General features: G+C 66.9%; 45 protein-coding genes (1 of these 45 running past the window's edge). 23 read left to right on the forward strand and 22 right to left on the reverse strand.

Annotated features, from left to right (window positions below):
* Positions 1 to 75: 75 nt before the first annotated feature.
* The 3 genes from AC1Q6E_RS03310 to AC1Q6E_RS03320 form a co-directional block, all read right to left on the reverse strand.
* Complete coding sequence (locus AC1Q6E_RS03310; RefSeq protein ID WP_152795466.1) at positions 76 to 1,335, reverse strand: pyridoxal-phosphate-dependent aminotransferase family protein; 1,260 nt, start codon at positions 1,333 to 1,335, stop codon at positions 76 to 78.
* A 151-nt stretch (positions 1,336 to 1,486) separates the two neighbouring features.
* On the reverse strand, positions 1,487 to 2,347 hold the full coding sequence (gene asd / locus AC1Q6E_RS03315; RefSeq protein ID WP_152795468.1) for an archaetidylserine decarboxylase: 861 nt from the start codon (positions 2,345 to 2,347) through the stop codon (positions 1,487 to 1,489).
* A gap of 46 nt (positions 2,348 to 2,393) precedes the next feature.
* On the reverse strand, positions 2,394 to 3,410 hold the full coding sequence (locus tag AC1Q6E_RS03320) for a LacI family DNA-binding transcriptional regulator (protein WP_296560052.1): 1,017 nt from the start codon (positions 3,408 to 3,410) through the stop codon (positions 2,394 to 2,396).
* Positions 3,411 to 3,568: 158 nt separating this feature from the next.
* Here AC1Q6E_RS03320 and AC1Q6E_RS03325 point away from each other — a divergent pair, with 158 nt between their 5' ends.
* The 6 genes from AC1Q6E_RS03325 to AC1Q6E_RS03350 are packed head-to-tail and all read left to right on the forward strand — an operon-like array spanning position 3,569 to position 8,511.
* Positions 3,569 to 4,390, forward strand: coding sequence for a dioxygenase family protein (locus AC1Q6E_RS03325; RefSeq protein WP_296560050.1), 822 nt, complete (start codon positions 3,569 to 3,571; stop codon positions 4,388 to 4,390).
* A 30-nt stretch (positions 4,391 to 4,420) separates the two neighbouring features.
* Positions 4,421 to 5,188 (forward strand): SDR family NAD(P)-dependent oxidoreductase, encoded by a 768-nt coding sequence (locus AC1Q6E_RS03330; protein WP_492572198.1) that lies wholly within the window; start codon positions 4,421 to 4,423, stop codon positions 5,186 to 5,188.
* Positions 5,185 to 6,066: a beta-keto acid cleavage family enzyme gene (locus tag AC1Q6E_RS03335; RefSeq protein ID WP_492572199.1), complete on the forward strand. Its 882-nt coding sequence runs from the start codon at positions 5,185 to 5,187 to the stop codon at positions 6,064 to 6,066. The genes AC1Q6E_RS03330 and AC1Q6E_RS03335 overlap by 4 nt, the downstream gene beginning before the upstream one ends.
* A gap of 17 nt (positions 6,067 to 6,083) precedes the next feature.
* The gene (locus AC1Q6E_RS03340; RefSeq protein ID WP_492572200.1) at positions 6,084 to 7,106 is read left to right on the forward strand and encodes a quinone oxidoreductase family protein; all 1,023 of its coding nucleotides are present in this window, start codon (positions 6,084 to 6,086) and stop codon (positions 7,104 to 7,106) included.
* A complete protein-coding gene (locus tag AC1Q6E_RS03345) occupies positions 7,103 to 7,465 on the forward strand; it encodes a cupin domain-containing protein (protein WP_492572201.1) in 363 nt (120 codons plus the stop codon). Before AC1Q6E_RS03340 ends, AC1Q6E_RS03345 begins: the two co-directional genes overlap by 4 nt.
* A 53-nt stretch (positions 7,466 to 7,518) precedes the next feature.
* Entirely contained in the window at positions 7,519 to 8,511 is a 993-nt protein-coding gene (locus AC1Q6E_RS03350) for a tripartite tricarboxylate transporter substrate binding protein (RefSeq protein ID WP_152795480.1), read from the forward strand.
* Positions 8,512 to 8,724: 213 nt separating this feature from the next.
* On the opposite strand, the gene AC1Q6E_RS03355 is transcribed toward AC1Q6E_RS03350, so the two are convergent.
* Complete coding sequence (locus tag AC1Q6E_RS03355) at positions 8,725 to 9,690, reverse strand: Bug family tripartite tricarboxylate transporter substrate binding protein (RefSeq protein WP_152795482.1); 966 nt, start codon at positions 9,688 to 9,690, stop codon at positions 8,725 to 8,727.
* Positions 9,691 to 9,849: 159 nt separating this feature from the next.
* Here AC1Q6E_RS03355 and AC1Q6E_RS03360 point away from each other — a divergent pair, with 159 nt between their 5' ends.
* From AC1Q6E_RS03360 to AC1Q6E_RS03390, 7 genes are all read left to right on the forward strand, one after another.
* On the forward strand, positions 9,850 to 10,464 hold the full coding sequence (locus tag AC1Q6E_RS03360) for an ABC transporter ATP-binding protein (RefSeq protein ID WP_296560041.1): 615 nt from the start codon (positions 9,850 to 9,852) through the stop codon (positions 10,462 to 10,464).
* Positions 10,461 to 11,267: an ABC transporter permease gene (locus AC1Q6E_RS03365; RefSeq protein WP_492572202.1), complete on the forward strand. Its 807-nt coding sequence runs from the start codon at positions 10,461 to 10,463 to the stop codon at positions 11,265 to 11,267. Before AC1Q6E_RS03360 ends, AC1Q6E_RS03365 begins: the two co-directional genes overlap by 4 nt.
* Positions 11,268 to 11,362: 95 nt before the next feature.
* A complete protein-coding gene (locus tag AC1Q6E_RS03370) occupies positions 11,363 to 11,854 on the forward strand; it encodes an anti-virulence regulator CigR family protein (protein ID WP_492572203.1) in 492 nt (163 codons plus the stop codon).
* Between the two features lie 47 nt (positions 11,855 to 11,901).
* On the forward strand, positions 11,902 to 12,513 hold the full coding sequence (locus AC1Q6E_RS03375) for a LemA family protein (RefSeq protein ID WP_492572204.1): 612 nt from the start codon (positions 11,902 to 11,904) through the stop codon (positions 12,511 to 12,513).
* Complete coding sequence (locus AC1Q6E_RS03380) at positions 12,510 to 13,424, forward strand: TPM domain-containing protein (RefSeq protein ID WP_492572205.1); 915 nt, start codon at positions 12,510 to 12,512, stop codon at positions 13,422 to 13,424. The genes AC1Q6E_RS03375 and AC1Q6E_RS03380 overlap by 4 nt, the downstream gene beginning before the upstream one ends.
* A 2-nt stretch (positions 13,425 to 13,426) precedes the next feature.
* A complete protein-coding gene (locus AC1Q6E_RS03385; RefSeq protein ID WP_152795488.1) occupies positions 13,427 to 13,921 on the forward strand; it encodes a TPM domain-containing protein in 495 nt (164 codons plus the stop codon).
* A gap of 157 nt (positions 13,922 to 14,078) precedes the next feature.
* The gene (locus AC1Q6E_RS03390; protein WP_296560031.1) at positions 14,079 to 16,049 is read left to right on the forward strand and encodes a PhoX family protein; all 1,971 of its coding nucleotides are present in this window, start codon (positions 14,079 to 14,081) and stop codon (positions 16,047 to 16,049) included.
* On the opposite strand, the gene AC1Q6E_RS03395 is transcribed toward AC1Q6E_RS03390, so the two are convergent.
* The 4 genes from AC1Q6E_RS03395 to AC1Q6E_RS03410 form a co-directional block, all read right to left on the reverse strand.
* On the reverse strand, positions 16,039 to 16,527 hold the full coding sequence (locus AC1Q6E_RS03395) for a universal stress protein (protein ID WP_152795492.1): 489 nt from the start codon (positions 16,525 to 16,527) through the stop codon (positions 16,039 to 16,041). The genes AC1Q6E_RS03390 and AC1Q6E_RS03395 overlap by 11 nt on opposite strands.
* A 34-nt stretch (positions 16,528 to 16,561) precedes the next feature.
* Positions 16,562 to 16,963: a carboxypeptidase-like regulatory domain-containing protein gene (locus tag AC1Q6E_RS03400; protein ID WP_296560030.1), complete on the reverse strand. Its 402-nt coding sequence runs from the start codon at positions 16,961 to 16,963 to the stop codon at positions 16,562 to 16,564.
* Between the two features lie 45 nt (positions 16,964 to 17,008).
* Complete coding sequence (locus AC1Q6E_RS03405; RefSeq protein WP_152795496.1) at positions 17,009 to 17,848, reverse strand: universal stress protein; 840 nt, start codon at positions 17,846 to 17,848, stop codon at positions 17,009 to 17,011.
* A 181-nt stretch (positions 17,849 to 18,029) separates the two neighbouring features.
* Entirely contained in the window at positions 18,030 to 19,301 is a 1,272-nt protein-coding gene (locus AC1Q6E_RS03410; protein WP_296560029.1) for an MFS transporter, read from the reverse strand.
* A 94-nt stretch (positions 19,302 to 19,395) separates the two neighbouring features.
* Between AC1Q6E_RS03410 and AC1Q6E_RS03415 the strand changes: the two genes are divergently transcribed.
* The gene (locus AC1Q6E_RS03415; RefSeq protein ID WP_492572206.1) at positions 19,396 to 20,304 is read left to right on the forward strand and encodes a LysR family transcriptional regulator; all 909 of its coding nucleotides are present in this window, start codon (positions 19,396 to 19,398) and stop codon (positions 20,302 to 20,304) included.
* A 105-nt stretch (positions 20,305 to 20,409) separates the two neighbouring features.
* Positions 20,410 to 20,922: a FecR domain-containing protein gene (locus tag AC1Q6E_RS03420; RefSeq protein WP_492572207.1), complete on the forward strand. Its 513-nt coding sequence runs from the start codon at positions 20,410 to 20,412 to the stop codon at positions 20,920 to 20,922.
* Positions 20,923 to 20,950: 28 nt separating this feature from the next.
* Here the strand turns inward: AC1Q6E_RS03420 and AC1Q6E_RS03425 are convergent, their stop codons facing one another.
* Positions 20,951 to 22,480 (reverse strand): TerC family protein, encoded by a 1,530-nt coding sequence (locus AC1Q6E_RS03425; RefSeq protein WP_492572208.1) that lies wholly within the window; start codon positions 22,478 to 22,480, stop codon positions 20,951 to 20,953.
* Between the two features lie 254 nt (positions 22,481 to 22,734).
* On the opposite strand from AC1Q6E_RS03425, the gene AC1Q6E_RS03430 reads away from it, so the two are divergent.
* Positions 22,735 to 24,048: a serine hydrolase domain-containing protein gene (locus AC1Q6E_RS03430; protein ID WP_296560023.1), complete on the forward strand. Its 1,314-nt coding sequence runs from the start codon at positions 22,735 to 22,737 to the stop codon at positions 24,046 to 24,048.
* 123 nt (positions 24,049 to 24,171) lie between these two features.
* Here the strand turns inward: AC1Q6E_RS03430 and AC1Q6E_RS03435 are convergent, their stop codons facing one another.
* The 8 genes from AC1Q6E_RS03435 to AC1Q6E_RS03470 all read right to left on the reverse strand — a co-directional run bounded on the left by AC1Q6E_RS03435 (position 24,172) and on the right by AC1Q6E_RS03470 (position 34,424).
* Positions 24,172 to 24,852, reverse strand: a complete 681-nt coding sequence (locus AC1Q6E_RS03435; RefSeq protein ID WP_152797720.1) for an anti-sigma factor — start codon at positions 24,850 to 24,852, stop codon at positions 24,172 to 24,174.
* Positions 24,849 to 25,418 carry a sigma-70 family RNA polymerase sigma factor gene (locus tag AC1Q6E_RS03440; RefSeq protein ID WP_492572209.1) on the reverse strand — a complete coding sequence of 190 codons (570 nt, stop codon included), beginning with the start codon at positions 25,416 to 25,418 and terminating at the stop codon, positions 24,849 to 24,851. Before AC1Q6E_RS03440 ends, AC1Q6E_RS03435 begins: the two co-directional genes overlap by 4 nt.
* Positions 25,419 to 25,479: 61 nt before the next feature.
* A complete protein-coding gene (locus tag AC1Q6E_RS03445; RefSeq protein ID WP_296560019.1) occupies positions 25,480 to 26,016 on the reverse strand; it encodes a DUF3455 domain-containing protein in 537 nt (178 codons plus the stop codon).
* A gap of 162 nt (positions 26,017 to 26,178) precedes the next feature.
* Positions 26,179 to 26,916 carry a response regulator transcription factor gene (locus AC1Q6E_RS03450; RefSeq protein ID WP_296559988.1) on the reverse strand — a complete coding sequence of 246 codons (738 nt, stop codon included), beginning with the start codon at positions 26,914 to 26,916 and terminating at the stop codon, positions 26,179 to 26,181.
* A gap of 14 nt (positions 26,917 to 26,930) precedes the next feature.
* The gene (locus AC1Q6E_RS03455) at positions 26,931 to 28,424 is read right to left on the reverse strand and encodes a capsule assembly Wzi family protein (protein WP_492572210.1); all 1,494 of its coding nucleotides are present in this window, start codon (positions 28,422 to 28,424) and stop codon (positions 26,931 to 26,933) included.
* Positions 28,425 to 28,465: 41 nt separating this feature from the next.
* On the reverse strand, positions 28,466 to 31,624 hold the full coding sequence (locus AC1Q6E_RS03460) for an efflux RND transporter permease subunit (protein ID WP_152795514.1): 3,159 nt from the start codon (positions 31,622 to 31,624) through the stop codon (positions 28,466 to 28,468).
* A gap of 3 nt (positions 31,625 to 31,627) precedes the next feature.
* Positions 31,628 to 32,887, reverse strand: a complete 1,260-nt coding sequence (locus AC1Q6E_RS03465) for an efflux RND transporter periplasmic adaptor subunit (RefSeq protein ID WP_492572211.1) — start codon at positions 32,885 to 32,887, stop codon at positions 31,628 to 31,630.
* A 115-nt stretch (positions 32,888 to 33,002) separates the two neighbouring features.
* On the reverse strand, positions 33,003 to 34,424 hold the full coding sequence (locus tag AC1Q6E_RS03470) for an efflux transporter outer membrane subunit (RefSeq protein ID WP_492572212.1): 1,422 nt from the start codon (positions 34,422 to 34,424) through the stop codon (positions 33,003 to 33,005).
* A gap of 371 nt (positions 34,425 to 34,795) precedes the next feature.
* On the opposite strand from AC1Q6E_RS03470, the gene AC1Q6E_RS03475 reads away from it, so the two are divergent.
* The 4 genes from AC1Q6E_RS03475 (at position 34,796) to AC1Q6E_RS03490 (ending at position 39,730) form a co-directional block, all read left to right on the forward strand.
* On the forward strand, positions 34,796 to 34,999 hold the full coding sequence (locus AC1Q6E_RS03475; protein ID WP_296559977.1) for a hypothetical protein: 204 nt from the start codon (positions 34,796 to 34,798) through the stop codon (positions 34,997 to 34,999).
* 62 nt (positions 35,000 to 35,061) lie between these two features.
* Positions 35,062 to 35,511 carry a hypothetical protein gene (locus AC1Q6E_RS03480; protein ID WP_492572213.1) on the forward strand — a complete coding sequence of 150 codons (450 nt, stop codon included), beginning with the start codon at positions 35,062 to 35,064 and terminating at the stop codon, positions 35,509 to 35,511.
* Positions 35,508 to 39,326, forward strand: coding sequence for a hypothetical protein (locus AC1Q6E_RS03485; RefSeq protein ID WP_492572214.1), 3,819 nt, complete (start codon positions 35,508 to 35,510; stop codon positions 39,324 to 39,326). Before AC1Q6E_RS03480 ends, AC1Q6E_RS03485 begins: the two co-directional genes overlap by 4 nt.
* A gap of 17 nt (positions 39,327 to 39,343) precedes the next feature.
* Positions 39,344 to 39,730 carry a hypothetical protein gene (locus tag AC1Q6E_RS03490; protein WP_492572215.1) on the forward strand — a complete coding sequence of 129 codons (387 nt, stop codon included), beginning with the start codon at positions 39,344 to 39,346 and terminating at the stop codon, positions 39,728 to 39,730.
* A 114-nt stretch (positions 39,731 to 39,844) separates the two neighbouring features.
* Here the strand turns inward: AC1Q6E_RS03490 and recD are convergent, their stop codons facing one another.
* The 5 genes from recD to AC1Q6E_RS03515 all read right to left on the reverse strand — a co-directional run bounded on the left by recD (position 39,845) and on the right by AC1Q6E_RS03515 (position 51,989).
* Positions 39,845 to 41,911, reverse strand: a complete 2,067-nt coding sequence (gene recD, locus AC1Q6E_RS03495; protein WP_492572216.1) for an exodeoxyribonuclease V subunit alpha — start codon at positions 41,909 to 41,911, stop codon at positions 39,845 to 39,847.
* Positions 41,908 to 45,627: an exodeoxyribonuclease V subunit beta gene (gene recB / locus AC1Q6E_RS03500; RefSeq protein WP_492572217.1), complete on the reverse strand. Its 3,720-nt coding sequence runs from the start codon at positions 45,625 to 45,627 to the stop codon at positions 41,908 to 41,910. Before recB ends, recD begins: the two co-directional genes overlap by 4 nt.
* Entirely contained in the window at positions 45,624 to 49,112 is a 3,489-nt protein-coding gene (gene recC, locus AC1Q6E_RS03505) for an exodeoxyribonuclease V subunit gamma (RefSeq protein WP_492572218.1), read from the reverse strand. Before recC ends, recB begins: the two co-directional genes overlap by 4 nt.
* Before the next feature lie 148 nt (positions 49,113 to 49,260).
* The gene (locus AC1Q6E_RS03510; protein WP_152795298.1) at positions 49,261 to 50,286 is read right to left on the reverse strand and encodes an extracellular solute-binding protein; all 1,026 of its coding nucleotides are present in this window, start codon (positions 50,284 to 50,286) and stop codon (positions 49,261 to 49,263) included.
* A gap of 77 nt (positions 50,287 to 50,363) precedes the next feature.
* A complete protein-coding gene (locus tag AC1Q6E_RS03515) occupies positions 50,364 to 51,989 on the reverse strand; it encodes an ABC transporter permease (protein ID WP_492572219.1) in 1,626 nt (541 codons plus the stop codon).
* Positions 51,990 to 52,176: 187 nt separating this feature from the next.
* Here AC1Q6E_RS03515 and AC1Q6E_RS03520 point away from each other — a divergent pair, with 187 nt between their 5' ends.
* The 3 genes from AC1Q6E_RS03520 to AC1Q6E_RS03530 form a co-directional block, all read left to right on the forward strand.
* A complete protein-coding gene (locus AC1Q6E_RS03520) occupies positions 52,177 to 55,590 on the forward strand; it encodes a hypothetical protein (protein WP_152795294.1) in 3,414 nt (1,137 codons plus the stop codon).
* A 64-nt stretch (positions 55,591 to 55,654) separates the two neighbouring features.
* Positions 55,655 to 56,596 carry a hypothetical protein gene (locus AC1Q6E_RS03525; protein ID WP_492572220.1) on the forward strand — a complete coding sequence of 314 codons (942 nt, stop codon included), beginning with the start codon at positions 55,655 to 55,657 and terminating at the stop codon, positions 56,594 to 56,596.
* 81 nt (positions 56,597 to 56,677) lie between these two features.
* On the forward strand, positions 56,678 to 57,671 hold the 5' portion of the coding sequence (locus AC1Q6E_RS03530; RefSeq protein ID WP_152795291.1) for an ABC transporter ATP-binding protein. 83 nt of this gene lie beyond the right edge of the window; the window shows 994 of its 1,077 coding nt (coding positions 1-994); its start codon is at positions 56,678 to 56,680; its stop codon lies off the right edge, out of view.

A 57,671-nucleotide genomic window follows, 5' to 3' on the forward strand; every position in this document is an offset into this window, starting at 1 on the left:
AGGATGCGGTGGATCCGGCTCCGCCGGTCCACCCGCATCGCCCCCTGGGGGGCGCGCGAAGCGCGTAGGGGGGGGCTACACCTGCAGGCTGTATTCCAGCGTGGCCATGCTGGCGGGCATGTCGACCTTGGCACCCAGGTCGCGCATGGTCGATCCCAGTGCGTGCAGCGTGCGGAACAGGTTGTGGGCCCGGCACTGTTCGCCCATCTGGCCGATGCGGACGATGGGCAGGCCGAACGAACCCGAGATCTCGACCCGATAGCGGTCGGAAATATGCGCGCAGATCCCGGTGTTGGTCAGGCCTTCCGGCACCGTGATGCCGACCACCGAGTTCAGGCGCGAGGCAGGCGGCGCGAACAGGCGCAGGCCCATGGCCTCGATGCCGTTCTGCAGGGCAAAGGACGATCGCGAATGGCGCGCGAAACGCACCGGCAGCGTCTCGGCGCAGACCAGGCGCAAGGCCTCGTGCAGCGCCAGCACGCCCGACACCGGCGCGGTGTAGTGGTAGGACCCCTTGTGCCAGAAGTTCTCGGCCAGCTTGGCGTCCAGGACCCAATGGGTGTTGGGCGTCTTGCGCCGGCCGATGTGTTCCCAGGCATCGTTGGAGAATGCGATCAGCGACACGCCGGGAATCGACGACAGTCCCTTCTGCCCGCCGGTGATGACCGCGTCGATCTGCCAGTCGTCCATCTGCAGCGGCATGGTGCTGAGCGTGCAGACGGCATCGACCACGACCAGGCAGCCGTGCTTCTTGGCGGCCTTGGCGATGGCGGGCAACTCGCGGTTGAAGACCGTGTTGGAGGTTTCGCCCTGGACGATGGTCAGGACGTCGGGGCGGTGCTGCTCGATCGCCTGTTCCACCTGCCGGGCCGAGGCGGCCTGGTTGCCGTCGATGTCCAGCGTGACGACGTCGGCGTCCAGGCGGCGGCTCATCTCGGCCATGCGGGCGCTGAAGAAACCGTTGACCACGCACAGCACCTTGCTGCCGGGCGACACCAGGTTGCAGATCGCCATTTCCATCGCGGCCGAGCCCGGCCCCGCCACGCCCAGCACCCATTCGGACCTGGTCTGGAACACGTAGCCCGCCATCTGCTTGACCTGCGAGATGATGGTCGACATGGTCGCGCCCAGGTGGTTGATGACCACCGAATTGGCATGGGCGACCGCGTCGGGGATGGGCACGGGACCGGCGCCCATCATCAGCAGGGGATCGTCGGGCAGGATATCGCTCAGCAGGCGCACGCGGGGCGGCTGCGAGAAGACTAGCGGGGCGTGGTCGGTCGAGGAAGCGGTATCAGCGGTTTCTTCGGCGTCGCGAAGCGGACGGGTTGGCATGTTGGATGTGCGGCTGTGAGTGGAAAGCCCGGCGCCGGGCGGTCTGTCGGCCGTATCCCGGGGCGGGGCGGCGCTGGCGGACCGGCGAAGCCGGATCCGCGGCACCTGGGGGACAGGCGCCGTGGTCGTCGAGAATATTCGACGGCCACCATTATAGATTCACTGCGCGCCCGAGCGCCTGGCCCATGCGGACACCAGCGAGCGGCCCCAGGGCGCCGAGCCAGTCCACCCGGCCGGCGCCGAACAGCAGGACGACGGTCGAGCCGAGCTTGAAGCGTCCCATCTCGGCGCCTTTCTCCAGCCGCACGGCGCCGTCGTCGTACCGCGTGGCGATGATGCGCGAGCCGTGCGGCGCGACCTGCCCGCCCCAGACGGTTTCCATGGCGCCCACGATCATGGCGCCCACCAGCACCACCGCCATGGGGCCGAGTTCCGTATCGAACAGGCAGGCCAGGCGTTCGTTGCGCGCGAACAGCCGCGGCACGGACCGGGCCGTGAGCGGATTGACCGAGAACAGGCGGCCGGGAATGTAGACGGTTTCGCGCAAGGTGCCGGCCACCGGCATGTGCACCCGGTGATAGTCACGGGGGGATAGATAGATGGTGGCGAAGCCGCCGTCCTGGTAGGGCGCGGCGCGGCGCGCGTCGCCGCCCAGCAGTTCCTCGGCACTGAAATCGTGGCCCTTGGCCTGGAAGACGCGGCCGGCGCGGATGGGCCCCAGTTGGCTGATGGCACCGTCGGCCGGGCACAGGACCGCGTCCCCGGACGGGTCGAGCGGCCGCGCGCCGGGTTTGAGCGCGCGGGTGAAGAAGGCGTTGAAGTGCTCGTAGGCGGCGGGATCGGGCTCCAGGGCCTCGTTCATATCCACGCCGTACTGGCGAATGAAGCGGGCAATGGCGGGGTTCTTCAGGCTGGGGACGCGGCAGTGCGCGAGGCGGCCGAACAGGCTGGAGATGAGCGCCTGGGGCGCGAGATACTGGCCGTAGATGAAAAGCTGGTCTTTGATGGACATGTCGGGGCCTCGCGCGGCGAGGCAGGTTCGGGGTTGCGCCTGGATATTACAGCGGGGCGGAGGAGCCGCGCACCACCAGTTCGGGCCGCAGGACAACGGTGGACGTCGTGCCCGGCACGCCGCGCAGGCTGTCCAGCAGCAGACGGGCCGCCCGGAAGCCCATTTCGTAGTGCAGGATGCGCACCGTGGTCAGGGGCGGGGACACGCGGTCCATCAGCGGCATGTCATTGTGTCCGACGACCGAGATGTCCTGGGGCACCTTGCGCCCGTGCCGCTGCAGCTCCTGGATCGCGCCCAGCGCGATCAGGTCGTTGGCAGCGACGATGGCGGTGAATTCAGCCCCGGAGCCCAACAGCCTGCGCGTGCCTTCCTCGCCGGCATCGCAGGAGTAGGCGTTGCACTCCGCGAAGCCCGCGGGCTCCAGTCCGTGCGCGGCCATGGCCTGGCGAAAGCCCGCCTGCCGCAGCGAGCCGGTGGACAGCGCCAACGGCCCGGACAGGTGGGCGATGCGGCGGTGGCCGATCGAGACCAGGTGGTCGACGGCCAGCTTCATGCCCAGCATGTCGTCGCTGACAACGGCGGGCAGGCTGCCGTCTTCGTCGCGGCGATTGACCAGCACGACCTTGACTTGATCGCGCACCAGGCGTTCGACCAGGGGGTCGTGCAGGCTGGAGGTCGCGATGATGAGACCTTCGACCCGCTGGGCGAGCATGCGGTCCGCGGCCTGCTCGGGCGCCTGTTCGTTGCCGGTATCGGCCACCAGCACGAAGAACCCTTCGGCTGCCAGCGCCTGTTCGATGCCGCGCAGGATGGGCGGGAATACCGGGTTGGTGATGTCGGGCAGCAAGACGCCGACCGTGCCGGACCGCCCCGTGCGCAGCGCCGACGCCGCGCGGTTGACGCGGTAGTTCAGGGCGCGGGCGGCCGCCTCGACACGGCCGACCACTTCGGGGCTGACCATGTGGCGGCGTTCGGGGTCCAGCGCACGCGACGCGGTGGTCTTGTGCACCTGGGCGTGCAGGGCGATATCGGCAAGGGTGGCGGCGGAGGAACGCTTGGGCATGGGCGAGATGATAGCGAAGTGCCGGCGCATGGTTCGCGGGAAATTTCCTGGTTGACAAGCGGAACGAAGTGGATAAACTGAATGCTATCGATAGCATGAGGTTTTGCCAAATGTTGCCAAGTACTCCGGAATCACTTACGCCCATCGTTATGCAATCGATGGCAAATACATCCGATGCCCGTGTCAAGGAACTGCTGTGCAGCCTGGTCCGGCACCTGCACGCGTTCGTGCTGGAAACCCGCCTGACCGAGGCCGAGTTCGAGTATGCGCTGGGCTACCTCAATGCCATCGGGCAGGCCACCTGCGATACCAAGAACGAGGCGGTGCTGGTGGCCGACCTGCTGGGGGTGTCGTCCCTGGTGGCGCTGCTGAACAATGCCGACCGCCACGGCGAGTCCGATGCCGCGCTGCTCGGCCCGTTCTGGCGGGCCCATTCGCCCAGCCTGGCGCCCGGCGCGTCGCTGGCGGCGCCGGGCACGCCCGGCATCCCGCTCGAAGGCAGCGGGCTGGTCCAGGACCGCGAGGGGCGGCCGCTGGCAGGCGTCACGGTGGATATCTGGCATGCCTCGCCCAGTGGCCTGTACGAGAACCAGGACGAGACCCAGCCCGACATGAACCTGCGCGGCCGCTTCACGACCGACGAGAACGGGCGCTTCCGTTTCCGCTCGGTGCGGCCGGCGGGCTATCCCGTGCCGGTGGACGGGCCCGGCGGCGTGCTGCTGCGCGCCCAGGAGCGCCATGAATTCCGGCCGGCGCACCTGCATTTCATGTTCTCCAAGCCCGGCTACAAGGTCCTGATCACCCAGGTCTACGCCGACGACTCGGAGTTCCTGCACAGCGATCCGACCTTCGGCGTGACCCGCCGGCTGGTCGGCCAATACCGGGTGGAGCCGCGTCCCGGCGGCGAGGTGGCGGTGTTCGACCACTGTTTCACGCTGCTGGAAGGCGAGATGGTCTTCCCCCATCCCCCGATTCCCTGATTTCCCCACGTACTCCCCAAGGAACCCCTTATGACACAAGCATCCCCATTCGCGCCGCAGGACCGCCTGGACGGCAAGGTGGCGGTGATCGCGGGCGGCACCGGCGCGATCGGCCATGCCAGCGCCCGGCGGCTGGCGGCCCGCGGGGCCCGCTGCGTGCTGCTGCACAACGGTGATCCGGCCGCCCGCGCCCGGGTGTCCGAGCTGCCTGGCGAAGGACACGCCGAAGTCGCCGCTTCCATCACCGACAGCCCGGCCTTGAAGTCGGCGGCCGACCGTGTCCGCGCCGAGTTCGGCACCTGCCACATCCTGATCAACAGCGCCGGCTACACCAAGCCGGTGCCGGCGGCCGACCTCGACGGCCTGACCGACGAATTGATCGACGACATCCTCAAGGTCAATTTCCGCGGGGTGTTTGCCACCATCCGCGCCTTCGCGCCCTTGCTCAAGGAAAGCGGCGACGGCCTGATCGTCACGCTGTCCTCGATCGCGGCTTTCACCGGCGTCGGCAGCAACCTGGCCTACGTGGCGGCCAAGGCCAGCGTGGATGTGGTGGGCGAGGCGCTGGCGCGTGTATTGGCGCCGCACGTGCGTGTGCTGTCCGTCAGCCCGGGCGTGGTCGACTCCTCCTTCGTGCCCGGCCGGGGCGCCGATTTCAACGCCAAGACCGCGGCCACCACGCCGCTGGGCCGCATCGGCACCACCGATGACATCGCCGCCGCCGTGGAGGCCTGCGCGACCTCGTTGCGCTTCGCCACCGGCACCCGCATCGTGGTCGATGGAGGACGCCACCTGTGAACCCGACCGTCATCACCTGCGCGATCACCGGCAACCTGACCAAGCCGGAGCAGACGCCGCACCTGCCCATCACGCCGGAACAGATCGCCGATTCGGCGCTGGAAGCGGCCCGCGCCGGCGCGGCGCAGGTCCATATCCACGTGCGCGACCCGCAGACCGGCCGCCCGTCCATGGACGTCGACCTGTACGACGAGGTCATCCGCCGCATCCGCGCCCAGAACCGCGAAGTCATCATCAACCTGACCACCGGCCCCGGCGGCCGCTATGTACCGAGCGAAGCCGAACCGCGCGTGGCAGGCCCCGGCACCACGCTGCTGCCGCCGGAAAAACGGGTCGAGCACATCGCGCGCCTGCGGCCCGATGTCTGCTCGCTGGACCTGAACACCATGAACTCCGGCGCCGAGGTCGTCATCAATACCCCGCGCAACGTGCGCGTCATGGCCGGCGTCATCCGCGAGGCGGGGGTCAAGCCTGAACTGGAGATCTTCGACAGCGGCGATATCCACCTCGCGCGCGACCTGATCGCCGACGGCACGCTGGACGGACCCGGCATGTGGACCTTCGTCACCGGCGTCAAGTACGGATTCGAGGCGACGCCCGAGACCCTGTTGTATGCCCGCAGCCTGCTGCCGGCGGGCGCCTTCTGGTCCGCCTTCGGCGTGGGGCGCTACGAGTTTCCGATGCTGGCGGCCGCCTTCGTGTCGGGCGGCCACGTCCGCGTCGGCCTGGAAGACAACATCTACCTGTCCCGCGGGGTCCTGGCGCCCAGCAACGCGGCACTGGTGGAGCGCGCGGCGCGCATCGTGCAGGACCTGGGAGGAAGCGTGGCGACCGCCGGCGAGGCCCGCGACCTGCTGGGCCTGCCCATCAAGCATTGAAGGAACCGCTACCGATCATGTCCACCGTCATGCAAGAACTCCAATCCGGACCCGCCGTGCGCGTGCTGGCGAAAGCCGAGTCCGCCGCCCACCTGGCCCCGGCCATCGAAACCCTGGCCATGCCCCGGCCGGCCGCTGGCCACGCGGTGGTGAAAGTGGCCAGCGCGGCCGTCAACCCGAGCGACGTGAAGGCGGCGCTGGGCCTGATGCCGCAGGCAGTCTGGCCGCGCACGCCCGGCCGGGACTTCGCCGGCACGGTGGTGGCCGGTCCCACCGAATGGACGGGCCGCCGCGTCTGGGGCTCGGGCGGCGACCTGGGCATCACGCGGGATGGCTCCCATGCCGCCTGGCTCACGCTGCCGCTGGCCGCGCTGGAGGAAATGCCCTCGGGCCTGGACTTCGACGCCGCCGGGTCGATAGGCGTGCCATTCGTGACGGCCTATGAAGGCTTTCGCCGCAGCGGCATGCCGCTGCCCGGCCAGGTGGTCGCCATCATGGGCGCCAACGGCAAGGTGGGGCAGGCGTCGGTCCAGCTCGCGGCGCAGGCCGGGGCGCGGGTCATCGCGGTGCAGCGCCGGCCGGGACCCTATGCCGGCTTCGCCTGCGCGCCGGTCGAGGTCGTGGACGCCAGCCAGGAAGACGTCGCCGCCCGGCTGCGCGAGCTGACGGGCGGCCGTGGCGTGGATCTCGTCTACAACACCGTGGGCAGCCCGTACTTCCAGGCCGCCAACCAGGCCATGGCCAAGCGCGCCACGCAGATCTTCATCTCCACGGTCGAGCGCCCCGTGCCGTTCGACATCTTCACGTTCTACCGCGCCATGCATACCTACGTGGGCGTGGACTCGCTGGCCATGGACTGCACCGAGGCGGCCGCGCACCTGCGGGCGCTGCGGCCGGGGTTCGAGGCCGGCACGTTGCGGCCGTTCCCGGTCGAGGCCGACGCCGTCTACGCGCTGACCGACGCGCTCGCGGCCTACCGCACGGTGATAGGCGGATCGGACCAGCGCATCGTGCTGCGGCCCTGGGGCGGCGCCGAATGAACGTCACCCGCTATCCCGAAGCCCCGGTCTACGAGGCCCCCAACCACTTCGACATGCGCTGCGTGCGGCTGCAGGGCAGGGAAGCCGGTCCGGCCGAACAACTGTGGCTGGGCGTCTCGACACTGGAGCCTGGCGGCCACACTTCGCTGGACGCCTCGCCCATGGAGAAGCACTACGTGGTCCTGGAGGGCGAGCTGACCGTCGTCGCCGAGCTGGACGGCGCGCGCCAGGAAACCACCCTGGGACGCCTGGACTCCTGCCGGTTGGCGCCCGGAGAGAAACGCCAGTTGATCAACCGCAGCGGCCGGACGGCGTCGGTGCTGCTGGCCATGCCATTCAGCCCGCCCGCTTCGGGCTGAGGCGGGGCAGTCCGCCCGCCGTTTCATCCGACAAATCAGAGAGGAGACACACCATGCAACGATATTCCCACTCACGCCGGACCTCGCTGCGCATCCTCGCGGCCGCGACGATGCTGGCCGCTGGCGCGGGCGCCCAGGCCCAGGGCAACTGGCCCCAGGGCGCTCCCATCCGCTTCATCGTCCCGTTCACCGCCGGCAGCGGCACCGACGTGGTGGCACGCTCGATCGCCGACAAGCTGGGCCCCATCCTGGGCGCGCAGATCGTGGTCGAGAACAAACCCGGCGCGGGCGGCACCCTGGGCGCGGCCCAGGTGGCCAAGGCGCCGGCCGATGGCTACACCCTGTTGATCCACAGCTCGGGCCACCTCGTCAATCCATCGATCTATCCGAACCTGCCGTATGACACGCTCAAGGACTTCGAGGGCATCACGCCCCTGGCCAGCCTGCCCAACGTGCTGGTGGTCTCGCCCTCGGCCGGCTACAAGAACCTGGGCGACCTGATCGCCAAGGCCAAGGCCGACCCCGGCAAGCTGTTCTACGCCTCGGCCGGCAACGGTTCGGCCACGCACATGAACGCGGAGCAGTTCCGCGTGGCCGCTGGCATCGAAGCGGTGCACGTGCCGTTCCGCGGGACACCCGAAGCCATCACCGAGACCATCGCCGGCCGCACGACCTGGTTCTTCGCGCCGCTGGTGTCGGCCCTGCCCATGATCAAGGATGGCAAGCTGCAGGCGCTGGCCGTCGGCACCGCCGCGCGCTCGGCCGCGTTGCCCGACGTCCCCTCGATGACGGACTCCGGCCTGCCGGCCGCGGCCTACACCTTCTGGGTGGGCCTGTTCGCTCCGGCCAAGACGCCGCAGCCCGTGGTCGACAAGATCCACGCCGGCGTGCTGAAGGTGCTGGAGATGCCCGACATCAAGACCCGTTTCGCCAACCTCGGCGCCGCCCCGATGCCGATGGACCAGAAGGCCTTCGACAAGTACCTGACCGACGAAACGAAGTCCGCCACTCAGTTGGTGAAAGCCGCCGGCATCAAGATCGAGTGATCCTCCAAGAACGAGAAATACCCCCACGGCTTGCCGCTTCGCGGCGGCGCTTCCCCCCGAGGGGGCGCCTTTTGCCTGGGGGCGGCCCGGCGACAAAAAAACCTGCTCATTGGCAGGGTTTTTTGTTTCCACCCGCATCGCCCCCCCCGGGCCCGCCGCGTAGCGGCTGGGGCCCATCGTTCGGGGCGCGCGTCAACGCGCAGGACGGCCCAATCAATCCAGCATGGGCAGCTTGGCTTCCTCGGCCAGCTTCTTCAGCGAGGCCTGGCCGTCGAGCATGAACTTGGCGAAATCCTTGCCCACGATCATGTTCAGCTGCGAGCCCATCTGGTCGAACTGCTCGCTCATGCCGGGCTTGGACAGCTCGGTGGTCAGGATGTTGGTGATCTTGGCGATCACGTCGGGCGGGGTGTTCGCCGGGGCGTAGAGACCCAGCCAGGTGGAGAACTGCAACTGGGGGTAGCCCAGTTCCACCGTGGTGGGGACGTCCGGCAGGGTGGGCCAGCGCTTGGGACCCATGACGGCCAGCGCGTGGACGCGGCCGCTCTTGGCGTTGGGGGCCACGCTGCCCGGGGAGTCGAACATGGACTGCACCTGTCCGCCCATCAGGTCGTTCATGGCCGGGGCCGCGCCGCGGTAGGGAATGTGCAGCATGTTGGCGCCGACGCCGTGGGCGAACAGTTCACCCGCCAGGTGGTAGCCGGTGCCATTGCCCGAGGACGCGAAAGTCGTGCCCGGGTGCGCCTTCACGTAGGCCACGAAGTCCTTGAAGTCCTTGACCGGCAGCGAACGGGTGGCGACCACCACGTGCGGCGACACGGTCACCGTCATGATGGGCGTGAAGTCCTTGTTCGCATCGTAGGGCACGTCCTTGCGCAGCACCGGCGCGACCAGGTGCGTGGAGGAGGACGTCAGCAGCAGGGTGTAGCCGTCGGCCGGCGATTTCGCGACGAAGCTCGCGCCGATCGCGCCGCCCGCACCCGTCTTGTTCTCGACGATGGTGGCCTGGCCCCAGTTCTGTTGCAGTTTCTGGGCGAGCAGGCGCGCGACCGTGTCGGTATTCGTGCCGGGCGGGAAGGGGTTGATGATGCGGACAGGGTGGTCGGGATAGGGGCCGGCATGGGCAGGGGCGACGGCCAGGGTGCCCAGAACGAGGGCGGCGGCGAGTGCGCGATACATAGATGAAACAACCTTGAAATGGTAAGTGGGTTTTGTGGTCTTATCGTTGCCGCGAGCAACTATCGATTATACGTGCATGGCCACGGCAGGCCCGCGCCACGCGGTCTTCGCGCTAGACTGTCGCTCGGCCCGACCGGGTAGCCTGACGACCACATCACCTTGACCGACACCTGTTCTTCTCTGACCGTCACCGGCTTGCGCGGCCGCCTCGCGGGCCCCTTCGACCTGGGGATGGCAGGCGGCGAGTGCGTGGCGCTGTCCGGCCCGTCCGGCGTGGGCAAGAGCCTGCTGCTGCGCATGATCGCCGACCTCGAACCCGCCCAGGGCCGCGTCGAGCTGGACGGCGTCGACCGCAACCGTATGCCGGCGCCAGCCTTCCGGCGCCAGGTGACCTATGTCGCGGCCGATGCCGGATGGTGGACGGATATCGTGGCCGATCACATGGCGTATCCGGAGCGGGCACGCGCGCTGCTGCCGGATCTGGGGCTGGCCGATGCGTTGTTCGACGCGCCCGTTGCCACGCTGTCGACCGGCCAGCGCCAGCGGTTCGCGCTGGTGCGCGCCATCTCGCAGCGCCCGCGGTTTCTCTTGTTGGACGAGCCGACCTCGGCCCTGGACCCGGAGGCCATCACCCGGGTCGAGGCCTTGCTGGCGCGGCTGCGCGAAGACGGCGCCGGGCTGTTGGTCGTCACGCACGACGCGGCGCAGGCCGCGCGCATTGCCACCCGGCGGCTGCGCATGACGCCCGGAGGGCTGGAGGACGAAACACCATGAGCCCGATTTCCCTGACACCGCTGGAGCTGGCCATCGCGGCCGTGCTGGTGCTGGCCAGCGCCGCGCTGTCGCTGCGCCTGGCGCTGGGGATCCAGCGCCCGCTGCTGATCGCGGCGGCGCGCATGGTCGTCCAGTTGGTACTGGTCGGGCTTTTCCTGCGCCAGGTCTTCGCGCTGACTTCGCCCTGGGTGACGGGCGCGGTCGTCATGGTGATGATCGCCGCCGCCTGCCATGAGGTCGGATCGCGGCAGGAGCGGCGCTTCCGGGGCGCCTGGCGCTATGGCGTGGGTGGGGTGCCGGTGGGCATCGCCACGCTGGGCATCGCGCTGCTGGCGCTGGCGACGGCGCTGCGTCCCGACCCCTGGTACGACCCGCGCCACGCGATCCCCCTGGCCGGCATCGTGCTGGGCACGGCCATGAACAGCGCCAGCCTGGCCCTGAACGGGGTGTTCACGTCGGTATCGCGCGAACGAGCGGCGATCGAGGCCCGGCTGGCCCTGGGCGCCGACCGCTATACGGCTTTCCGGAGCGTCATCCGCGGGGCCGTGCGGGCGGGGGTGCTGCCCGTCATGAACCAGATGGCGGCGGCGGGTGTCATCACCATGCCGGGCATCATGACGGGGCAGATCCTGGCCGGGATGGACCCCATCGAGTCGGCCAAATACCAGATCCTGCTGATGTTCCTGCTGGCTGGCGGCGGCTTCGCGGCCTCGGCTGGCTCGGTCTACCTGGCCGTATGGCGGCTGACCGACGCGCGCGACCGCCTGCGCCTGGAGCGGCTGGTCTCCGGGGCGGGCGGCTGACGCTGCTGCAACTGGATACCTTATCGGACCCGCCTCCCGGGACCTTGCGCTATGCTTGGCCCGTTGCACGCCTGTGCTCGAGGAGCCGAAAGCCAATGATGCTCAAACCGCGACGCGAGATTTTCCTCGCCCTGCTGCTGGCAGGTTCGCTTGGCGTAGCGCCAGCCTGGGGCGACCCGCCCGGAGGCAAGGGCAACGGCAACGCTCATGCGGGAGGCGGCCACGGCAAAGGCCACGGGCAGGGCGACAAGTCTTCGGGCAAGGGCGGCGGTTCCAGGCAGGACAAGCATGCCGGCGGCGATGGCGATGACCTGGTCCGCGCGGGCATCACCGTGTCGCTGGCCCGAAACTACGCCGCCGACTACCGCGCGGTGGGCTACGGCCCCTTGCCCCCGGGCATACGCAAGAACCTGGCCCGGGGCAAGCCGCTGCCCCCCGGCATCGCCAAGAAGGCAGTGCCCGCCGGCATGGTGGCGAGGCTGCCGGTCTACCCCGGCTACGAGTGGCGCGCGGCGGGAACGGACCTGATCCTGGTATCCCTGGCCACCCTGGTCGTGGCGGACGTGCTGGCGGACGTTTTCCGCTGACCGGCCAAACATTCATTTCCCAAGCGCGCATTTCCAAGGAGAACAAGGTGCGAAGCCTGATCACTGCTTTCTTCGTCATACTGGCGGCCACGCTGTCCGGCTGCGGCTACAACGATCTGCAACGCGCGGACGAACAGGTCAAGGCCGGCTGGTCGGAAGTCCTGAACCAATACCAGCGGCGGGCTGACCTCATTCCCAATCTGGTCAACACGGTCAAGGGCTACGCCAGCCACGAACAGGACACGCTGACCGCCGTGGTCAACGCGCGCGCACAGGCCACGGGCATCAACGCCACGCCGGAACTGGTCAACGATCCCGAGGCCTTCGCCAAGTTCGACGCCGCCCAGCAGCAACTGACCAGCGCGCTGTCGCGCCTGATGGTGGTGGTGGAGCGCTATCCGGACCTGAAGGCCAACGAGAACTTCCGTGATCTCCAGGCGCAGCTCGAAGGCACCGAAAACCGGATCACCGTGGCCCGCAATCGTTACATCAAATCGGTCCAGGACTACAACGTGATCGTGCGTTCGTTCCCGAGCAACCTGACCGCGAAGGCCTTCGGATACCCGGTCAAGGCCAACTTCTCGGTGGCCAACGAGAGCGCCATTTCCACACCGCCCACCGTCGATTTCGGCGGTGGCAAGCCCACGGGCGCGCGATGAGCACTTGGCGGGCCTGGGGGCGCCGGGCGGCCGCGTGGCTGGCTGCCGGTGCCGCCGTGCTCTGGCTGGCGGCCGGGCCGGCCCAGGCTGCCAGTGACGGGCTGGTGGCGATTCCGCCGTTCGGGGGACTGGTCACCGACCTGACCTCGACGTTGACCGCCGAGCAGCGGTCGGGACTGGAACAGCAACTGCGCGCGTTCCAGGAGCGTAAAGGCAGCCAGCTCGCCATCCTGATCGTTCCCAGCACGGCGCCCGAGAGCGTCGAGCAGTACTCCCTGCGGGTGGCCGAGGCCTGGAAGCCCGGCCGCAAGAACGTGGATGATGGCGTGCTGTTCCTGGTGGCCAAGGACGACCGGCGAATGCGGATCGAGGTGGGCTACGGGCTGGAAGGCGTCCTGAACGACGCCACCGCCAACCGCATCCTGAACGAGATCGTCACACCCCGGTTCCGGGAAGGCGACTACTACGGGGGCATCGCCCAGGGCGCCGACCGTATCATGCGGCTCATCGACGGCGAACCGCTGCCGCCGCCCCCCGAGCGCGGCGGGCAGGAAAGCGGCGACCTGGAAGGCATCGCGCCGGTGCTGCTGATCGTCGCGCTGGTGGCGGGCGGCATGCTGCGACGGGCCCTGGGCAGGCTGCCGGGCGCGCTCCTGACGGGCGGCATCGTGGGCGGCGCGGCCTGGCTGCTGTCCGGCGCGCTGGCCATCGCGGCCGTGGGCGCTTTGCTGGCGTTCTTCTTCACGCTGGTGGGCGGCGGCTTCGCCGGCCTGCCGGGCGGCTATGGCGGCAGCCATCGTGGCGGCGGACGGGGAGGGGGAGGCGGCTTCGGCGGCGGTGGTTTCGGCGGTGGTTTTGGAGGAGGGGGAGGCGGCGGCTTCGGTGGCGGCGGCGCCTCGGGACGGTGGTAGGCATGGCGATCAAACGATTCCTCAAACATCTGGCGACCACGCGTCGCGCGGCGCATCAAGCCTTCCCGGCTCCGGTGCTGGACCGCATCGAGCGGACCATCCGCGAGGTCGAGTCCCGCCATGACGGCCAGATTCGTTTCGTGGTCGAGGCCGCACTGGACATGGGCCCGCTGTGGCAGCAGCAATCGCCGCGGGAGCGGGCGCTGGAAGTCTTCGCCCTGCAAGGCGTCTGGGACACGCCGGACAACAACGGCATCCTGATCTACGTCCTGATGGCCGATCATGCGGTCGAGATCGTCTGCGACCGGGGTATCCACGCCTGCGAAGGCGCCGGAACCTGGGAGGCCGTCTGCCGCGGCATCCAGGATGCGTTCGGCCAGGGGCGCTACGAGCAAGGCGTGGTCGACGGCATTACGGCGCTGGGCGCCTCGCTGGCCCGCCACTATCCGGGCTCGCCCCGCGCCAACACCTTGCCGGATCGTCCGCAGATCATGTAGTGCCCGGGCCGCCGGCCGCGTCGCATTCATGAAAGTGTCACCCATGCCTCCTAGCATTCGCCCAGACGCGAATCAGGAGGCATGATTCCCTGGTTTCCGGACCGGGATGCTGCCGTCGATTCGACGTCGCAACACCCCCTCCTTGGAAACCAGAACAATGTCCGATACGTTACGCAACAACTCGCGCCGCCAGGCGCTGAAGTTCCTGGCCGGCGCGCCCGCCATGCTGCCTCTGGGGACGGTCACCGCCTCCCTGCTGGCCGCCTGTGGCGGGGATGACGATCCCATTACCTCCACGCCCAAGCCCCCCGCGGATTTCGTGTCGGCCTCGTTCACGTCCACGCCCGCGCCGTCGCTGTCCAACCCCGCCGCGATGGCGACGACCACCGTGAATTCCACGCTGACCGTGAAACTGAACGACGGCAGCTCGCACGCCTACAAACTGGCCTACCAGCCGTTCTTCATCACCGGCGACATGGTCGCGGACGGCAAGGGCGGGAAGGTCCTGGCCGGCGGCTATGTCGACATCAACAACAAGCCCATCATCGACAAGTCCGTGGCGGGCAAGGAACGCCAGATTTTCTCTGACTCGCCGGACGGCACTTCGCTGCTCGCGCTGCCCAGCGCCAACGTGGCGGGCATCAAGGGCAAGGCCGTGTTCGCCGTGGTGCAGTTCGAATACACGACGCGCGACCAGAGCGGCGCCGACACCTACGGCACGCTGCCGTCGCCCATCGCCGTCCTGACCCTGGACCAGGACCAGGCCACCGGCAAGCTCAGCCTGGTCAAATACCACAACGTCGACACCTCGTCGGCCCACGGCCTGTGGATCACCTGTGGCGCCAGCCTGTCGCCCTGGAATACCCATCTGTCCAGCGAAGAATACGAGCCGGACGCGCCGTTCGTGTCGACCAACGCCCAGTTCAAGGCCTTCAGCAAGAACGTGTACGGCGACGAGACGAAGGCCCGTCCTTATCACTACGGCCACATTCCCGAAGTGACCGTGAATCCCGACGGCACGGGTTCGATCAAGAAGCACTATTGCATGGGCCGGATTTCTCACGAGCTGATCCAGGTGATGCCGGACAACCGCACGGTGCTGATGGGCGACGACGCCACCAACAGCGGCCTGTTCGTGTTCGTGGCGGACAAGGAAAAGGACCTGTCGGCGGGCACGCTGTACGTCGCCAAGCTCGGTGCCGGCTTTTCGGCCGATCCGGCCGCAGCCGGCGCCAACCTGACCTGGATCAAGCTGGGCCACGCCACCAGCGCGGAAATCGAGCAGATGGCCAACACGCTCGATCCCGAGGACATCATGACGGTGCTCAAGGCCGATCCCTCGGATGCGACCTACACGAAGATCTTCTCGAACGGCGCGGCCAACTGGATCAAGATCAAGCCCGGCATGGAGAAGGCCGCGGCCTTCCTGGAGACCCATCGCTACGCCTACCTGGCGGGCGGCAGCATGGGCTTCACCAAGATGGAAGGCACCACGGTCAACATCAAGGACAAGGTCGCGTACTCGGCCCTGCAGAACATCCAGGACTCCATGGTCAAGGGCAACGCCAAGGGCTGGAACGAGCAGAGCGGCATCGCGCTGGACAAGGCGCTGATCGCCGGCGGCGTGCTGGCCCACAACCTGGCCGGCGGCCAGAAGGACCAGGCCGGCGCGGCCATCAACAGCGAATGGATGCCGGTGCACACCCGGATGCTGCTGGTGGGCGAGGACATCGCCGCTGACGCGCTGGGCAACAAGGCCAATCCGGAGCTGGTCGCCAACCCCGACAACCTGAAGTTCTCGGAAAAGCTGCGCACGCTGTTCATCGGCGAGGACAGCGGCTCGCACGTCAACAACTTCCTGTGGGCCTACAACGTCGACACCAAGTCGCTGTCGCGGCTGTTGTCGGTGCCGGCGGGCGGCGAGTCGACCGGACTGCACGCGGTGGACGAGATCAACGGCTGGACCTACATCATGAGCAACTTCCAGCACGCCGGTGACTGGAGTTCGCTGCACGACAAGGTCAAGGACGCGCTGGACCCGCTGATCCGTACCAACTACAAGGACCGTTTCGGCGCCGCGGTGGGCTACCTGACCGCCGACCCCACGAGCATCAAGCTCAAGGGGTGACGTCCGGGGTGCCCGGGCCGGCGTCGTCGTCGGCCTCGGGCAGCCGGACCAGCAGCACGGGCACCGGCGCCCCGCGCAGGATCTTCTCGGCGCTGCTGCCCAGCACCATGCGGGGCAGGCCGCGCCGGCCGTGCGTGCCGATCACGATCAGGTCCGCCGGCCATTTGCGCGCTTCCTGGATCACCAGTTCGTGCACCGGGCCGGCGAAATTGTCGTGCAACACGGTATCGGCCGCGATACCCGCGGCCTTCGCCTTGGCCTGCGCCTGCTGGATCAGTTCGGCGCCGTTGGCGCGCAGGACGGTGATCCAGTCGGCATAGGCGGCGTAGGCGCCCATGGACCCGGCCAGCGACAACTCGTCGATCACGTGCATCAGACGCAGTTGCCCCTTGGTCAGGGCCGCGATGCGCAGGGCCTCGTCCAGCCCGCGGTTGGAGGTGGGGCTGCCGTCGACGGGAACGAGTATGCGCTGGTACATGGAATGCTCCTGGAATGGTGAGTGACCGGTCCGGTCAGAAATAGAAGGAAACGTCGGTCCGTCCCGAGGTGGGAACGCGGACCTGGCGGCTTTGCCTGGCCGATCCGTATTCGGCGTCGATCCGGTAGTTGCCGGGCGCGAGCCGGGCCAGCAGGTAGGGGCCCTGGGTGGTCACGGACAGGAGGTCCTTGCCGCCGCTGTCGCGGATGGACACGCGCACGTCGGCCACGTATTCGCCGCTCCTGGCCGCCGCCAGCAGGCGCAGGCTGTAGTCCTTGGCCATGCCACGGATGGCGGTCGACTCATCCTGGCCCACGCCGCCCGTCACGTAGGCGATGCCGTTCTGTTCGCCCTTGTCCATCGCCTGGCCGGCAAGCGGCCAGGCGGCCGCCAGCGCAAGCGCCAGGGGCGCCGCCCATCGTGGATTCTGCTTCATGGTGCGGCTCCTTGCCGATCCCCGGGCCGTCCACGGGCCCCTGGGTCAATGGGAAAACAGGACCGGCACGGTCATCGACTCCAGCAGGGTCCGTGTCGTGCCGCCAAGGACCGCCTCCCGCACCCGGCTGTGGCCGTAGGCGCCCATCACGATCAGGTCGCAGGCGTTGTCCGTGGCCGCATTCAGGATGCAATTGCCTATCCCCACTCCCGCGCTCTCGCGCACGGTTTCCTGGGGGATCGGGTATTGGCGCCCGGCGCAGTAGGCCAGGAAATCGGCCCGTTTGGCCTGGGCCGCCTCGCTGGATTCGGACGGCGGGTCGACCCGCAGCGCGAACAGCTCGGAGGCCTCTTCCAGGATGGGGCCGGCATCGGCCAGCGCGCGGGCCGATTCGCGCCGTTCATCCCAGCAGAAAAGCACGCGACGGCCGATGGCGTTCAACTCGCCTACCGACGGCAGCATCATGACCGGGCGGCCCGCGCCCAGCATCACGGCGGCCAGCAGGGCCGGCATCTGCAGCGGGCCGGGATCGGCGTCGTTGGGCTGGTTCATGATCAGGAGGTCGCAATAGCGGGCCTGCTCGCACAGGATGTCCTCGGCCAGGCCGTCTCCCGTGCGCCAGTGCGCCGTCACGCCGGTTTCGCCCGCGACCTCGTGCAGCAGGGCTTCGGTGGCGGCGCGGTCGTCCGCCACCCGCTGGCGCAGCATGCGATTGACGTCGTCGGAAACGAAGAAACCTTCGTAGTGATAGGGGAGGGGGCGGCCGAAACTGGCATGGATGCCGACCAGCGCGGCATCGTGTTCGGCGGCCAGTTGCGCCGCGGCGCGTACGCGCCGCCTGCAGCCCCGGTCCAGATCGAGATGAACTGCGATACGTCCCAGCATATGCGCCTCCAGCCGTGAGTGGATGACTCCATCCTAGCCGCAACGCGATGCGTGAACCTTGATCTGGCTCAAGTCCGCCGCACGCGTGGGCGACGGTGGCAACTCATGGATAGTCTGGTACGAAAAAGGGGAAAAGGAAAGGGTGCCTGCGGGAGAGTTGGTAACCAGAACTGAACGGGCCCTAGACCGCCGCCGCGCGCCGGGCCAGCAGGATGGCATTGGCCGCCGCGAGCGCCAGCAGGACGGCCACCAGCCCGACAAAACCGCCCCAGCCCGCCCGGTCCAGCGCATAGCCGCCGCCCAGTCCGATCAGGCTGGAACCGCAGTAATAACCGAACAGGTACAGCGAAGATGCCTGGGCGCGGCCTTGGCGGGCGGCGCGCGCCACCCAGGAGCTGCAGATGGAGTGCGCGCCGAAGAAGCCGAAGGTCAGCACGGCCATCCCGAGGACGAGCAGCCACAGGTTGCCCGACAAGGTCAGCAGCACGCCGGCCAGTTGCAGCAGGACTCCCGCGGCCATGACGCGCCCGTGTCCAAGCCGGGCGGCCAGGTCTCCCATCCAGGCGGAACTGACGATACCTGCCAGGTAGACCACCGAGACCATGCCGACCACGGCATGGCTGAGCGAAAATGGCGGGGCGAGCAGCCGGAAGCCGATGTAGTTGTACACGGCGACGAAGCCGCCCATCAGGAGGAAGCCCTGGGCGAACAGCCGCAGCATGACAGGATTGCGCAGGTGGGCACGGAAGCTGCCCAGGGCCCCGGCCACGTCCAGCATGCGAGGCTTGAAATGCCGGGATGCCGGCAGGGTCTTCCAGAACAGCACCGCGCCGGCGAAGCCGATCAGGCCGATGACCAGGGCCGCGACGCGCCAGCCGTGGCCGTCGGCGATGACGCCGGCCAGTAGGCGGCCGGACATGCCGCCGATGGCGGAACCGCCGATGTACAGGCCCATGGCGAGTCCGGCCGCGCGGGGTTCCATTTCCTCGCCCACATAGGCCATGGCGACGGCCGGCAGGCCGCTCAGGGTGATGCCCATCAAGGCACGGAGCGTCAGCAGCGCCGGCCACTGGGGAAAGAGGGCCATCGCGGTGGTCAGGGCCGCCGAGCCAAGCAGCGAGGCGAACATGAGTGCGCGCCGGCCCAGCCGCTCGGACATGGCGCTGGCCACGAGCATGGAAACCGCGAGCAGGGCGGTGGAGAGCGACAGCGCCAGGCTGCTAGCCGCGGGCGACAGGCCGAAATCGTGGGCGAACAGCGGCAGCAGGGGCTGTACGAAATACAGCAGCGAGAAGGTCGAGAAACCGGAGGCGAACAACGCGATCACCGCCCGCCAGAATGCCGGCGTGCCGCGCTCGATGTGGCCCGGCGGCAGGGCCGGCGCGGCGGCGGCCTGATACGCGGTGGTGTCCTGGGGTGGCAGTGAGGCGCCGACGGGCGGGGCGGAAGACATGGCAGTCGAGCAAGTGACGATCTAGGGGTTAACTCTAGGCGTTTTGTCTGATATCGTCCAATACTGAAATCATGCCCAGTAATATCCAATCCCTATGATCGATCTACGCCGGGTCAGGTACTTCGTGGCGCTGGCCGAAGAACTGCATTTCGGCAGGGCGGCGACCCGGCTGGGCATGTCCCAGCCTCCGCTGAGCCAGCAATTGCAGGCGCTGGAACAGGACCTGGGTGCCCGACTGCTCCATCGGAACAAGCGCCAGGTGTCCCTGACCGAGGCCGGCCAGTTGTTCCTGCCCGAGGCTCGCGCGCTGCTGGCCCAGGCCGAACGGGCGGCGTCCATCGCGGCGCGGGCCGCGCGCGGCGAACTGGGCACGCTGCGGGTGGGATTCACCGAAAGCGCGGTCCTGACCGGCGCGCTGCCCAACCTGTTGTCGCGTTTCCGCGAACGCCATCCGGCCGTGGCGGTGCAATTGATCGAAGAGACCAGCCAGGAGCAGATCCAGGCCATGCTGGACGGGCGCAGCGACGTGGGGTTCATGCGCCTGCCCGCCAGCGGGGCCTTTCCCCCGGAACTCGACGCCTACCCGCTGTTGTCCGATCCGCTGGTGGCGGTATTGCCGCGCCAACATCGGCTGGCCGACGACAGCGACGCGCTCGGCGTGGCCGCGCTGGCGCAGGAGCCCTTCGTTTTCTTCGCCCCAGGCGCGGGCACCGGCGTCTACAGCCAGGTGCTGAGTCTGTGCCGGGCCGCCGGCTACGCGCCTCGCGTCGCCCAGGAAGCCCGGGAGGTGGTGACCATCGCGGGGCTGGTGGCCGCGCGGCTCGGGGTGTCCATTCTGCCGGCCTCGGTGCGCCGGCTGGACGTGGCAGGCGTGGTGATCCGGGCGCTGCGCGAACCCGAAGCCGCCTCGAAGCTGTGGCTGGCCAGCCGCCGGGATGGCGCGTCGGCTACCGGAACGGCGTTCCGGAGCCTGGCGACGGCGCCACAGCCAGCCTCCTTATAATCGTCCACTCCCGGATCGAACTCCCATCCCGTTTCCTGCCGCGTCCCCATGCCCCAGCCGTCATCCCGCACTTCGCCCACACAGACTTCTCCCTGGAAACGCCGGTTGGGCTGGGCCTGCCTGCTCCTGGCGCTGGGGCTGGTGGGCGCCTTGACCGTCAGCTGGGTCATGCGCGAGAGCTCGCCCCAGTTCGGCGAACAACTCCGCACGCAAGGCGAGGCCCGGGAACTGGTGTTGCCCGACGGTTCCCGCATCCACGCCGGCCCGGACACGTCGCTATCGGTCGGGTACTACTCACGCAGGCGCCAGGTGATCCTGGCGCGCGGCGAGGCATCCTTCCACGTGCGCTGGCAGTACCGCGCCGCCTTCTTGGTCCAGTGGGGCGTGAACGAAGTGGTCATCGACGGCAGCCGGGTCGAAACCCCCGACATCCTGTTCCGCGTCGTGGCCGAACCCGAGCGCCTGCGGGTCGAGCTCGCGGAAGGACAATTGAAAGTGCGCACCGTGACGGCAGGTCCTCGCGAGTTCGTGGAACTGCGGCCAGGAGACGTACTGATCGTGGACATGGGCACGCGCACCCACCAGCTTACGCACGCGGGCCAGGCCCCCGCGCGCTAGGGCGGCGTCTCCCGGCCCCGGGCCGGCATCATGCGTCGCCCAGCCTGGCCACCTCCACCATGGAAATGCGGTTGTCGTCCAGTTCACTCACGGTGAAACGGTAGCCTTCATGATCCAGCCAGGCCCCCACGGGCGGCAGCTCGGCGAACCGGGTCAACAGGAATCCGGCCAGGCTGGTGTAGCCGGTGCCGGCCAGCCCGGACGACAGGTCCAGCGCCTGCTCCACGTGGCGCAGGTCCGCGGAGCCGCTCATGCGCCATTGTCCTGGCGCCAGCAGTTGTATGGACGGCGCTTCGTCCTCGTCGGGAAAATCGCCGGCGATGGCCTCCAGCACATCCACTGGCGTGACCAGCCCCAGCACGGCACCATATTCATCGGTCACGAGGACCAGTTGGCCGCGCGAGTCCCGCAGTACGTCCATCAAGTCCAGGATGGGGATCGACTCGTGCACGTAGATGGGGGCGCGCAGATGGGAGGCATCGATGCTTCCGGTCTCGAGCAGATCGGCCAGGAGATCCTTGGCACGGGCGACGCCGGCAATGTCATCGAAGTGCCGCCGGCAGACGGGAAGGTAGCTGTGGGGCGTATCGAGGATGCGCGCGCGCAACTCGTCCGCGCCGGCCGTCAGGTCCACCCAGGATATCTCCGAGCGCGGCGTCATGATGGACCGCACCGAACGGTCCGCCAGCGTCAGCACGCCGCTGACCATGTGGCGTTCTTCCTCGGCGAAGGCGCTCGGCGGAACGGCGGGGGAGGCTTCGTCGGATCCCGGTGAGGTGCGCCGCCCTCCCAGCAGGGCCAGGATCGCGTCGGCGGTGCGCGCGCGCAGCGGCCGGCGCGCCGCATGCCGGATGGCGTTGCGCCGCGCGGTCTGGTTGAAGGCCTCGATCAGGATGGAAAAACCGATGGCCGCGTAGAGATAGCCCTTGGGGATGTGGAATCCCAGGCCGTCCGACACCAGGCTCAGCCCGATCATCAGCAGGAAGCTCAGGCACAGCACCACGACCGTCGGATGGGCGTTGACGAAGCGCGTGAGCGGCTTGGATGCAAGAAGCATGATGGCCATCGCCACGATGACCGCGATCATCATGATGGCCAGCTCGTCGACCATGCCCACGGCGGTGATGACCGAGTCCAGGGAGAAGACCGCGTCCAGCAGCACGATCTGGGTGACGACGAGCCAGAACCCCGCCTCGACCTTGCGGTTGCCCGAATCGTGGCCGGAGCCCTCCAGCCTTTCGTGCAATTCCAGCGTGGCCTTGAACAACAGGAACAGGCCGCCGACCAGCAGGATCAGGTCGCGCCCCGAAAACGAGAAGCCGGCGACGCTGAACAAGGGCGTGGTCAGCGTCGCCAGCCACGAAATGGCGGCCAGCAGCGCCAGGCGCATGACCAGGGCCAGCGACAGGCCGATGATCCGCGCGCGGTCGCGCTGCGAGGGCGGCAGCTTGTCGGCCAGGATGGCGATGAAAACCAGGTTGTCGATGCCCAGGACGATCTCGAGCACGATAAGAGTCAGTAGTCCGGCCCATGCGGTAGGGTCCGCCAACCATTCCATGAATCGCTCCGCAGAAAGAAGGGAGAGCAGTGTCGCATGAGGTCCGGGATTCCGGACACAGGGAAAAAGGCAATTCCGCGTTTCTGCAATGTATTCGACAGATTGGCGTGGCCGCAGGGAAGCGGCGGCGCCCTGCAGCAAAGTGGCGCGCATATTGCTTACGTTCGCCCCTGCGGCGGAACCGCGCCTGGGCGCGGAACAAGAGGACTCGTTCGGGTCCCGTCCCTCCGCCCGCAACCACAAGGAGAACAAAGGTGACAACCCACGCAGTGTCCTTACCCCAGCTTCAATCCCGTCCTTCCTGGATTCCGCCGCTAGGTCGAGGCCTCGTCTACAGCCTGACGCTGGCTGGCCTGATCGGCCTGGCCGGCTGCGGCAGTGACGATGATCCGCCGCCCGCGCCTCCCGAACCGCCAGCCAATACCTATCCGCATGCGAAGGAGCCGATAGGCACGGTACGGCAGATGTACGACGGCACCCTGACCCCCGATCTGGCGGTGAACACCTTCCGCAACATCGACCGCCTGTTCCCGACCCGCAGCATTGCACCCGCGGCCACGCCGCGCCCGCTGCCCAAGGCGGCCAAGCAACTGCCCGTGATCAAGTTCACCGCGGGCGGCAAGAACTACGATACCTACGACTATCTTGCGCTGAATCGCGTCTCGGGCCTGCTGGTGCTCAAGAACGGGGAGATCGCCTACGAAAGCTACCAGTACGGCAATACCGAGAAGACCCGCTGGATGTCGATGTCTGTCGCCAAGTCCATCACCTCGACGCTGATCGGTGTCGCCATCCAGGATGGCCTGATCGGCAGCCTGAACGACCAGGTGGTCAAGTACGTGCCCAAGCTGGCCGGCAGCGCCTACGACGGCGCCACCGTACGCGACGTGCTGATGATGTCCTCGGGGGTAAAGTGGGACGAGACCTATACCAACCCCGCCTCGGACCGCCGGGCGCTGCTGGAAGCCCAGATCGGCCAGAAGCCGGGCTCGGCGCTGGAACTGATGAGCAAGCTGCCGCGCGCGGCAGCCCCTGGATCAACCTTCAACTACAGCACGGGAGAAACGCAGATCGCCGGCGAACTGCTGCGCGGCGCGATCAAGAAGCCGCTGGCCCATTACCTGTCCGAGAAGATCTGGTCCAAGTTCGGCATGGAAGCCGAGGCCAACTGGTGGCTGGACTCGCCCGACGGCGTCGAGATCGGCGGCAGCGGCCTGAGCGCCACGCTTCGTGACTGGGGCCGATTCGGGCTGTTTTTCATGAACGACGGCGTCATTAACGGCAAATCCATCCTGCCCAACAACTGGGTGACCGATGCCGGCAGCGGCAAGTCGCTCAGCGGCGGCGATCCCTTGCCTTACTATGGCTACATGTGGTGGGTGAACACCGACGGCCAGTCGGCGATCGACAAGGCGTTCTATGCGACCGGCATCTTCGGTCAGAACATCTACATCAACAGAAAGGAAAAAGTGGTCATCGTGACCTGGGGTGCGCAGTCCAAGCCCACGGGCACGACCGTCGTCAACAACACGGCGTTCTTCGACGCGGTGGTGAAGGCGCTGCAATAAGAAGAAGCAGAACGGCCGCGGACGAGGAGGGCGGGGCGCCGCCCCGCGGCTCTTCGTCCAGCGGTTCGTCCAGGCGAAAAACCGCCACGTCCATCCGTCTCGCCGCCAGGGATACCATCCGATTCACATCAGTTTGACGGTACGTCCGATGAACTGGATCGGTCCGGTCGGGCGACCGGTCGGCGAACCGCCCACCGGTTCGAGCGTCAGCTCGAAGAGCTGATTGGGCTCCAGCGGCGGCATGCTGCTCGACGGTACCCGCAGGCTCTGGTTCGGCTTGACCAGGCCCAGCGAAAGCGGCGCGCTCCAGCTATCGGCCTTGGTCCAGAACTGCAGTTCCCTGCCCGTGGGGATGTCAACCGGCGTCAACGGCACAAGTTCGATCAGGTCGTGGGCATGGGCCTGTACCAGCCACCCCGGGGTCTGCGACTGCGGGGCGACGAGCACCACCAGGTATTGCGGAGCCGGGTTGGGCTGATACGCGAACAGCAAGACAGCCATCAGGGCCGCCGCCGCGAACCCCGCCGCCGACAGCCCCCGCCAGAAGGCGAGGCTGTCCCACCACTCGTTCCGCGCGCGGCGCGGCCCGGTCGAGCCAGCGATGCGGCGCCAGAGTGCCGGCGAAGGGGAGTGGGGCGGGGCCAGCGACGCCAGCGGCAGCAGCCTTGCCTCCCACTCGCCCACGGCCCGGGCCAGATCCTCATCGTGGGGCAGACGGGCCCGCACCGCGCGCCGGGTAGCGGCATCCTGCGTGCCCAGGACATACTCGGCAGCCAATGAGTCGATGTCGTCATCCAGGCTCATGACAGACACTCCTTGAGCGCCTTGAGGCTGCGGCTGATCCAGGCCTTGATCGTGCCCAGGGGCGTCTCCATGCGCTCGGCAATCTCGGCGTGCGTCAACCCATCCAGGTAGGCGTAGACGATGCAAGACTGCCTGTCGGCCGGCAACGCGTCCAGGCAGGGCTGCATGCGCGCTACGTGGTCGCTCCAGTCAGGAGCGCGCCGGGCATCCTGCCACTGCGTCATCGCGGCGTCGGTTTCGAGACGAGCGCTTTCCGCTTCGGAAGGAACCACCACGCGCGCATGGTCCCGGACGAAGTTGAGGGCGAGATGGCGCGTGATGCTGTATATCCAGCCCCGTGCCGAGCCGCGTTGCGGATCGAAACGACGGGCCTCTTTCCAGATGTTGACGAAGGCGTCGTGCACGACGTCCTCGGCCAGGGCGGTGTCACCGACGATGCGCCGGGCCACGCCCAGCAGGCGGGGGCTTTCCTGGCGGTACAGGCGCTCGAGCGCCTCGTGGCGCCCGGCCGCGCAGGCGCTCAGGGCCGCTTCGTAGTCGAACGTCACGTCTGGAAGATCCGGCATGGGTTCCCCGCGGCAAAGCCGGCACGCTGCCAGCTTGCCGCATGATAACGGGAAGTCCGGTTCAACCGGCCTTCCAGAAGATGTAATCGGCCTGATAGGGAACCGTGGTTTTCTGCCCGGCCGCGCAGGCCGCCTGCGGCGCCACACCTCCCTTGAGCGCGACCCGCTGGATATGGGTCACGCCGGTCAACGCGCCGCTGCCGACGACAGGATTGGCCCTGACGAGCTGATAGGGCAGGTTGCCCGCGCCGGCGGGCGCCACCGCGACCTGGGTGCCGGTCAGCTTGGAGCCGTCGTTCGCCTCCCAGGTGGCGGGCGGTCCGTAGTAGGTGCCGACCTGCCTGCCTTGACGATCCTTCAACACCGCCTTCGGACCGGCAAACACCCATTCGGTCTGGTCCTTCATATTCTCCTTGGCCTTGCATTCATAGGTGATATCGCCCGTGCCCACCGTTTCCCAGGCAACCGCGTTGCCGGCGGGAACCTGGATCGGCGGGGGCAGATCGGCCTGCGAATAGGTGCCGGCCGCCATCGCGGTGCATGCGCCCAGCGCGACAAGACTCAGTGCTGCGAGGCCGGACTTACGGATGGATTGCATGGCAGATCTCCTTGGTCGCGGCAGCCACGTCATGTGGGTGCCTCAGGAGGTACTACCCGCCAGGTCGCGATCTGGATGCAGTCAGGTTCTTGCTCCGAGTTCCTGATCCTTGCCATGAATCCATGAGTGACTTTACATAATATACATTATGCGTATAAAAACTCAGGCCCGAGAACCGTCGCGGAGCCCGTCTGATTCTTCATCCACTTCCTGTTCGACGGCCGGCAGGCATTCCGACAGCATATAGCCCCGTCCCCGCACGGTATGCAGCAACGGGTCGGGGAATCCGGTCTCGATGCGCGCCCGGATTCGGCTGACCAGAAGATCGACCGCGTTGTACTTCACGGACTGGTCCCCCCATACCGCCTTGAGCAGGACTTCGCGGGCGACCGGCTGGCGGGCCTGTTCCGCCAGCGTTTGCAGGAGCCGCAGCATCCGGGGCTGCATGGGGATCCGGATGCCTGCCCGGCTGACCTGGCGGCGTATCAAGTCGATCTGCAGGTCGCCGACCTGCAGGAGGTCCGGCTTGGACGGCCGGCCGAACCGGCGGGCGCGCGACTCGATGCGGGCATACAGCTCCGAGAACGCGATCGGGATGGGCAGGTATTCGTCGGCGCCCTCATGCAGCGCCCGGACCACCGTGGCCGTATCGGCGCCGCTGCCGAGCATCGCGACCAGGCCCTCGTGGCCGGTTCGGCGCAACATCGCCACCAGTTGGATGCTGTCGGCCGTGGTATCGCTCAGGAGTTCGATCAGCAGGAGTTCCCAGGGCTCGTCCAGCGCGCTCCGGATCCCGTCGAGATCGAAACCATGAACGGTCACGACATGGCCCATTTCCCGAAAGCCGTTGCGCAGGTACCGGGCAAGCGCCGGGTCCCGCAGGAGAATAAGGCAGCGCATGGCTGTGACCGGAGCTAGAGCTTGGACAGCGGGATGTTGGCGGTCAACATCAGGCTGGCGATGTCATGGATGGCCGGGTCGTGGCTGCGCAGGTAGACCAGCCCCGCGCGCAGCGTGACGGGACGGATGCTCCAATCCACCGTGAGTTCGGCGCCGGTCCATCGATTCTTGTTGGGGAACGCCTGGTTGATCACCTGGCTCAGCGGGTTGACGTCGGCGTGCAGGAGGCGCGCGCCGTAGCGCGAGAAATGCCGGGTATCGTCCGGCACCACGCTCAGGCCCACGGTAACCATGCGGCCATCGCCGCCAATGGGGTAGCCCAGCGGCAGGCCATCCTGGTAGAGGCCGTTGCGGTAGGTATGGTGGGCGTAGGCCACGCCGGGATTGCCGGCGGCGCGTCCGAACAGGCGCCTGACCATGGTATCGGCGGCCTCGGCGTGCCACTGCAGCCGGGTCGTGCCGACCAGGTGCTTGAACTGCACGCCGGTCAGCGCGATGTACTTGGATGGCAGGTGCCCTGCCTCGTCTTCGCCGGCGAGCTGGCCGTACACCACGAATGGATTGCCGAATACGAGCATCGAATAGCGGGCATCGAAGCCCGACAGCTCGTTGCTTGGGTCAGGCTTGATCTCGTTGGAGTTGCCGGTAATCGCTTTCCAGAAAGTGCCGATCCCCGATGGGCGCCCTGCTCCCCCCCATTCGATGAAACGCGACGCGCCCAGCTCCAGCCCCGGCAGCGGCCGCACGAACACGCGCATGTTGAAGATGCGGGTACCCGGTACGGCCGTGTCGTGCTGCAATTGCCCGGCAAAGACGTTGTAGCCCCATGGACCGACCCATGACAGCCACGGGGACGAGAAGGCGCGTTGTTGCGCCCGCTGCAGGCCGATGCCGGGAATGGGCGTCGCGGCATTGCCCCAGTTGACGCTGCCGTCCATGCCGGGGCCCCACCAGTGGTTCAGGGCGCCGGCATAGGCGACCTGCCCCAGGAACGACGCGGCGACGTAGCTGCCCTCGAGGTTGCCCGAGGCCTGCCTGGATGTAATCGGACTGGCGAGCGCGTTCACCTGGAGCTTCCCGGCGATCGCGCCGCTGCCCGTCTGTACGTACGCCCCGCCGGAGGCCTGTCCGCGCGGCTGGCTGGCGAAGCCCAGCACCGGCGACCGGTCGGTATTGAGCCCGGCCACCAGCCCATGGCTGGATTGGCCGTGCTGCGCCACGATGCGCTCGACGTTGCGCAGCGCGACCTGGTCGGCCTGGCTGAGCGGAACCGGCGCGCGTCGGGCCAGCGCATCTTCCAATGCGGCCAGGGGCAGCGGCCAGGTAGACGTCGTCAGGTCGATGATCCGCCGGTCGATCAGCCACTGGATGTCTTCCCGCAGCGCCTGGTCGCCCGCCTCGATCATGACGGCGGTCTCCGCCGCCGTCGCGACGTGTCCGGCCACGCCGGATACGCAGGCGATGATCGCCAGCGTCCCGTGTGTCCAGGTCTTGATTGCTTTTCTCATGGGCATCGAGGCCCCCCATTTTTTTATTTACCCGCGCCGGATCATGCCGAAGCGGTTGCCGGCGGTCCGGAAGGCGGTTTGCGTCCTTGCCTCGAGAACAGCGCGATCAGCACTGGAAAGATGATCAATACGAGCAAGGGCGCCACCGATATCCCACCGACCACCACCAGCGCCAGTGGCCGCTGGACCTGGGCGCCGATCGCGGTGGAGAACGCGGCCGGCAGCAATCCCACGGCAGCCGCGAGGCAGGTCATCATGACCGGCCGGAACCGGACCGAGCATGCCTCGATGACCGCGGCCGTCCGCTCCATTCCTTCCCTGGCCAACTGGTTGAAGTAGGACAGCAGGATGATCCCCTCCATCACGGCGATGCCGAACAGCGCGATGAATCCGATGGCGGCCGATACGCTGAACGGGGTACCGGTCACGAAAAGCGCGAAGATGCCGCCCACCATGGCCATCGGAATCACGCTCAGTCCAAGCGCGGTATCGGTCAGGGAAGCGAAGGTCGTGTACAGCAGCAAGGCGATCAGCACCAGCGTGATGGGTACGATGACCTTGAGGCGATCGATGGCTTCCTGCAGATTCCCGAACTGGCCCGCCCATTCGATGTGATAGCCGGGAGGCAGGTCCAGTTCGGCGATACGGGCCTGGGCATCCTTGATGGCGCTGCCCAGGTCGCGGTCGCGCACGCTGAACTTGATGGGGATGTAGCGTTGCTGGCCTTCCCGATAGATGTATGCGGGGCCCGACACCAGCTCGATGGTGGCGATCTCTGTCAGGGGCACCTGGACCATCTTGCCGCTTTCGTCGTTGCGCACCCCCACGGTCAGGCGTTTGATCGTCTCGATGTCGTGCCGGTATTCCGGCGCCAGGCGCACCCGGATCGGGAAATAGCGATCGCTGCCGGGTTCGTACAGGTTGCCGGCCTCGGTGCCCCCCACCGCTGCCTGCACGGCGGCGTTGACCGCGCCGGTGTCCAGGCCGTAGCGCCCTGCGGCGGCCCGGTCGACGCGGATATTGAGGGTCGGCTGTCCGAGCAAGGTGTAGGCGCTCAGGTCGGTGATGCCCGGTACGGTGTCCATGACGTCCTTGATCCTGTTCGCCGTCCGCTGCAACGTGTCCAGGTCATAACCGTAGAGTTTGACGGTGTTCTCCCCTTTCACGCCCGAGATCGATTCGGCGACGTTGTCCTGCAGATACTGCGAGAAATTGAATTCCACGCCGGGATATTCAGACTGCAGTTTCTCGTTCAGTTCGCGGATCAGGCCAGGCTTGTCCAGTCCCTTGCGCCATTGCGAACGCGGGGCCAGCGGGACGTTGAACTCGGCGTTGAAGAATCCGTTGGAATCCGTGCCATCGTCGGTCCGGCCTTGCTGTGACACGACCGTCAGCACCTCGGGCACGGACTTGATCGTCTGCCGCATGCGGTTCACCGTGTCGTTCCCCGCCTCCAGCGAGATCGAGGCAGGCATGGTGGCGCGCACCCACATGTTGCCCTCTTCCAGCGCGGGCAGGAACTCCAGGCCCAGTCCCCGGCCCGCCAGCACGGACGCGGCGACCAGCGCGAGCGCGACGATGATGGTCACCGGCTTGTGCGTCATGGCCTTGTTCAGGACGGGCAGGTAGACGGCGCGCAGTTTGCGCACGACCCAGGTATCCCGGTGCGAGACCTTGTCGGACAGCAGCCGCGAACTGAGCGCCGGCGCGACGGTGAAGGTCGCGATCAGGCCGCCAGCCAGGGCGTAGGCATAGGTCTTGGCCATGGGGCCGAAGATGTGGCCTTCGACGCCGCTCAGGGTGAACAGCGGCAGGAATCCGGCCAGGATGATGATGGCCGAGAAGAGGATGGGCTTGCTCACCTCCGTGGCGGCACGGTAGATGGCCGCCAGCTTGTTGTCGAAATCCGCCGGTGCGTATCCTGCCCTGCCCTCGCCCGTTCGGTCGTTGTCGTTGGCCAGGTGCCGGAATATGTTCTCGACCATGATGACCGTGGCATCGATGATCAATCCGAAGTCGATCGCGCCTATCGAGAGCAGGTTGGCCGATTCTCCTCGCAGCACCATGATCGATATCGCGAAGCAGAAGGCGAACGGAATCGCGGATGCCACGACGATCGCGCTGCGCAGGTCGCCCAGGAACAGCCACTGCACGAGAAAGACCAGGGCCACGCCGAACAGGATGTTGTGCAGCACGGTCTTGGTCGTGATGGCGATGAGATCGCTGCGGTCGTAGATGCGTTCGATGCGTACGCCGGGGGGCAGCAGGTCCGAGTGGTTGATGCGTTCGACCTCCGCCTTGACGCGTTCGATCACGGGCGTGCTCTGCTCGCCACGGCGCATCAGCACGGTGCCCTGGACGATGTCGTCGTTGTCGTCGCGGCCGGCGATACCCAGGCGCGGCAGGTTGCTGACGATCACCTTGCCGACATCGCCCACGCGTACCGGATTGCCATTGACCTGGGCCAGCAGCGTGTTGCGGATGTCGTCGACATCCTGGATGAGGCCCACGCCCCGGACCACGGCCGACTGCATGCCGATGTTGACGGTCTGGCCTCCCACGTTGACGTTGCTGCTTTCGAGCTTGTCGACCAGCTCCGCGATGCTCAGTCCGTAGGACGAGAGCTTGCCGGTATCGACCTGGACCTCGAAGGTCTTGGTCTTGCCGCCCCAGCTGGATACGTCGAGAACACCGGGAACGGCGCGGAAACGACGGGCCAGTACCCAGTCCTGCAGGGTGCGCAGATCCAGGACGCTGTAGCCCGGCGGGCCGACCAGTTGGTAGCGATAGACCTCGCCGATCGGACTCCAGGGCGAGATCTCCGGTTGCGCGCCGTTCTGCAGGGGCGGCAACTGGCTGAGCAGGTTCAATACCTTTTGCAGCGCCTCGTCATAGGTCAGGTCGTAGGTGAACTGCAGGCGCACGTCAGACAGCCCGAACAGCGAGATCGAGCGGATGGCGTTCAGGTGCTGGGCGGTGGTCAGCCCGGTTTCGACGGGGATCGTGATGTAGCGTTCGATGTCCTCGGCCGACTGGCCGGGGTTCTGCGTAATCACCTGGACCGAGGGCGGGACCGGATCCGGATAGGCCTCGATGTTGAGCTGGGCGAACGTGACCAGTCCCAGTCCCAGCAGGACCACGAACATGGCGATGACGAGCGTCCTGAGTCTCAGGACGGACTGGATGAGAGATTGCATCATGGCTTACTTGCTCGCGGTACGCAGCGTCGCTGCCCGGTCGATGAAGAGGCTGCCGCCGCTGACGACCTTGTCGCCTTCCGCGAGACCGTCGACGATTTGCACCAGGTCGCCATTCACCACTCCGGTCCTGACCGGGCGCAACTCGACCGCGCCGTCGTCATGGGCGATCCAGACCCTTTCCATGCTGCCTTCGTGGATGACGGCCTGCTTCGGGATAGCGGGGCTCGGGGCCGTCCGGTCGATGACGATCCGCACGTTCGCGAACATCTCCGGCTTGAGCACGCCCGTGGCGTTGTCCACCGAGGCGCGCACCAAGAGACGCCTGCTCTCGGGGTCCAGCGAGGATCCGACATAGTCGACCTTGGCCTGGAACCTTTGGCCGGGCAAGGTCAGGATGCTGAAATCCACGTTCTGCCCGACCTTGACGAGGGCCGCTTCCGCCTCTCTCACGTAGCCGGCCAGCCAGACGCGGGATACGTCGCCGACGAGCAGCGCGGGCGTGCCATCGGCGGCCCCCGCGTCCAGGTACTGGCCAGGGCCGACGTTGCGCTGCAGGACGATGCCCGCGATGGGCGAGTAGACGGGCGCGTCGGGAGAGATCTTGCCTGTCTCCCGGAAGCGGGCGATCTCGGCATCGGTCTTGCCCAGCAGCAGCAAGCGGTTGCGCACCGCCTGCAGGGCGATCTCGGAGGAGTGAAGATCCGTCTGGGCGGCGGTCAGGGCGGCACGGGCCTCGTCCCAGTCCTTTTTCGGGACCGCCTCGTCCTGGTAGAGCGAGGCCAGCCGCTGTTCCACCACGGAGGTCAGCTCGACCTGGGTTTTCGCTTTGTTGATGTCGCCGAGGACCGAGACGAAATCCTTTTGCGCGTCGATGGAGTCCGCCGCTTCCACGACAAACAACTGCTGCCCGCGCGTGACGCGGTCGCCGGAGCCCGCCAGCAGTTTCGTGACCCGCCCGCTGAACGGCGCGAAGATGCGCGTGGCCCGGTTCTCATCGATGGCGATCTTGCCTTCGGTCGTCACCTGGGTATCGAACACTTTCATCTGGACCGGTTGTACCGCCAGGGCTTTCCATTGCCGCTCGGTGGGGCGGAAGAGTTTGTCGCTGGTTTCCGGCTGCGGCGCGGCGACGGCTTTGTTGCCGCCATGCCGCATGGACCAGACGCCCGCCACCGCGGCGACCGCGATCACGGCGGCCAGGACGGTCCGGGTCCTGGTGAAGACTGGCGCTGCCGCCTTGGAGTTGTCTTTCCTGTCCATCATGCGTTCCATAGGGCGCGGACGGCGCGTGCGAGCGCAGCCACGCAGCCTCTCCTGAGTTGCGTATCGGTTGAAGGGGAAGGGTTTCCGGATGCGCTGGCGGGCGCATCCTCGCGTATCAGTCGGCCTTGCTTGCCACCATGGTGTCGTCAGGGCGGTTCCACCACCCTCCTCCCAACGCCTGGAAGAGCGCCGCGGTATCGGCCAATCTGTTGGCCTGGGCCTGGGCTCGGGAAATCACCGCCTCCTGGTAGGTCTGCTGGCTGCTCAACAGCGCCAGCACATCCACCTGCCCGGCGGTGAGCTGTTTCTGGACGAGGGACAAGGCGCGTGTCGCGGCCTGTTCCGTGCGCGCGGCGGCCCGGAGTGCCGCCGCGTCGGCCTGCAAGGCGTAGAGCGTGTCCGCCACGTCCTGGAAGGCGCCGATCACGGTCTCCTTGTATTGCGCCGCCGCCTGGTCGAAGGCGGCTTCCGCTGCCCGCTTCTGGTAGAGCAGCGTGCCGCCGGCGAACAGGGTCTGGCTGATTTCGCCGACCACGCTCCAGAAGGGATTGCCGGCCGCGAACATATGGCCGAAGGCCATGGCCGCGCCGCCGCCGACAGCGGTGATCGAGAATTGCGGAAGCATGTCCGCGGTCGCCACGCCTATCGCGGCGCTCGCCGCGTGCAATTGCGCCTGCGCGCCTCGTACGTCCGGTCGCTGGGTCACCAGTTGCGAAGGCAGGCTGACCGGGAGCTCATGGGGCAGGTCCAGGCCGGACAGGCGGAACTGGTGGCCGGGCGCCTGGTTGGGAAACCCGCCGGTCAACGCCGCGAGCATGTTGCGGGACCGCTCCAATTGTTTTTGCAGATCGGGCAGCGCTTGCTGGAACTGGGCCAGCGCGCTTTCCGCCAGCGCTACGTCGGTTCCCGCCGCGTACCCGAGCGTGAACTGCTTCTTGAGTATGTCCAGCGACCGGGTGGCGCTGGCGATGATGGCCTGGGTCGCCTCGATCTGCTCGACCAGCGATGCCTGCTCGACCGCCGTGGCCACGACGTTGGCCGCCAGGGTCAGGTAGGTGGCCTCCAACTGGAACCGCTGCGCTTCCTCGCTGGCTCGCAATGCCTCGACCTGTCGCCGGTTGCCGCCGAATATGTCGGGGGTATAGCTGACGGCCAACTGCGAGGTATAGAGCGTGAAAGGTGTCTCGCCGGCATTTTTCTGGCGGGACGGCGAGAAATTGGCCTGGACCCTGGGCAGGAAGTAGCCCCGCTGGGCCTGCACATAGGCATGGGCCTGGCGCAGCGCGGCCTGCGCGGCCGCCACCGAGGGATGGGAGGTGAGCGATTGGTCGACCAGCGCGTTCAACTCGGGCGAGCGGAACAGCATCCACCAACGGTGAGGGATGTCCATGCCCTCCAGGAATTGTTGTGCCTGCCCATCCTTGACCGGCGTGGACTCGGTGGTTGCGGAAAATCCAGGGCGCGTGAGCGCGGCCCCGGCGGGGGCGTCCGGCTGGCGGAAATCCGGCCCGACCGCACAGCCTGCGAGCGTCGCCACGGCGAGGACGATCGGCCACCGCCGCATGCCTCCGGTTGAGCTGACGCGAATTGAAGATGCTGCCACGATAGCCACGCTCCCTGGATGGCCGGTTGAACGAAACACGACGTTTGAAACTTGAGGAATTGTAAAAAGCGGGAACCTGTCGTGGGGCATCCCGCGGTTACAAAACAGCAAGATGTTCGCGGTATCTGATTACGATTCAGCAATAACTGCGACAGATAGGCGGTAATCGGGAAATCCGCCGAACGCGTGCCCTGTCCCCCCTGAGGAGTACCGAACCCTCCTGCCTGACGAACCCCTGACATGGGAGGTCAGCGTCGCGGGGCCCTGCCTGACTAAGCTGGAGCCCTGTCGTCAGGAGATGCACCATGAAAGACTTCCATCGCCACGCATGCCTCCCCCAGGCCGCGCGCAAAGCCGCCAGCCCGGACGGCGTTCGCACCTCGCACGATCCCCTTGCCTTCCAATACGGCCTGGCGCTGTTCGCCAAGATCCAGCTCAGGGATTCGCTCAAGGAGGCGCCACGCGGTTTGCAGCAAAGTGCTACCCGGCCTTCGGAACCTTCTCGCTGACTCGCGTTACCTATTTCGGAAAGGCGCATGCCTCTTGATCGAACACTTTTCCGAGATAGAACATGATTACTCCAACGACCGGCGGCGCGACTCCCGGGCTGTATAGCCTCGCGCCCGCCCCTGGCCGCTCCTCCCCTCCCCCGCCGACGCCCCCCGCAGCGTCCAGGACGAATGCCCCGGCCGCCAGCGTGCGCGGAACAAAGACCTTTCTTTCCAAGGCGATGAGCGTGTTCCTATCCAAAACGGACATGGCCATACGCGAAATCAAAGCTCGGTTGAAGGAGTACGAAGCCTCCCCGACGACGGAGCTGGGCCAGACTATCGTCGCGCTACACCGGCAGTTGCTGGATGCCGCGCCGCCGGCATCGTTGGACGGAAGCTACGGCCGCCATCAATCGGTGGAAATGGATAACCCGGAAGGGATGAAGTTCCTGGAAAAAATCTCGCCGATCTCCAGGCAGGTCGAAAAGATAAGATCCGAAATCGACATGGCTCCTGACAGGGCGTCATGACTCACCGGATTTCCTCCCACTCCGCCGGCCGGGCTGGCGGGCACGATCCGGCCCCTTCCGGCAGGGCCGGCGTATCCGGCCCTGCGCAGAAGGTGGAGAGTTTTCTCTTCCGGGGCACCTTCAAGGCCTATGGCAAGCACAGCGCCAATGCCAAGGCCTGGGTGAAGCTTTATTGCAACCTGAAAGCCGCCAAGGCAGGTTTGAAGCCGTTGATCAAACAGGCCGACCATGAGTTGGCCGAGATCCAGTCGCGGTACCTGTGGCTAGAAGAGGAAGCTCTGTCGATCAATGCGCAGTTGGCCGATTTCGCCTGCCTGCGGGCGTCCCCCCATGCGGCCCATCTGTTGTACGAAAAGATCGAGGGGGACGCGGTGTTGGCGCAGATGCTGAAAGTCGCCCGGCTCGAGCGTAGCGACAAGGAGCTGGCCGGCCTGCGCGATGAAAAGCAGGACTGCGAACACAAGCTGGAAGCTGCGCGCGCCCGTCTCGAGGAACTCGAAACCCGGCGCGCGCATGCGAAAAGCAAGGCAAAAGACAAAAGCGCCAAGCACCGCTCTCCGGCACACGTCGAACCGTCCCGGGACGCGATCCGGGCTGCCCGCAACAAGGTGGCGAATCTGGAGTCCGACATCGCCACGCTGGCGGCATCGATCGCCGAAGCGCGGTATCTGGCCAATGAAAGGAATGCTGTCCTGGCGCCGTTCCGCCAGGCCGTGGCCGACCTGGCGTCAGGCTTGCGTGCGGCCGGCGTGTCCGAACAGGAGGAAACAGCCATCAAGCCCTTGATGCTGCGCCTGGACGAGGTCTACGAGCATCACGCCCAACTCCACACGATCCTGGAGCAGGCCGAGCTATCCCCGATCTGCCTGGACACCGGTGAAGTCCTGTTTTTCGGACTCCATAGCGCGGCGCAACTGAAGGACTTGCTCGCCACGGTGCGGGCTGAACTTCTTTACACCGAACAATTCATCACGGCGGACATAAAACGCCTGAAACTCTCGAGGACGCGCGAGCACGACCGATGGAAACCCACCAGGTTTCGGCCCCTGCAAGCTACCTACGACTATTCCCTGGAGGCCGGCGCGGAGCCCGAGGCGCCAGCCTGGCAAGTGGCCGCTGACGACGGTGACCACCTCGCATCGCCGCCGTGCGGCGACCCGCGCAGCCCGGTCGTCGCCCCGCTGCAGACGCGCGAGGACGCGCCGCAGGAACCGGAAGCGCAGCCTGCTGCCGACCTTGGGATCGAGAGTCCGGGCAGGCAGGCGGGCACGCCGTCGGACACGGCCGACGAAAGCAGCGCGGCGAGTGAAGCGGAAGACTCGGAGGATTCCGTCGAGACCTCCGAAGAGGAGGACGACAGCGACGACGAGCAGGTTTCCGACAACGAGGAGGGACCTCGATTGCCGCGTTCCCCTTCTCCCGCTGTCGTGGCCGTCGCCATGCCGGATGCGGGCCAGGCAAGCTCCAGTCAGACCATGGCGCACAGCCAGGCGCCTGCCGGCAGCGTTGGCCAAGACAGCGAAGACTCCACCGACGTCGATGATTCGGAGGATTCAGTGGAGTCGTCCGAAGACGAGGATGACAGCGACGACGAGCAGGTTTCCGGCGATGACTCGGAGGCGCGATTACCGCAAGACTTGCCCGAGCCCGAGCCCGAGCCCGAGCCCACGGCCACGCCCATGGCCACGGCCACGGCCACGGCCACGGCCAAGGCCAGCGAGGCAGGCGTTCCCCCTCGCCCTGGTTCACCGCCCCCTGCCCCGCCTCGGCGCTCCAGCCGTTACCACTACCAGGCCGGGGATGTCGACGACAAATGGTCGCACTGGCCCAGAGAGCCCGTGGACCGGACACCGTTCGAGCCGCGGGTAGCCGATCCTGGCGGGAATGACACGGCCCATCGCCCACTTTTGCTCGGTGACCGGCCGTTCGTTGAAAAACCCCCGGCCGCTACCGTTCCCTCCAGGACGTCCGGCAGCTATGCTTTGGGCGCCGAGCAACTGCGGCAATGGGCAAAAGAGGGGCTCGTGCCCCGTGGCGCTTCCGCGCCGCGGCCCGCGGAGGCCCCCGGCCAGAAAACAGCCGAGACCCCGCGCGGCACGGCACGGCCTGCCGAGCCCGCGGCATCCACGCCCGCGGCAGGCGGGGCGCCCGACCGCCCTTCTCCCGCCGCCCGCGCCTCCGCACCGGATGCCTCTCCGCGGGATCCGCGCCAGCCCTATGTCTGGTCCGGGGATTGGCGCTACCTTCCCCCGGCCATGGCGACCCGGTTGAGCATGGCAATGAGCGGCGGCCTGGCGTGGACGAGCATGCGCCATCCGGACCCTGTCTTTCCGATGTCCGGCAGGCTGAAGGACTTCTATCTCGTCAGGGCAAATCTGCACACGGACCTGGTTTTCACATTGAGCCCCCCCGGGCTGGCCAATCCGACCACCTACACCGTGAAAGCGGGCGACATGCGCGCGCACGTGCTGGAAATACTGCCGCCGCTGGCCTCCCAGGCGGCCCATTCCCCTTTTCGCCGCGGCCAGGCACCGTTCACCGCTCGTTCCAGGGTCCGGGGCGGGCCGGACGACCCTTTGCCGTTCTACAGCAGGGATCCCATGTCGCCGCGCTATGCCGGCATCCGAGGCAAGCAACCCCGCCCGGCGCGCGAATTCGGGGCGAACGACCAGCCTCCCATGTCGGAAAAGGCGTTCTGGCACGAACGTACGCGGCGCACGGACGGCCACGCTTCCAGCCGCCGCGCGACTGGCGCAAGCCGCAAATCCTTCCCTCCCGAACGCGCGGCGGCGCCAGCGGAACCACCGCACATCGACGTGATGCCGATCGCCCTTCGAGACCGCCAAGGAAAAAACCTTCCCGGAATCGATCTGCTGGGCATGGAACTGCGCGAAACCGCCGTGCGCTCGCTCGGCGCTTCCCGAGAAGGACGGCGGGCACCGGCGCGTGCGAGCGACGCGGAAATCATCCAGGCCATGCAGGCAATCGTGGACGACGATCGCGTCCTCAAGAACACTTATCCGAATGCCGTGGCCAATCTGGCCAATGCGAACGCGATCATCGTGCGCCTCATCGATGGCGGGTTTGACCTGCGCATGCTGCTCGACCTCAAAGAAGAGCTGCACTACCCCTACATCAGAGGCGAGAACGTGGCCGAGCCGGCCGGCTTTGCCCAGGCGTTCCGCGACTACGCCGCCAGGCACGCCCAGTATGAACTCCAGGCGGAAGGCAGCGGCCGGCACGCCGTGGAGGAGCCTGAACGCCAGGCAGAATTGCAGCGCCGGCGCGACGCAATGGTTGCGTCCAACGATGACTACAAGGCGTACCTGAAGAAAAAATACCGCAATGTCTTTTCCCTCGATATCAACGCTCCCCTGTTTTCCCAGATGCTCGGACGCATACAGAGCAAGCTCACATCTCATATCAACCAGTTGTCCGCCGACGCCCTGATGCGGGAACTCGACAGACTCAACTATTCCGCCGGGCAAAGGCAGTCGCTGCTGAACAACCTGATCCTGCAAAAAGGCCGATTCGACGATCGCGCCATCGATGCGGTCCCGGCGTTCAAACAGATGATCGAGGACAGGGTGGAAGAGAGACTGCGCCTGCTGGGCCAGCAAGAGCCCGACAAGGTCAGGACAGCCGATCAGCGTAGTGCCCAGCGCGGCAATCTGCGCAAGGACGTGTTGGCCACCGAGGCCCAGGACATGCACGACCGATACCTCGATTCCAGCGAACACGCGGGACTGGCACGGCAGATCAAATCGCGGTATTCGGACGAGGCCTGGCGCTCCGCGATCGACGGGGCGATCTAGAAACTGGAGGAAAGCTGATGGCCGACCCTCGCTTCGAGGCTTCGTCTCCGGCCGCCTCGCTGGCCGCTTGGTTCGACGTGCCCGACGACCCCGTCACGCACCGGGCATTGGAGGCACTGCGGCAACGGTCGGCCCGGTCGGTCGAGGAGATCATCGACCGACTCGCCGCACGCCTGCGCGAGGATGTCATGGCCGTCCAGCAAGAGAGCCCGGGTGGCCATGGCCTGCCCGAATCCGGTACCCGGGCCCGGCGACAGGCGGCCATCGCGTCCGAATGCCGCGCGTTGGCGCAAGAAATGGTATTTGCGTCGCTTTGGCACCTGGGCGACCCCGAATGGGATCCCTTGGGACCCGCCACACAGGCACCGCCGCCAGGCATCCTGGCCACACTACTCGCAACCTGACACCATGACCGATCGAATATCTTCCTCGGGATCAACATCAGCGGTTTTCGACGGCCAGGCCTCGCAAGCCAGGGCGGAGCGTCCGGCTGAGAGCTGCCGGCGTAGCCTCGGGCGTCAAACCACCAGGCCGCTTACGCGCCGCACCCTACGCGCCACCGCTTCCTCGAACACGCCGGGCGCCGGCTCGATCAGCGTGAACCAGGTCTTGGCGCGCGTGATTCCCGTATAGACCAATTCGCGCGTCAGGATGGGGCTGGGCCGATCGGGCAGCAACAAGGCAGTGTGGGCGAATTCGGATCCTTGCGACTTGTGCACCGTCATGGCGAACACGGTCTCGACGGCGTTCAGGCGGCTGGGCAGCGCGAAACGGATCCCGGCCACGCCATCGCTGCGCGCGAAGGCAACCCGCAACGCCAGGCCGCCGTTTCCCTGCGGCACCGCCAGCGCGATGCCGACGTCGCCGTTCATCAGTCCCAGGGCATAGTCGTTGCGGGTCACCAGCACGGGACGGCCCTCGTACCAGCCCTGCTCCTGTTCGATCAAGCCTCGTGCCAGCAATGCCCGGGCGACGCGGGCGTTCAACCCCTCGACGCCGTAGTCGCCCTTGCGCAAGGCGCACAGCAGTTGAAATTCGTCAAAGGCCGCAAGTACCGACTGGGCCCAGGCTCCCCAGGCCGGATCGTCGGCAGGCGTGCCGGCCGGCGGGCGCAGGTGGCGCATGATCTCCAGATAGCGTGCGTAGCCCCGCGGCCCTTCGCCATCCGCCGACGCATGTCCGTTCAGCAGCAGGCGGTCCAGTCTATCGCCCCCGGGAGCGAACACCTCGAAGACATCCGTCCCTTGCCGGGCGGCGGACTGTTCCAGCATGCGCCGCGCCTGGACGGCATCGCCGTCGTTGACCGCGCGGGCAAGCTGGCCGATGCCGCTGCCGGCCCCGAACCGCCGTGAATGGCGCAACATGACGGTCTGCTGGGCCATGGCATGGCGGATCGGATCGCCGGGTTGCAGGCCGGCCTCATCCAGGGATGCCCCGCCGATGGCTTCCAGCCATTGCCGGGTCGCTTCCGCATAGTGGCCGGTTTCCGCGTCCTGACACAGGTCGCCCAGCACGGCGCCGGCTTCGACGGACGCGAGTTGGTCCTTGTCTCCCAATAGCACCAGGCGCGCCTGGTCCGGCAGGGCATCGACCAGATTCGCCATCATTTCCACGTCGACCATCGACGCTTCGTCCACGACCAGCATGTCGATCGGCAGCGGGTTGCCCGCATGGTAGCGAAAATGCCGCGAGTCGGGCCGGCTGCCCAGCAGGCGGTGCAGCGTCGTCACGTCGGTGGGAATGGCCGCCCGTATCGGGTCCGGTACCGGCAGCCGCCCCACCTGTTCGCCGATGGACGCCGAAAGGCGCGCGGCCGCCTTGCCGGTGGGCGCCGCAAGCAGGATGCGCAGCGGCCTGCCCTGCCCGGCCGCCGACCATTGCAGCAGGGCCAGCAAACGCACCACGGTCGTGGTCTTGCCCGTTCCCGGCCCCCCGGTGACGATGCCGATGCTGCCGCGCGCGGCAATGGCGCAGGCGAGCTTTTGCCAGTCCGGCCTGTCGGCGGGCGGGCCGAACAGTTGCGTCAAGGCCTGGGCCAGGCCCGGCACCTCGAACGGCGGCTGCTGCAGGCGTCGCCGCAGCGCAGCGGCGATCCTCCGCTCGAAATCCCAGTAGCGCCGCAGATAGAGCCGTTGGCCATCCAGCACCAGGGGCGAGCCGCCGCGGGCCTCCCTCCCCTCCCCGATGACATCGACCAGCGGGCTGTCCGCCAACGCGTTTCGCCAGGCCGGCAGATCCAGGCCCCGCAGCACGTCGGACGGCAGGCGCATGGCCAGCGCCGACTCGCCTTCGGGTGGCAGCGACAGGGCCTCGTCGGGATTCTGCAGCGTCGATGCCAGGTCCAGGCAAACATGGCCGTGGCCCAGTTGATGGCTGGCCAGCGCGGCAGCCACCGCGACCTGCGGATCGGTTCCCGGCTCGCAGTCGTACAGGAATCGGGCGAACGCCCGGTCCAGGCGTCTCAGCCAGCCCCGCGCCACCCAGGCATCGAGTATCGACAGCAAGGCGGCGCAATCGCGCAAGTCCGGCGATGGCGGCATGGGCGCATCGAACGGCAATTCGTAGTTGGACGCGGTCGGGGTCATCGGCCGGCCTCCACGGACTGAGGCGCACCCGCGAACAGCCGGTCCAGCGCCTCGATCAACTCGCGCGGCGGGCGGTCGAAGAACACGCCCTTGGTCGGCGCGCGCGATCCGCGCAGGAACAGATACACCGCGCCGCCAAGGTGTCGGTCGTAATCGTAGTCCGGCAACCGCACGCCAAGCTGGCGGTGGAGCGCAAGCAGGTACAAGACATACTGCAGGTCGTAGCGCTTGGCCAGGATCTCGCCGCGCATGGCGTCGGCCGTATAGGCCGCGTCGGACATGCCCAGCCAGTTGGATTTGTAGTCGGCGACGTAATAGCGGCCCTCGTGCTCGAACACCAGATCCATGAAGCCCTTGAACATGCCGTTCAACAGAGCCGGCTCCAGCGCGGGGCGAGCCGCGTCGGCCAGCACATGGCGGCGCACCAGCGCGTCGATGTGGCGGACATCGGCGTGGCGGCTTTCGAACCAGAATTCCATTTCCACTTGATAGGAGGCAAGTCCGGCCAGCTTGAACATACCGCCGCGGGGACCGAGCGGAAGATCGTCGTTCAGCAGCGCCGACAGCCAGCGGGCCAGCGGGGTGATCCAGGCCTCCCATCCTCGCCGGTTGCAGCGGCGGGCCACCGCGTCGAGGATGCGCCGGTCATCGCCCGCGACATCGGCAAAGCCCTCTTCGCCCGCCCACTCGAACAGGCCATGCAGGAACGTGCCCGGCCCCGGGCCTCGGGGAAAACGGTGCATGCCCGCGCCCGCGGACATCTGCGGCGCCTGCCCGCCATCGGCGTCGCCCACATCGTCGTCGAACAGTTTCTGGTCCTCCGGCGTTTCCGGGCTCAGGTCGCCATGGCGGCCCAGGGTTTCGGGATCATCGCCACCGGTTGCGTGGCCGGCAATGCGCAGCGCGCTGTATGACGCAATCCACCAGGGCTCGCCGGTCCGACGCGACGGTTCCCGGTAGTGCGGCCGTGCGATCGCCTGCCGGTCGGTTTCGAAGAACCGGTTCGCGGGCGCGGGCAACGGCGCCACGCGGACATGATCGACGTCGCCGAATCCGGCTTGCAGCAGTCCGGCAAGATCGCGCGACGCGGCAAGCTCCGCACCGCCGCCCAGCAGATACCCCAACGCGCTGCGGTGCCAACTCGACCCGCCGGAACGGCCAGGCCGAAGATCCGCCATGCCCAGCCAGCAGGCATGGCGCGCGCGGGTCAATGCCACATAGAGCAGGCGCAGGTCTTCGGCCAGGCGCTCCTGGTCCGCCCTGGCTTCTTCGTCGGCATCGGGCGCGATGCTGACCACCAGCCTTCCCTGCTCGTCGTGATAGCGCAGCGGCGGCCGAGACTTGTCGGCGGGACGGAAGGAGCATGCGAAAGGCAGGAACACCAGCGGGTACTCCAGCCCCTTGGACTTGTGCACGGTCACGACCTTGACCAATTGCTCGTCGCTTTCCAGGCGCAGGACCTGGGCCTCGGCAATTTGTCCTTCCTGGTCCAGGTGGCCGGCCAGGTACCGGACCAGGGCCTGTTCTCCGTCCAGCTCGCCCGCCGCCTGCTGCAGGATTTCGGCCAGGTGCAGCAGATTGGTCAGCACACGCTCGCCGTCGGGCCGCCGCGCCAGCGCGCCGGGCAGCCCGAAGTCGTCCATCAGGCGCCGGAGCATGGGCAATACGCCCTGGCCGCGCAAGCGGTCGCGATAGCCGCGAAACCGCAGCACCCATTCCTCCCAGACCCGCTCGTCGCGGTTGACCCGGTCCAGTTCGGCCAGCGGCAGCGCCAGCGTCGCGCTGGCCAGCGCCGCCCGCAGCTTGCGGTCGTCGTCGGGTTCCGCGCAGGCCTTGAGCCACCGCAGCACGTCCGCCGCTTCGGAGCCGGCGAAAACGGAATCCTTGTCCGACAGGTACACGCTGCGTATGCCACGCTGCGCCAAAGCTCCCCGGATGGCATTCGCTTCGCCCATGTCGCGCACCAGCACGGCGATGTCGGCTTGTCTCAGGCCCCGGATACGTCCGCCGCGCTCGAAGCCGGTACGGCCTTCCACGCCGTCTTCCAGCATGCGGACGATCTGGCCGGCGCAACCGGCCGCCATCTCGGTGCGGTAGGTCCCGGACGCCATGGGCGCGTCCTGTTCGGCAAACCAGAACGTCAACGCCGCGGCGGGCTCGCCGGCGGCCATGAAGCGTTCGGCGCGGCCGTTCGCCCGCGCCGGATGGAAAGGCAGCGGATCGTCGTTCCCGTGCCGGAACAGAAAAGCGCCACGCCCTTGCTCGCGCCGTTCGGCCGACATGAACAGCCGGTTGACGGCATCGACCATGTCGCGGCTCGAGCGGTAGTTCGTGCCGAGCGTGTAGTGACGGCCTTCGGTGGCGCGCCGTGCCCGCAGATAGGTGTAGATGTCCGCGCCGCGGAAGGCGTAGATGGCCTGCTTGGGATCGCCGATCATCAGCAACGCGCAATCGTCGCGGCTGTCCGCGATCTGGTAGATCCGGTCGAAGATCCGGTACTGGACGGTGTCGGTATCCTGGAATTCGTCGATGAGAGCGACGGGGAATTGCGTCCGTATGACCTGAGCCAGCCGTGGGCCGTTGTCGCCGTGCAAAGCCGCGTCCAGGTTGTCCAGCATGTCGTCGAAGCCCATTTCCGCGCGCCGGCGCTTCTCGGCATCGAAGCGCGCGCGCACCCATGCCGCCGCATGGGCCAGCATCGCCGCGTCCGCCGAAGGCAGTGCATCGAGCTGCTGTTTCAGATCGATCATCGCATGTAGCGCAGGATGATCGATGACGTGGCCAGGGTGGCATACCTCGGCCATATAGGCGGGTGTCAGGCGCTCGAAGCCTTTCTCCAGGTCCGGGTTTTCCAGCCCGGGATCGCCGGCCCAGGCCAGCAGCTTGTCGAACCAGGGGTTGTACCAGCGCGGCTGGAATTTCCTGGCGTTGACCCGCTTGCCGGCGCAGGCCTCATCGCACAATTGCCGCAGTTCGGGCACCCAGGCGGGCCATGGCGCTTTCAGCATGGCCAGCCGGGCCTGCCTGTCGCGCAGTGCCGCATCCAGCAGCTCGTGCAAAGAGCGCTGGCCCGAGGCGGGGGCCGCGTGGGGCAACAGGCCCGCCAGCCTGCGGCGCAGCCCTTCGGGGGTACCCCAGTGCGCCTGCACCCACTCCAGCGCCGCGCCGTCCAGGCAATAGCACTGCTGGCGCCAATAGTCCCGCACGACCTCCGCCAGCAATCCGGTATGGTCGGTTTCGAGCGTCTGGGTGAACAGGCTGCCGCTGTCGAAAGCGTGTTCGCGCAGCATGCGCTGGCACCATCCGTGAATGGTCGATACCGCCGCTTCGTCCATCCATTGGGCGGCGATATCGAGCTTGCCCGCGCACTCCGCCCATCGATCCGGGCCATAGTCCTCGCGCAACGCGGCCACAAGCTCGTCGGGCGCCTCGATTTCGTCGCGGAAGTAGCGGGCTGCCATGGCAAGGCGATGGCGGATGCGGTCGCGCAACTCCTGCGTGGCGGCATCGGTGAAGGTCACCACCAGGATTTCCGGCGGCAACAGTTCGCGGCCAAAACCGGCCTCGCCGCCGCCGTGGCCCAACACCAGGCGCACGAACAGCGCCGAGATGGTGAAGGTCTTGCCCGTGCCGGCGCTGGCCTCGATGAGCCGGCTGCCCCGCAGCGGCAGCGACAAGGCCAGGTCTTGGCCCGGATCGAAAGCCTGGATGGTCATCGCTCCTTCCCCCCGGAGCCGGAAGACTCGCCTCGCACCGCCTCGAAAAGTGGTTGGTAGAGCGTCGCGGCCCAGGCCGCGAAGGCGCCATCGGACCACAACGCCTCGAAATCCGGATACTGGCGGGCCAGGTAGGGACTCTGTCCCGCTTCCCCCGCGGTATTGAAGTTGTCTTCGTAGACTTTGCGCGCCTGGGCGCGGGCCGCCTCTTCGTCGGGCAGTGCCGACAGCCAGGCGAACGCCGTGCGCACGGCTACCGGCGGCGGTGTCTGCATGCCGGCGGTCCAGGCCTCGAGCAATTCGCCCAGCCAGCGCCGTGCCGGCTCGGCCGCCAACGGCGGCAAGGTCACGTCGCCATCCGCGGCGACCAGTGCCGTGCGCAGCCGCAGGCCCATGGCATTGCCGGCCAGGTGGACGACCCAGGGCCGGACCAGCCTGTGCCACTTCAGGTTCTTGTCCCGGGCCTTCAGTTCGTTGGGGATGACCTCCATCAGCAGGTGTCCGCCACTGTCGTCGACACGCAAGCCGCTCAGCCAGCCTTCCAGCCGCAGTCCCGCATGCGTGACATCCACGGCCACCGACGTCCCGATCTCGCGGGGCCAGGCCGCCAGCCATGCCCGGCGGCGGCTCAGCAGTTCCGGCAAGGGCGAGAGCAGCGCCGCCAGGCTGTGCTCGCCAAAACCGGCCAATGGCAGCCGGCCGCTGCGGACCAGGACGTGGGCCGCGTCGTGGAGCCGGGCCCGGGCCTGCTCTTCATCCGGAGCGTCCAGCGCGGCCTGCAACAACTGTTCGCTCAACTGGTAGTGTCCCAGCCCGTCCAGCGCGAACGGCTCCTCGTCTTCGGCGGCAAGGGCGGCGTCGTCGAAATGCACCTTCAGGCGCTGATTGAAAAACGCCTTGAGCGGATCGCGGACGAAGCCCTGCAGCACCGACAGGTCCAGCGCCGACACCGGAGGAACGGGAGCAGGCAATGCGGCCGGCGCCGCATCCGTGTCGCCGCGGGGGCGCTCGTACATGGCGGCCCATTCCCGGGCGTAGCTGAAATACGCATCGTCCCCGTCCAGGAAATAGCGCGCGCTGAATGGCTGCAATGGATGGACGGTGGTCAATGCTTTGACCGGGGACTGTCCGTCGTCCTCGCCGTCGAGCGTCCATCCGGCCGAAATGTGATCCAGCAACTGCCCCACCAGCACCGATGGCGGCCGTTCACTGTTGTCGCGCACGCTGCGTCCCACCCAACTGACGTACAAGTGTTCCCGGGCCGACAGCAGGGCTTCCAGCAGCAGGTAGCGGTCGTCCTCGCGCCTCGAGCGGTCGCCGGGGCGATAGTCGCCGCTCATCAGGTCGAAGTCCAGCGGCGCCTGGGAGCGCGGGTAGTCGCCGTCGTTCATGCCCAGCAGGCAGACCATCTTGAACGGTATGGCGCGCATGGGCATGAGCGTGCAGAAATTCACCGACCCCGCCAGAAAGCGCTGGTTCAGGCGGCCCCTGTCGAGATCGGCCAGCCACGCTTCCCGCACCACGACGAGGGGAAGCGCCTCTTCCAGCGCCACGCTCTCGCAGGTGTCCAGCCAGTTGTCCAGCAACTGCGACAGGCCGGCCAGCGCCGCCTCTTCCCGCTCCGAGGCCGGGTCGAAGAAGGCCTCCAGCAGCCGGCGCAGGCGCTCCCCCCATGCCAGAGGCGTGGCGGGGGCCGCCAGTTCGCCCCGGAACCGATCCAGGGCATCGACCAGAGCATCCAATGATCCCACCAGGGCGGCATCGAGCCCCCCGATTTCGTCATAGGGCTCGATGTCCCCATAGGGGCCGCCGCTGCCGGCGGCGTAGCCCAGGAGCATGCGCCGCAGCCCGAAGCGCCACGTGTTCTGTTCCATGCCCGCGGGCAGGCCCAGGCTGGCACGCTGGCCGGCATCCAGCCCCCAGCGCACGCCGGCTCCCTCGATCCATCGATGCAACTGGGGCAGTTCGCCCTCGCGGATGCCGAAGCGCTTGCGCACCCCGGGAACGTCCAGCAGGTCCAGGATATCGCTGACGGCGAAGCGGCTGTCGGGCAGGCGCAGCAAGTGCTCGACGGCGATCAGGAGGGGCTCCCGGCCCCGCTGTCCCTGATCGGCCAGCGTGAAGGGGATGTAGCGGGTATCGCCCGGGTCCACCAGCCCGAATACCGCCCGCACGTGGGGAGCATAGGCATCGATGTCCGGCACCATGACGATCACGTCGCGGGGACGCAATTGCGGATCGGCGCCAAAACGCGCCAGCAACTGGTCGTGCAGGATCTCCACCTCGCGCTGCGGACTGTGGGCGATGTGGAAACGCACCGATTCGTCCTCCCGCGGATCGATCGGCGGCCATTGCTCGCGGGTCTCGGCCAGCGATCGCAGGTTCAGGATGTCGTCCTGGATCTGCGCCAACAGGTGGTCGGCGGGGGCGTCGTGGAAAAGATCGATACGGCGGTCGCTGACCGACGCGAAATGCTCCTGGTAGCGTTCGGGCACGTCGTAGGTGTCGAGCAGGTGGATGTAGTCGCGCCCCTGCTTGCCCCAGGCCGCCAGCAGCGGGTTGCCGAAGTTGTGCAGCGCTTCGGCATCCAGCCTGGCCGGCATGCCGGGCCTGCGCTGCTGCCTCCGGTACTGGTGGCGCAGCAGGTCCTGGTCGGCCACGATGTCGGCCCAATGGTGCTGACAGGGGTTATGGACGCACAACAGCACTTGCGAGAACTTCGCCAGCGCGGCAAGGGCTTCCAGGGCCTGCGCCGGCATGGAAGAGATGCCGAACACGATCACGCGTCGCGGCAGCCCTGGCGGCGGCGCATCGAGCTGCGCCATGCGGGCGACGAAGCGGCGGTGTACCCCGGCCCTGCTCTGGATCATGCCATCGTCGCCCACGTCGGCCAGCAACGCCCGCCACAGCGCCGGCTGCCAGCGATCCTCCGCCGCCAGCGGGACCGTGCCACGGCGCGAGGTGCGGAGCACGTCGCGCCCGTGTTCCCAATCGTCCAGCCAGTCGGCGCGATAGACCTGGTATTGGTCGTACAGATCGGCGAGCCGTTCGGCAAGCTGATGGCGCTTGCGCATGCCGGCGTCGTCGGCCAGGAAGCGGCGCAGTGGCAGGAAGGACTCGTGGTCCAGTTGCGTCGGCAGCAGGCGCAACAGCCGCCAGGTCAGCCCGTTGCGATCGAGCGACGAAGTCTCCGGCAGCTTGTCGCGCCCCAGCACCAACCGATAGGCCCGCCAAAGAAAGCGCGCGGGAAGCTGGACGTCGATGGCGGCGGCAATGCCGCAGCCCTGCCCTTGTCCGCGCGGGTCTTCCGCCAGCGCGAGTTTGAGCCACTGGGCAATGCCATTGCTTTGCACCAGGATGGTTTCATTTTCCAGTGGCGCAAGCGGCGCCCGCTGCATCCACGACACCGCCAGTCCGCGCAGGTCTTCCAGGCGATTGCCGTGGACGACCATGAAACCGGGAGCAAGTGGCGAAGAAGCGGGCATGCGTGAGAACGATAGGGATCGAAGATCCTTCATTCTACAGAGCGCTCCCCAGGATAAGCGAACCCGGCCCGGGGCACCGCGGATCCGGTTTCGCCGGTCCGCAGGTGAAGCCCCCACGAGGGGAGCGGCCAAAGGCGGCCCGGCGGAATTACTTGTATCCGGTACGGTCCAGGATTTTCTGGGCGGCGACCTGGTTGCGGCCGATCGCGCCGATCGACACGGTTTCGGCCTTGAACGACCCCAGCGCTTCCAGCGCGGCGTTATCGGTCTTCACCGAGCGTACGGCCGGCCATTCGTTGTTGCCCGCCGCGAAGTAGTTCTGTGCCTTGTCGCTGGCAAGGTATTCCAGGAACTTGACCGCGGCTTCCTTGTGCGGCGCATGGCGGGCCACCGCGCCGCCGGCCACGTTCATGTGCACGCCCTGTCCCGCCTGATCGGGCCACAGGAAACCGATCTTGGCGATCGCGGCCTTGTCCTCGGGCTTGTCCGAGCGGGCCATGCGCACGTAGTAGTAATTGTTCGTCAGCGCGACGCCGCACTCGCCCGAGGCCACGCCCTTGATCTGGTCGGTGTCGCCGCCCTGCGGATTGCGCGCCATATTGGCCACCATGCCCTGCGCCCACTTCTCGGCGGCGGCTTCGCCGTTGCGCTCGATCAGCGAACCCAGCAGGGACAACATGTAGGGATGCGAGCCGGACCGCGTGCAGACCTTGCCCTTGTTCTTCGGGTCGGCCAGCTTCTCGTAGGTATCCACGTCGGCCGGATTGACGGTCGCCTTGTTGTAGACGATGACGCGGGCACGCGTGGAGAAACCGAACCACTGCGGGTCCTGCCCTGGCTCGCCGCCTTGCAGGTTGGCCGGGATCCGCGCCGCCAGCACCGGCGACTTGACCGGCTGGAACAGGCCGTCGGCTTCCGCTCGCCACAACCGCGCGGCATCGACCATCAGGATCACGTCGGCCGGACTCTTGGCACCTTCGCTTTTCAGGCGCTCGACCAACGCCGCATCGCCGGCTTCGATGCGATTGATCTTGATGCCGGTCTGGTCGGTGAACCCTTTGTAGAGCAGCTCGTCCGTCTGATAGTGGCGGGCGGAATAGACATTCAGTTCCTGCGCGTGGGCGCCGGCGGAGACGGCCAGCACGGCGGCGGTCAGCAGGGAAAGCTTGAGCATGGGCGAGGCCTCGGGATAAGGACGAGTTGGTATAAAAATAGGAATTATTGTCATTCCCATCTTTCTCGTCAAATATTTCAGCTTTTTGTAAGCTCATCCCGTCGGGAAATGGCTCGCGCCAGCATGATCACGGGCAAGAGGCCGGCCAGTACGATCGTCAGGGCGGGGATGGCGGCCTCCCCCAGCCGCTCGTCCGAGGCCAGGTGGTCGGTGATGACGGCCAGCGTGTCGAAGTTGAACGGCCGCAGGACCAGGGTCGCGGGCAGTTCCTTCATCACGTCCACGAACACCAGCAAGGCGGCGGTCAGCAGGCTGCGCCGCAGGAGCGGCTGATGCACCCGCGTCAGCAGTTCCCAGGTCCCCGCCCCCAGGCTGCGCGCGCTGGCATCCAGCGACGGCGTGATCTTGGCCAGCCCCGCTTCCGTCGTTTGCAGCGCCACCGCCAGGAACCGGACCAGGTAGGCGTAGACCAGCAGCGTCAGGGTGCCGGTCAGCGTGCCCTGGAACGACCATCCCCACGCCTCCAGCCAGCCGTCCAGCGCGCCCACCAGGATCAGGAGGCCCACCGCCAGTACCGCGCCGGGCACCGCGTAGCCCATGCCGGCCACGCTATTGGCCGCGCGCACCAGCCTGCCGGGCGCCAGCCGGGCGGCGTAGGCCAGCCCGAGCGCCAGCGCCACGGCCAGCACCGAAGTCGTGGCCGCCAACTGCAAGGTGTTGCCCAGCCACATGGCGTAGCGGCCCCAGTCGATGACGTGGATATCCTGGGCGGCGAAGCGCAGCATGATGGCCACGGGCAGCAGGAACCCCAGCGTAAGTGGCACAAGGCACACCAGATTGGCCCAGACCGCCTGGCGGCCCGACAGCCTGCGCGGCGCCTGTCCCTGGCGCTGGGCGCCCGCGTGGAAGCGCAGGCGGGTCCGGCTGCGGCGTTCCAGCCAGACCAGCACGAACACGAATGCCAGCAGGGCCGAGGCCAGTTGCGCGGCGGCGATGCGGTCCCCCATGGACAGCCAGGCCCGGTAGATGCCGGTGGTGAAGGTCTGCACGCCGAAGTAGGACACCGCGCCATAGTCGGCCAGCGTCTCCATCAGCACCAGCGTGATGCCGGCCACCGCGGCGGGCCGCGCCAGCGGCAGCACCACCGCGAAGAACGCCCGCGCCGGGCCGCAACCCAGCGTGCGCGCGGCCTCGGTCAGGCGCGGACTGCGCTCGAGGAAGGCGGTGCGCGTCAGCAGGTAGACGTAGGGATAAAAGGCGAAGATAAAGACCAGCGCGGCGCCGTACCACGACCGGATGGCCGGGAACCACGGCAGCCGGGGCTGCCCGGTCAGGTCCCGCAGCAGGGTCTGCACCGGCCCCGAGAACTGGAAGAAATCGGTGAAAGCGTAGGCCATGACATAGGTGGGCATGGCCAGCGGCAGGATCAACGCCCATTCGTAGATCCGGCGGCCGGGGAAGTCGTGGGCGGCCACGGTCCACGCCGTCGCGATGCCGATCACCGCGGCGCCGATGCCCACCGCCGCCATCAACAGCAGCGACGTTCCCGCATATCCCGGCAGCACGGTACCGGCCAGGTGGGACAGGATGTCTCGGGAGTCGGCGTTGACGACGAAGGTGGACGGCAGCAGGCCCAGTATGGGAATGGCGATGAACAACGCCACGGCCAGGGTGGGCCAGGCAAGTGCTGCGCGTCGATGCATGAGGAACCGGTGGGGGGAAGGGAAACGTGGCGCCGCCTTTTTCACCGGCGGCCGGCATCAAGTCGCTGATTATATTGGGCGCCCCCGGGGAACGCCAAAGGCCCTGCCCGGCCCGGCGCCCCGGAGGATGGTGGAACTCCGGCATGGCCACTTCCACCCATCACCAGTATCGAAGGATCGAAGAGTCGTGAGCTACTGGACCAGAATACCCGCCCATTTTCCATTTTCCGTGCAGGAAAACCCCGCCGACAAGCGCACGCTACGCGTGCTCGAAAGGGAGGCTGCGACGTCAGGCGGGCCGTCGACGCAGCGGAAAAAAATCGAGCGCGTCCCGAACTTTGTCAAAGAAAATCTCGACAAGGCCCATGCCATCCTGGCCCGGCTCAGGACCGGCCCCAAACCGAAAATCGAATATATCACCAACATTTTTTCCGAAGTGCAGCGGTCGAGCGGCAGGGCCCATGTCGTCGGCCAGATATTGATCGAAGACGAGGTGCCTGGCCAACGGTACGACATTGGACAATTCGCGGCCGAGGCGCAAGCCAGCCGCCATGCCAATTGCGACCGGGCGAGCGCCCTCGCCGCGCGCGAAGCGCAGCAGGCCGCGTATGGCATCAAAGACCCCGTCGTTCTCTATTGGACCGACGGGCAAGACCACAACACCGTTTTCATCGGCGATCCGCGCATGCGCAAATATGGGGAGGCCAACACGGTCGTTCTCGATGCGCATCCGGTTTTTCCCATGGCGCATACCAAGAAATTCGCCAGGTACGAAGCAACCATTCCCAGGGAAGGCGAAGAAGGTTCTGACGAAGTCGAAATATGGAATGTGAAAAAATCGAGCGCCGGCATCCGGCACCCGGATAGCACCGTCCCTCCTGTCTCCAGCGCCCAGATAACGGAATGGCTGCGCCAGGTCGGCTGGCCTTCGCGTCCCGGACAAAGCGTCGTCCGGCACTGGTACGACAACGAAATCCTGGAAACCGGACATCCTCCCAGGCGTTGGGAGCACTTGTTCAGCAGCCGGGAGCCTTCGATGCGCTATGACGGCGGCAACGATACGCCGTCTGCCTACAATGCATTTCCGGCTGCTTTCGTCGAGCAGCGCGTCAAGGCTTTTCTGGAAATCGAGGAAACCTTCCCGGAACCGAATGAGCGCAAACGCAAGACGGCGACCGGCTCGGGCCTGAGCCTGCGCATGCGCGACAAATTGCCCCGGACGGACGACCGCACGGTCGCCAAGCAGGAGCAAGACTCCGCGGGGAACCTGATCGAGGAAGCCCCCGTCGTCGGTGAGTTCCTGTACCCGGTGTCGACGTTGCACTCGCGCATCGTCCCCGTCAGGGGCGTGCCGCTCGTCGACATCATGGGCGACCAGGCGGTCGAAAGCATCAAGCGGATTCCCGACTTTCGCCCTGGGCGGGCACTCATGGAAATCAAAGGCCGGCAAGCCCCCCACCCAACCATCGATGATGCTTTTCCGATCAGGGCCGCCACGCATCCGGCCGCCCTGCCCGAAGAATTGCGGATGCCCGGCGCGGGCAACGAATTGCGCTGCCACCCCGATGTAGGCAAGACCGTCGGGGTGGAGTTGCCGGACGAAACCCGCGAACTGCTCCTGGAGTCCTATCCGCCCGGACGCGACGACCCCGAGGCCTTCTTCCAGAAATGCCTGGCGGATATCCGCGGGGACTACGAGGCGGCTCGGATGGGAGCGCCGCTTCCTCAAGCGTCGAGGTGGAAATCCGTGGTGCTCGCACGCAGCCAGTGCTACACGGAGGCCCAGGTGCAAGCCTTGGTCGCCACGCAACAGCGTGGCGTCATTCCGGCCAGGCATGCTGCGCAAAATGTCGGGGGAATGGCAATGCCATTTGCCGGCTCCCATCAAAAATCACGGACGCAAATCCGCGCCTATACATTGAGGTTTGGAACGAGCGCTTTCGAAGATTTCGCATTGCAGGTACGAAACCCGGACAGGAAAGACGAGCACATCTACATCGCTCCGTATGGCGGGGGAAATACCGCCCAATACTTCAATGGCAGGACCCCGGATTTTCCAGAAAGCCATTTCATTACCCTCCCGGTCTGGATTTCCATCCAGAACAAATATGGCGGGACCAGCCGTTACCTGACGGCCCATGTGTTTCAACACACCGAAGTGCCCGAGGGAAAGCAAGGCTTGCTGGACTACGGGCCGGAATATTGGCCGGGCCGGGACCGTCGGGACGCCATGGGCGGGCCGACGGCATCCGGTCCAGGCATCGGGATCAAGGAAGAAGCGCAAGATACCTGCATGAGCGATCTTCCGGACGCACCCGCTGTGCCGGCCCATCCCGGCCGTCGGACAAGGTCCTCGCGCGGCGCCTCGAGCGCGGAAAGAGTACTCGGCCTGCAATTGCGGCAAATGGCGGCGCCACGGCACGCCGTGCCGGATGGCGAAGACGATCAATCCGATAGCGCGTTGTCTTCCGTTTCGTCCGGCTTTGAAGGCATGGATGCCAGGCAACAGCCCGAGCCAGGCTACAACAAGAAATCCAACGAAGCGATCATCTCGGGATTTCCGGTGGAAATATGGGAAGAAGCCAAGGGCAGCGCGCGGGAGCCCGGCCTGCCGACGGGAGTGGCATATCACCGCGCGACCAGCCAGGCCAATCCCAGGTATGTTGCCGGCAGGAAAATCGAAAACAAGACGGTGGCATTGGGAAGTTTTTCAGTCACGGGCGGGCGCGATGATGAAACCGCGAAAGCCATGGCGATTGCAACGATCATGCTGGTTGAAAGAAAGCATGGCGCGCTAAGAAAAAAAATCGACGACGACCAGATAGTCTCGGCCTTCCCGCCACCGGTCTGGGAAAAGGCTCAGGCCAGGGCGAAACAAGTGGGACTACCCGTTGGCGTTTCTTTCCTTAACGCCACCCGGAGCTATACCGCCTATATCAACATCGACAAGACCCAACGCTTGCTTGCGAGTTTTTCTGCCACCAAGGATCGCAGCGATGCCAAGGCCAGGGCGATGGCCATTGCGACCAGGACGGTGGCGGAGATGGAACACGGCATCCGGAACACGGATGAGAAAACCATGGCGGGATTGCCGGATGGCGTATGGGAAGCGGCCTGGACGCGGGCGGGGCAGCCCGGGTTGCCAACAGGCGTGAGCTTTCATCCCTCCACGGCCACCAAGCCTTCCCCTCAATATCAGGTTCGTCTGGGATCGAAAAGCCATGGCACCTTCTCCGTGGTCGAGGGCCGCGACGACCATACTGCCAAGGCACTGGCCATCGCTTTCAGGATGGTCGCCGAGCAAGAACACGGAGGCATGAAAAGCGACGCGCAACTCATCGCTCGGTTCCCGGATGGCGTATGGGAATGGGCCCGGGAGCAGGCGAAGAAACCGTCACTGCCGCCTGGCGTTTCTCTCGTCGAAGCAACGGGCCAGGCCCGCCGCAGATATACCGCCTACATGAAGACAGATGGAAAGACGAAAGCCCTCGGAAGTTTTTCGGTCAAGGATGATCGAGACGATGAAACGGCGAGAGCCCTTGCCATCGCGGCAAGACGGGCCGCGGAACTGCAGAGGCAGGCAGCCAGAGCAACCCCATGAATCCCTCAGGCACGAAACCGTCACCCAAGCGTTCGTGCGCATTCCGACAACAGACAGGTCATACATGTATAACTATCCCTTGAATACCGGAGGCCCCTCGTCCGCGGGCCCGGCGTGGCGTGCCGACACGGCCGCGCCGCCAGGCGCGGGAACGCCGCCTTCCGAATCCGATCTTCCAAGCGAATGGGCACGGGCCTACGACGAAGCGTCCCGCGAGACCTACTACGTCCATACGCCCAGCGGACATGAACAGCAGGAGCGGCCTTTCCCGCTACTGCCCGGGTGGCGGCACGCCATTCACGCGCACGGCGACCGGGAAGGCGAACTGTATTACTACAACACCATCACCCGGGAGATCCGGGAAGCCGATCGGCGTCCCGAAGACAGCGCTGCGGCATCCCCGGCCTCCTCCATGGCCGATCTGCGCCTTGCTCTTCCGCCGACCACCGTCCAGCCCAACAGGACCACGAATCCCCGCGGCTCCTGGCCCTGCGAGAGGATGGCCGCCCACATCCAGTCCTCTGCCCAAGACTCGATCCGGAACAACGACGTCGAGGACGTTTGCATCCGCTTTCTGCAAACCAAGGGGAAACAGCGGATATTCGCGAATACGGCTACGCTGGAGGCCATTTACACCCTGACCCACCTATACATGGCATGGGCTTCCAACGGCACGGGAAGCAGGGTCTTTCATGGAACGAATGCCGCGGTGGGCATGGGTTTCATGCTTCCTCATGTGGGCGTGTCGCTCCAGATGCGCAGCATCCAGGATGAATGCCGGGAATACCTGGCGAATCGTTTCGGCCAGGACTTCCTGAACGATCTGGACGGTCTCCAGATGGACAAGAAAGGGCTGGACACGGTCATTGCGCTCTTGACGGCCAGGAATCCGGAGGTAAGCACCCTCAAGCTGGAGGAAAAGCTGAAAGAGGTGATCCAGAAAGAGGCCCCCGGCACCCGTTGGCCATCGAGGCTCATTCACCAGGTGTACGACATGGCCAGCTAGCGCCGCGGCATCCCGGCCTGCCTGGCAGGCAGGCTCTTCCCCCTGCTATATTGGCTCCCCTCGCCTTCCCCTCCTGCCTTCATGCAACATACTCGCCTGCACCTGGACCGGGTCCGACTGGGCTACCAGACGGCCGAAGGGCTGCACGTCGTCGTGAGCGATCTTTCCCTGGCCCTGGACGAGAACCGCATCGGTTGCCTGCTGGGGCCGTCGGGCTGCGGCAAGACGACGGTACTGCGGGCCATCTGCGGCTTCGAGCCGCTGCTCGCCGGACGCATCGTCGTCCATGGACACGAAGTGGCGACCCCCGCCTTCAGCGTGGTTCCCGAAAAGCGCCGCATTGGCGTCATGTTCCAGGACTACGCCTTGTTTCCCCATCTTTCCGTGGCGGACAACATCGGCTTCGGCCTGCGGCGCGAGCCGGCCCCGGTCCGGGGTGAGCGCGTCAAGGCATTGCTGGCGCTGATCGGCCTGCCAAACGTGGGAAACAAGTATCCGCATGAGCTGTCGGGCGGCCAGCAACAGCGCGTGGCGCTGGCCCGGGCGCTGGCGCCGCGCCCTGAACTGCTGCTGCTGGACGAGCCGTTTTCCAGCCTGGATGTGGACCTGCGCGCCAGGCTGGCCGCCGAAGTGCGCGACATCCTGAAAGAAGCCGGCGCTACCGCCATCCTGGTCACGCACGACCAGGCCGAGGCCTTTGCCATGGCTGACGAGATCGGGGTCATGCGCCACGGCGGCATCGCGCAATGGGACAGCGCCTACAACCTCTACCATCATCCCGCCACCGCCTTCGTGGCCGGCTTCATCGGCAGCGGTGTGTTCGTGCCCGGCGAGCGGGTCGCGAGCGATCCGGATCAGGTCCGGATCGAATTGGGCGAGGTCCGGACCCGGTTGCCGATGGGCGGGGACGACGCCGCGTCCTCCGTCTCCATCCTGCTGCGTCCGGACGACATCGGCCTCGACGACAGCGGCCCGCATCGGGCCACCCTGATACGCAAGGCGTTCCGTGGCCCCGATTACCTCTATACGCTACGCCTGCCTTCAGGCCACGAGGTACTGGCCTATGTCACCCGCG

Source organism: Pigmentiphaga sp. MLSB6-MA01 (assembly GCF_058793475.1).

What these genes read in the sequence shown, in the direction of transcription:
- AC1Q6E_RS03485 (WP_492572214.1), top strand. Translation starts at nt 35,508, where the DNA reads ATGACTCACCGGATTTCCTCCCACTCCGCCGGCCGGGCTGGCGGGCAC.
- AC1Q6E_RS03480 (WP_492572213.1), top strand. Translation starts at nt 35,062, where the DNA reads ATGATTACTCCAACGACCGGCGGCGCGACTCCCGGGCTGTATAGCCTC.
- AC1Q6E_RS03350 (WP_152795480.1), top strand. Translation starts at nt 7,519, where the DNA reads ATGCAACGATATTCCCACTCACGCCGGACCTCGCTGCGCATCCTCGCG.
- AC1Q6E_RS03460 (WP_152795514.1), bottom strand. Translation starts at nt 31,624, where the DNA reads ATGATGCAATCTCTCATCCAGTCCGTCCTGAGACTCAGGACGCTCGTC.
- AC1Q6E_RS03325 (WP_296560050.1), top strand. Translation starts at nt 3,569, where the DNA reads ATGGCAAATACATCCGATGCCCGTGTCAAGGAACTGCTGTGCAGCCTG.
- AC1Q6E_RS03475 (WP_296559977.1), top strand. Translation starts at nt 34,796, where the DNA reads ATGAAAGACTTCCATCGCCACGCATGCCTCCCCCAGGCCGCGCGCAAA.
- AC1Q6E_RS03425 (WP_492572208.1), bottom strand. Translation starts at nt 22,480, where the DNA reads ATGGAATGGTTGGCGGACCCTACCGCATGGGCCGGACTACTGACTCTT.
- AC1Q6E_RS03510 (WP_152795298.1), bottom strand. Translation starts at nt 50,286, where the DNA reads ATGCTCAAGCTTTCCCTGCTGACCGCCGCCGTGCTGGCCGTCTCCGCC.
- AC1Q6E_RS03370 (WP_492572203.1), top strand. Translation starts at nt 11,363, where the DNA reads ATGATGCTCAAACCGCGACGCGAGATTTTCCTCGCCCTGCTGCTGGCA.
- asd (WP_152795468.1), bottom strand. Translation starts at nt 2,347, where the DNA reads ATGTCCATCAAAGACCAGCTTTTCATCTACGGCCAGTATCTCGCGCCC.
- AC1Q6E_RS03310 (WP_152795466.1), bottom strand. Translation starts at nt 1,335, where the DNA reads ATGCCAACCCGTCCGCTTCGCGACGCCGAAGAAACCGCTGATACCGCT.
- AC1Q6E_RS03355 (WP_152795482.1), bottom strand. Translation starts at nt 9,690, where the DNA reads ATGTATCGCGCACTCGCCGCCGCCCTCGTTCTGGGCACCCTGGCCGTC.
- AC1Q6E_RS03465 (WP_492572211.1), bottom strand. Translation starts at nt 32,887, where the DNA reads ATGATGGACAGGAAAGACAACTCCAAGGCGGCAGCGCCAGTCTTCACC.
- AC1Q6E_RS03365 (WP_492572202.1), top strand. Translation starts at nt 10,461, where the DNA reads ATGAGCCCGATTTCCCTGACACCGCTGGAGCTGGCCATCGCGGCCGTG.
- AC1Q6E_RS03525 (WP_492572220.1), top strand. Translation starts at nt 55,655, where the DNA reads ATGTATAACTATCCCTTGAATACCGGAGGCCCCTCGTCCGCGGGCCCG.
- recC (WP_492572218.1), bottom strand. Translation starts at nt 49,112, where the DNA reads ATGCCCGCTTCTTCGCCACTTGCTCCCGGTTTCATGGTCGTCCACGGC.
- recB (WP_492572217.1), bottom strand. Translation starts at nt 45,627, where the DNA reads ATGACCATCCAGGCTTTCGATCCGGGCCAAGACCTGGCCTTGTCGCTG.
- AC1Q6E_RS03435 (WP_152797720.1), bottom strand. Translation starts at nt 24,852, where the DNA reads ATGAGCCTGGATGACGACATCGACTCATTGGCTGCCGAGTATGTCCTG.
- AC1Q6E_RS03320 (WP_296560052.1), bottom strand. Translation starts at nt 3,410, where the DNA reads ATGCCCAAGCGTTCCTCCGCCGCCACCCTTGCCGATATCGCCCTGCAC.
- AC1Q6E_RS03345 (WP_492572201.1), top strand. Translation starts at nt 7,103, where the DNA reads ATGAACGTCACCCGCTATCCCGAAGCCCCGGTCTACGAGGCCCCCAAC.
- AC1Q6E_RS03450 (WP_296559988.1), bottom strand. Translation starts at nt 26,916, where the DNA reads ATGCGCTGCCTTATTCTCCTGCGGGACCCGGCGCTTGCCCGGTACCTG.
- AC1Q6E_RS03385 (WP_152795488.1), top strand. Translation starts at nt 13,427, where the DNA reads ATGGCGATCAAACGATTCCTCAAACATCTGGCGACCACGCGTCGCGCG.
- AC1Q6E_RS03455 (WP_492572210.1), bottom strand. Translation starts at nt 28,424, where the DNA reads ATGAGAAAAGCAATCAAGACCTGGACACACGGGACGCTGGCGATCATC.
- AC1Q6E_RS03330 (WP_492572198.1), top strand. Translation starts at nt 4,421, where the DNA reads ATGACACAAGCATCCCCATTCGCGCCGCAGGACCGCCTGGACGGCAAG.
- recD (WP_492572216.1), bottom strand. Translation starts at nt 41,911, where the DNA reads ATGACCCCGACCGCGTCCAACTACGAATTGCCGTTCGATGCGCCCATG.
- AC1Q6E_RS03400 (WP_296560030.1), bottom strand. Translation starts at nt 16,963, where the DNA reads ATGAAGCAGAATCCACGATGGGCGGCGCCCCTGGCGCTTGCGCTGGCG.
- AC1Q6E_RS03380 (WP_492572205.1), top strand. Translation starts at nt 12,510, where the DNA reads ATGAGCACTTGGCGGGCCTGGGGGCGCCGGGCGGCCGCGTGGCTGGCT.
- AC1Q6E_RS03515 (WP_492572219.1), bottom strand. Translation starts at nt 51,989, where the DNA reads ATGCATCGACGCGCAGCACTTGCCTGGCCCACCCTGGCCGTGGCGTTG.
- AC1Q6E_RS03490 (WP_492572215.1), top strand. Translation starts at nt 39,344, where the DNA reads ATGGCCGACCCTCGCTTCGAGGCTTCGTCTCCGGCCGCCTCGCTGGCC.
- AC1Q6E_RS03415 (WP_492572206.1), top strand. Translation starts at nt 19,396, where the DNA reads ATGATCGATCTACGCCGGGTCAGGTACTTCGTGGCGCTGGCCGAAGAA.
- AC1Q6E_RS03445 (WP_296560019.1), bottom strand. Translation starts at nt 26,016, where the DNA reads ATGCAATCCATCCGTAAGTCCGGCCTCGCAGCACTGAGTCTTGTCGCG.
- AC1Q6E_RS03340 (WP_492572200.1), top strand. Translation starts at nt 6,084, where the DNA reads ATGTCCACCGTCATGCAAGAACTCCAATCCGGACCCGCCGTGCGCGTG.
- AC1Q6E_RS03440 (WP_492572209.1), bottom strand. Translation starts at nt 25,418, where the DNA reads ATGCCGGATCTTCCAGACGTGACGTTCGACTACGAAGCGGCCCTGAGC.
- AC1Q6E_RS03405 (WP_152795496.1), bottom strand. Translation starts at nt 17,848, where the DNA reads ATGCTGGGACGTATCGCAGTTCATCTCGATCTGGACCGGGGCTGCAGG.
- AC1Q6E_RS03390 (WP_296560031.1), top strand. Translation starts at nt 14,079, where the DNA reads ATGTCCGATACGTTACGCAACAACTCGCGCCGCCAGGCGCTGAAGTTC.
- AC1Q6E_RS03395 (WP_152795492.1), bottom strand. Translation starts at nt 16,527, where the DNA reads ATGTACCAGCGCATACTCGTTCCCGTCGACGGCAGCCCCACCTCCAAC.
- AC1Q6E_RS03410 (WP_296560029.1), bottom strand. Translation starts at nt 19,301, where the DNA reads ATGTCTTCCGCCCCGCCCGTCGGCGCCTCACTGCCACCCCAGGACACC.